The sequence below is a fragment of the Helicobacter sp. 10-6591 genome (assembly GCF_003288805.1).
Classification (GTDB): domain Bacteria; phylum Campylobacterota; class Campylobacteria; order Campylobacterales; family Helicobacteraceae; genus Helicobacter_F.
The window spans coordinates 56,876-98,821 of the sequence record NZ_NHYK01000005.1; the positions used below are offsets into that span (position 1 = coordinate 56,876).

General features: G+C 38.9%; 41 protein-coding genes. 18 read left to right on the plus strand and 23 right to left on the minus strand.

The genetic code is table 11. The features are described 5' to 3' along the window. The first annotated feature begins 236 nt into the window (after positions 1–236). From flgE to CCY97_RS02710, 6 genes are all read left to right on the plus strand, one after another. Positions 237–2,390, plus strand: a complete 2,154-nt coding sequence (flgE, locus tag CCY97_RS02685; RefSeq protein WP_112063955.1) for a flagellar hook protein FlgE — start codon at positions 237–239, stop codon at positions 2,388–2,390. Positions 2,391–2,444: 54 nt separating this feature from the next. Further along, a complete protein-coding gene (flgB, locus tag CCY97_RS02690) occupies positions 2,445–2,882 on the plus strand; it encodes a flagellar basal body rod protein FlgB (protein WP_112063956.1) in 438 nt (145 codons plus the stop codon). Positions 2,883–2,893: 11 nt separating this feature from the next. After that, positions 2,894–3,388 carry a flagellar basal body rod protein FlgC gene (gene flgC / locus CCY97_RS02695; protein WP_112063957.1) on the plus strand — a complete coding sequence of 165 codons (495 nt, stop codon included), beginning with the start codon at positions 2,894–2,896 and terminating at the stop codon, positions 3,386–3,388. A 22-nt stretch (positions 3,389–3,410) separates the two neighbouring features. Then, the gene (gene fliE / locus CCY97_RS02700; RefSeq protein WP_112063958.1) at positions 3,411–3,728 is read left to right on the plus strand and encodes a flagellar hook-basal body complex protein FliE; all 318 of its coding nucleotides are present in this window, start codon (positions 3,411–3,413) and stop codon (positions 3,726–3,728) included. Between the two features lie 61 nt (positions 3,729–3,789). Continuing rightward, positions 3,790–5,580, plus strand: a complete 1,791-nt coding sequence (locus tag CCY97_RS02705) for a penicillin-binding protein 2 (protein ID WP_112063959.1) — start codon at positions 3,790–3,792, stop codon at positions 5,578–5,580. A 48-nt stretch (positions 5,581–5,628) separates the two neighbouring features. Further along, positions 5,629–6,831, plus strand: coding sequence for an argininosuccinate synthase (locus tag CCY97_RS02710; protein WP_112063960.1), 1,203 nt, complete (start codon positions 5,629–5,631; stop codon positions 6,829–6,831). Positions 6,832–6,901: 70 nt separating this feature from the next. Here CCY97_RS02710 and CCY97_RS02715 read toward each other — a convergent pair whose 3' ends face one another. The 5 genes from CCY97_RS02715 to recA form a co-directional block, all read right to left on the minus strand. After that, positions 6,902–7,399, minus strand: coding sequence for a shikimate kinase (locus CCY97_RS02715; RefSeq protein WP_112063961.1), 498 nt, complete (start codon positions 7,397–7,399; stop codon positions 6,902–6,904). Continuing rightward, complete coding sequence (locus tag CCY97_RS02720) at positions 7,399–8,004, minus strand: AMIN domain-containing protein (RefSeq protein ID WP_112063962.1); 606 nt, start codon at positions 8,002–8,004, stop codon at positions 7,399–7,401. Before CCY97_RS02720 ends, CCY97_RS02715 begins: the two co-directional genes overlap by 1 nt. Then, on the minus strand, positions 8,001–8,282 hold the full coding sequence (locus CCY97_RS02725) for a septum formation initiator (protein ID WP_112063963.1): 282 nt from the start codon (positions 8,280–8,282) through the stop codon (positions 8,001–8,003). The genes CCY97_RS02720 and CCY97_RS02725 overlap by 4 nt, the downstream gene beginning before the upstream one ends. A 32-nt stretch (positions 8,283–8,314) precedes the next feature. After that, positions 8,315–9,592: a phosphopyruvate hydratase gene (gene eno, locus CCY97_RS02730; protein ID WP_112063964.1), complete on the minus strand. Its 1,278-nt coding sequence runs from the start codon at positions 9,590–9,592 to the stop codon at positions 8,315–8,317. Between the two features lie 86 nt (positions 9,593–9,678). Further along, positions 9,679–10,719 (minus strand): recombinase RecA, encoded by a 1,041-nt coding sequence (recA, locus tag CCY97_RS02735; protein ID WP_112063965.1) that lies wholly within the window; start codon positions 10,717–10,719, stop codon positions 9,679–9,681. A gap of 146 nt (positions 10,720–10,865) precedes the next feature. Between recA and CCY97_RS02740 the strand changes: the two genes are divergently transcribed. Genes CCY97_RS02740 through CCY97_RS02750 form a run of 3 tightly spaced genes read left to right on the plus strand, consistent with a single transcriptional unit; the run spans position 10,866 to position 13,267 of the window. After that, positions 10,866–11,876, plus strand: coding sequence for a hypothetical protein (locus CCY97_RS02740; RefSeq protein WP_146744492.1), 1,011 nt, complete (start codon positions 10,866–10,868; stop codon positions 11,874–11,876). A 5-nt stretch (positions 11,877–11,881) separates the two neighbouring features. Next, positions 11,882–12,820, plus strand: coding sequence for a tRNA 5-methoxyuridine(34)/uridine 5-oxyacetic acid(34) synthase CmoB (cmoB, locus tag CCY97_RS02745; protein ID WP_112063967.1), 939 nt, complete (start codon positions 11,882–11,884; stop codon positions 12,818–12,820). A gap of 9 nt (positions 12,821–12,829) precedes the next feature. After that, positions 12,830–13,267 carry a PaaI family thioesterase gene (locus tag CCY97_RS02750; protein WP_112063968.1) on the plus strand — a complete coding sequence of 146 codons (438 nt, stop codon included), beginning with the start codon at positions 12,830–12,832 and terminating at the stop codon, positions 13,265–13,267. A gap of 5 nt (positions 13,268–13,272) precedes the next feature. Here CCY97_RS02750 and CCY97_RS02755 read toward each other — a convergent pair whose 3' ends face one another. The 3 genes from CCY97_RS02755 to CCY97_RS02765 are packed head-to-tail and all read right to left on the minus strand — an operon-like array spanning position 13,273 to position 15,266. Further along, complete coding sequence (locus CCY97_RS02755; RefSeq protein WP_112063969.1) at positions 13,273–14,115, minus strand: prephenate dehydrogenase; 843 nt, start codon at positions 14,113–14,115, stop codon at positions 13,273–13,275. A 9-nt stretch (positions 14,116–14,124) separates the two neighbouring features. Then, positions 14,125–14,853 (minus strand): 16S rRNA (uracil(1498)-N(3))-methyltransferase, encoded by a 729-nt coding sequence (locus CCY97_RS02760; protein WP_112063970.1) that lies wholly within the window; start codon positions 14,851–14,853, stop codon positions 14,125–14,127. Beyond that, positions 14,853–15,266, minus strand: a complete 414-nt coding sequence (locus CCY97_RS02765; protein WP_112063971.1) for a hypothetical protein — start codon at positions 15,264–15,266, stop codon at positions 14,853–14,855. The genes CCY97_RS02760 and CCY97_RS02765 overlap by 1 nt, the downstream gene beginning before the upstream one ends. A gap of 71 nt (positions 15,267–15,337) precedes the next feature. Between CCY97_RS02765 and hemH the strand changes: the two genes are divergently transcribed. Genes hemH through ccsA form a run of 3 tightly spaced genes read left to right on the plus strand, consistent with a single transcriptional unit; the run spans position 15,338 to position 19,792 of the window. Further along, positions 15,338–16,300: a ferrochelatase gene (gene hemH, locus CCY97_RS02770; protein WP_112063972.1), complete on the plus strand. Its 963-nt coding sequence runs from the start codon at positions 15,338–15,340 to the stop codon at positions 16,298–16,300. Beyond that, complete coding sequence (locus CCY97_RS02775; RefSeq protein ID WP_181562791.1) at positions 16,300–16,911, plus strand: thioredoxin fold domain-containing protein; 612 nt, start codon at positions 16,300–16,302, stop codon at positions 16,909–16,911. Before hemH ends, CCY97_RS02775 begins: the two co-directional genes overlap by 1 nt. Before the next feature lie 13 nt (positions 16,912–16,924). Continuing rightward, entirely contained in the window at positions 16,925–19,792 is a 2,868-nt protein-coding gene (gene ccsA / locus CCY97_RS02780; protein WP_112063974.1) for a cytochrome c biogenesis protein CcsA, read from the plus strand. Positions 19,793–19,800: 8 nt separating this feature from the next. Here ccsA and hemB read toward each other — a convergent pair whose 3' ends face one another. Together hemB and CCY97_RS02790 are read right to left on the minus strand one after the other, a co-directional pair. Beyond that, on the minus strand, positions 19,801–20,778 hold the full coding sequence (gene hemB / locus CCY97_RS02785; RefSeq protein ID WP_112063995.1) for a porphobilinogen synthase: 978 nt from the start codon (positions 20,776–20,778) through the stop codon (positions 19,801–19,803). Between the two features lie 37 nt (positions 20,779–20,815). Further along, on the minus strand, positions 20,816–22,099 hold the full coding sequence (locus CCY97_RS02790; protein ID WP_112063975.1) for an ArsS family sensor histidine kinase: 1,284 nt from the start codon (positions 22,097–22,099) through the stop codon (positions 20,816–20,818). Between the two features lie 299 nt (positions 22,100–22,398). Between CCY97_RS02790 and CCY97_RS02795 the strand changes: the two genes are divergently transcribed. Beyond that, positions 22,399–23,301, plus strand: a complete 903-nt coding sequence (locus CCY97_RS02795) for an NAD(P)H-dependent glycerol-3-phosphate dehydrogenase (RefSeq protein WP_112063976.1) — start codon at positions 22,399–22,401, stop codon at positions 23,299–23,301. 59 nt (positions 23,302–23,360) lie between these two features. On the opposite strand, the gene CCY97_RS02800 is transcribed toward CCY97_RS02795, so the two are convergent. From CCY97_RS02800 to flgH, 5 genes are all read right to left on the minus strand, one after another. Beyond that, positions 23,361–23,642, minus strand: coding sequence for an HU family DNA-binding protein (locus CCY97_RS02800; protein WP_112063977.1), 282 nt, complete (start codon positions 23,640–23,642; stop codon positions 23,361–23,363). 104 nt (positions 23,643–23,746) lie between these two features. Further along, the gene (gene pseI, locus CCY97_RS02805; RefSeq protein ID WP_112063978.1) at positions 23,747–25,384 is read right to left on the minus strand and encodes a pseudaminic acid synthase; all 1,638 of its coding nucleotides are present in this window, start codon (positions 25,382–25,384) and stop codon (positions 23,747–23,749) included. Positions 25,385–25,400: 16 nt separating this feature from the next. Then, entirely contained in the window at positions 25,401–26,288 is an 888-nt protein-coding gene (locus tag CCY97_RS02810; RefSeq protein WP_112063979.1) for a hypothetical protein, read from the minus strand. Continuing rightward, the gene (gene pseF / locus CCY97_RS02815; RefSeq protein WP_112063980.1) at positions 26,285–26,986 is read right to left on the minus strand and encodes a pseudaminic acid cytidylyltransferase; all 702 of its coding nucleotides are present in this window, start codon (positions 26,984–26,986) and stop codon (positions 26,285–26,287) included. Before pseF ends, CCY97_RS02810 begins: the two co-directional genes overlap by 4 nt. A gap of 8 nt (positions 26,987–26,994) precedes the next feature. Then, positions 26,995–27,699 (minus strand): flagellar basal body L-ring protein FlgH, encoded by a 705-nt coding sequence (gene flgH, locus CCY97_RS02820; RefSeq protein WP_112063981.1) that lies wholly within the window; start codon positions 27,697–27,699, stop codon positions 26,995–26,997. A 268-nt stretch (positions 27,700–27,967) separates the two neighbouring features. Between flgH and CCY97_RS02825 the strand changes: the two genes are divergently transcribed. Beyond that, positions 27,968–29,314 (plus strand): SLC13 family permease, encoded by a 1,347-nt coding sequence (locus CCY97_RS02825; RefSeq protein WP_112063982.1) that lies wholly within the window; start codon positions 27,968–27,970, stop codon positions 29,312–29,314. Positions 29,315–29,320: 6 nt separating this feature from the next. On the opposite strand, the gene CCY97_RS02830 is transcribed toward CCY97_RS02825, so the two are convergent. The 8 genes from CCY97_RS02830 to accB are packed head-to-tail and all read right to left on the minus strand — an operon-like array spanning position 29,321 to position 36,857. Beyond that, positions 29,321–30,160, minus strand: a complete 840-nt coding sequence (locus tag CCY97_RS02830; RefSeq protein ID WP_112063983.1) for a hypothetical protein — start codon at positions 30,158–30,160, stop codon at positions 29,321–29,323. Next, complete coding sequence (locus CCY97_RS02835; protein ID WP_112063984.1) at positions 30,153–30,935, minus strand: undecaprenyl-diphosphate phosphatase; 783 nt, start codon at positions 30,933–30,935, stop codon at positions 30,153–30,155. The genes CCY97_RS02830 and CCY97_RS02835 overlap by 8 nt, the downstream gene beginning before the upstream one ends. Further along, on the minus strand, positions 30,935–31,960 hold the full coding sequence (locus CCY97_RS02840) for a L,D-transpeptidase family protein (RefSeq protein ID WP_258456899.1): 1,026 nt from the start codon (positions 31,958–31,960) through the stop codon (positions 30,935–30,937). Before CCY97_RS02840 ends, CCY97_RS02835 begins: the two co-directional genes overlap by 1 nt. A 13-nt stretch (positions 31,961–31,973) precedes the next feature. Next, positions 31,974–32,951: a GTPase Era gene (era, locus tag CCY97_RS02845; RefSeq protein WP_258456904.1), complete on the minus strand. Its 978-nt coding sequence runs from the start codon at positions 32,949–32,951 to the stop codon at positions 31,974–31,976. Further along, a complete protein-coding gene (locus CCY97_RS02850; protein ID WP_112063985.1) occupies positions 32,923–33,801 on the minus strand; it encodes a hypothetical protein in 879 nt (292 codons plus the stop codon). The genes era and CCY97_RS02850 overlap by 29 nt, the downstream gene beginning before the upstream one ends. A 2-nt stretch (positions 33,802–33,803) precedes the next feature. Next, complete coding sequence (locus tag CCY97_RS02855; protein WP_112063986.1) at positions 33,804–34,979, minus strand: DegT/DnrJ/EryC1/StrS family aminotransferase; 1,176 nt, start codon at positions 34,977–34,979, stop codon at positions 33,804–33,806. A gap of 30 nt (positions 34,980–35,009) precedes the next feature. Further along, positions 35,010–36,365: an acetyl-CoA carboxylase biotin carboxylase subunit gene (locus CCY97_RS02860; protein WP_112063987.1), complete on the minus strand. Its 1,356-nt coding sequence runs from the start codon at positions 36,363–36,365 to the stop codon at positions 35,010–35,012. A gap of 18 nt (positions 36,366–36,383) precedes the next feature. Beyond that, the gene (accB, locus tag CCY97_RS02865; RefSeq protein ID WP_112063988.1) at positions 36,384–36,857 is read right to left on the minus strand and encodes an acetyl-CoA carboxylase biotin carboxyl carrier protein; all 474 of its coding nucleotides are present in this window, start codon (positions 36,855–36,857) and stop codon (positions 36,384–36,386) included. Between the two features lie 136 nt (positions 36,858–36,993). On the opposite strand from accB, the gene dcd reads away from it, so the two are divergent. From dcd to CCY97_RS02885, 4 genes are all read left to right on the plus strand, one after another. Then, the gene (gene dcd / locus CCY97_RS02870) at positions 36,994–37,563 is read left to right on the plus strand and encodes a dCTP deaminase (RefSeq protein ID WP_112063989.1); all 570 of its coding nucleotides are present in this window, start codon (positions 36,994–36,996) and stop codon (positions 37,561–37,563) included. A 173-nt stretch (positions 37,564–37,736) separates the two neighbouring features. Further along, positions 37,737–38,273, plus strand: a complete 537-nt coding sequence (locus CCY97_RS02875; RefSeq protein WP_112063990.1) for a flagellar FLiS export co-chaperone — start codon at positions 37,737–37,739, stop codon at positions 38,271–38,273. 2 nt (positions 38,274–38,275) lie between these two features. Then, the gene (gltX, locus tag CCY97_RS02880; RefSeq protein ID WP_112063991.1) at positions 38,276–39,598 is read left to right on the plus strand and encodes a glutamate--tRNA ligase; all 1,323 of its coding nucleotides are present in this window, start codon (positions 38,276–38,278) and stop codon (positions 39,596–39,598) included. A 140-nt stretch (positions 39,599–39,738) separates the two neighbouring features. Next, positions 39,739–41,946, plus strand: a 2,208-nt coding sequence (locus tag CCY97_RS02885) for a hypothetical protein (protein ID WP_146744493.1), incomplete at its 3' end; no start/stop codon positions are given.

Genomic DNA, 41,946 nt, shown 5'->3' on the forward strand with positions numbered 1-41,946 from the left:
AGCTGCCTATTGTAGAGCCACCACGAAAGAGTTTCTTGATTGTTTCAAAGTCTTTCTTCCTTTCACTACATTTAGACTGTTTTCATTTTCTCTCTCTTCATAGCATTCTCTCTTTAAAAAAAAAAAAAAAGCAGTTATTCTCAAAAAAATAAATGAAAATCGGATTTATAAGATTACTTGGGAATATAACTTGCTTATTTATGCAATACAAATTTACTTATGAAAAAGGATGGACTATGCTTAAGTCTCTGTGGTCTGGCGTTAGTGGCATGCAAGCTCACCAAATTGCTTTGGATGTAGAAAGCAATAATATTGCTAATGTCAATACTGTAGGCTTTAAATATTCGCGTGCTTCTTTTGTAGATATGCTTTCTCAAGTGAAACTTATAGCCACTTCTCCTTACAAAAATGGTCTAGGAGGGCAGAATGACTTTTCCGTAGGCTTAGGGGTTGGCGTAGATGCTACGACTAAGGTTTTTTCTCAAGGCAATATCCAAAATACTGATGTGAAAACTGATGTGGCTATTGAAGGTGATGGATTTTTTATCATAAGCCCTGATAGAGGAACTACGCATAATTACACAAGAAATGGTGAATTTTTGTTTGATGCAAATGGGAATCTTGTAACCTCAGGTGGCTATGTAGTGCAAGGTTGGGTACGCAATACACTTGATCAAGATAGTATGAGGCAGATGAGTGATTTTGACTTTTTTAGAGTGGATAATACAGGACCGGTGCGTAATATACATATCGATCCGGGTATGGTGATGCCTGCACGTCCTACTACAAATGTAACTCTGCGTGCAAATCTTAATGCTGGACGCCATACAGAGAGTGTGGCTGATATTGCTGCGCTGGATTCTACTTCTCTGACACCCTCTGATGGTGTGGCACCAACTTATGATTCTAAAGGGCGTTTGGAACAAGTAGGAGAGGACTTTGGCGTGCTTTTTAATGCTGATGGAGATGCTTTCAACCTCAATGAAAATCAAGGTATTTGGATAAGCTATAAAACTGCAGTACTTAGAAATGAAATAGAGCCTAGTGCAGAGGTGAGCACGATAGGGCTTAATGGTGAGAATATAAGTTTTAGCAATAATTCTGCACTCACTGGGATAAGCTCGCTTGTAGCTGCACAAAATGCTATCAACTCTTATCGCGATAAGACAGGTGTGGAAGCCTATGTGGATACTGGAGTCTTGAGATTGGAAAATAAAAATCAACTTGATGGTGGTGAAAAACTTAAAAATATAAAGATTACGGCTGCAGGCACTGGCGTATTTGTGAATTTTGTAGAAGGCGAAGAGGATATAACAGCTTTCCGATACCGCTATACAAAAGCAAATGATGCGGATTCTACAACGGGGCAATTTAGGACAACTGAGGACTTACGCGCACTTATACAATATGATGCAAACATGATAAAGAATCCAGAAAACCAATACCAAGAAAGCACAGCGAGTATATCTGTAGTCGTCAATAAATACGGAATGTTTGAGATGCAAAACAAGGACGATGAGGACGATGAAACACGTAATCTTAATATTTTTGTCAGTGCGCATACTTCAGGAAATATCACAAGCAATGTACTTTTTAAAGATACGATGAAAGGACTTAATACCGCTTCTTTGGTTGAAGGGGGGTATTCGGTTTCTTCAGGCAAGATCAATAAAGCAACACATACCACGAGTGTAGATGTCGTAGATAGCCTAGGAAGTAAGCATAACTTGCGATTTGAGTTTTGGAAAACAGGTGATGCGGAATGGAGCTTTAGAGCAATCATGCCAGAACCTGCGCAGTTTGTCGGTGGGTCTGCTACCCGTCCGAACGTATTTGAAGGTGGTAGAGCTACCTTTAATAGCGATGGGTCTTTGGCAGGTATGAATCCACCTCTTATCCAAATTGATCCAAAAAATGGAAGTGATCCACAGAGAATTGAGCTGAAGTTTGGAGGGAATCAGACATTTGGCGGTCTTACGAGTGTGGATAAAGTCTCAGAGACTTATGCGATTACACAAAATGGGTATCAGGCTGGTGATTTAATGGATATACGATTTGATTCTAATGGCGCTCTTTTGGGTGCTTTTAGCAACGGAAAATCAATAGCTCTCGCACAAATAGCTCTTGCAAACTTTTCTAACAATGCTGGATTGCAGGCTGAAGGTGGGAATGTGTTTTCTCGGAGTGGCAACTCTGGAGAACCAATGATTGGTGCGGCAAATACCGGCAGAAGAGGAAGCGTGAGTGGCTCAAAGCTTGAGATGAGTAATGTTGATCTCAGTCGCAGCTTGACACAACTTATCGTGGTGCAGAGAGGTTTCCAAGCTAATTCAAAGGCGGTTACCACATCAGATCAGATTCTCAATACTTTGCTGAATATCAAACAATAAGAGAACATTTTTTGCTTTTTTGTTTTAGAACTTTTTAATTTGAAGGAGTATGCAATGAATCATCTCCAAGATGTTTCAAAAGTCTATCCACTTGTATATCAAGCGCTTTCTTTTCGGTCATTAAGACAGGATTTGATTGCGTCAAATATCGCCAATGTTGATACGCCCTTTTATCGTCCCAAAGATATTGATTTTGAACAATATCTTGCAAAGAGTGCAAACAAGATTTTTAAGAAAGATAAAAACAGAGAATTGCCTTTGTTGCAGGATGAGAGCTGGCATCTTGATGCGAAAAGAAGCTTGCTTGATAAGGCTACGGTGTTTATTCGAGATGGGCATTTGGCGCGCAATGATGGTAATAGTGTGGATTTGGATATAGAGAGCAGTGAGATGGGTAAAAATAGCGTGATGTATCAGGCACTTACAGCTGCGCTGAAGCGACATAAAGGAATCTTTAGCTATGCAATAGATTCTGGCAGAAACCTCAACTAAAGGAGGCGAGAATGGCATTTCTTTCGAGTTTTGACATTAGTGGGTATGGATTATCAGCCCAACGCGTGCGCACGAATATTATCTCATCTAATATTGCTAATGCTAATACTACGCGCACTGATGAAGGAGGTCCTTATAGACGCAGGGAAGTGGTATTTCGTGCATTTGACTTTAATAAAATGCTTAATGAACGTTTGGCAGCGCAAAATAACCAGTTGCCTTATGAGGATCCATTGGATGAAGGAGAGTTTGGCATAGAGCCAAAACCTGCTATAATGGGCGTGTATATCCACAAAATCGTACGCGATGATAGAGAACCGTTAATGAAATATGACCCTAGCCATCCGGATGCGAACTCTCAAGGTTATGTAGCCTATCCGAATGTTAACGCGGTAGTAGAGATGGCCGATCTTATCGAAGCTACGAGGGCATACCAAGCTAATGTAAGCGCATTCCAGAGTGCAAAGAACATGGCAGCAAATGCGATTAGTATGTTTCAAGCGTAAGATTAAAAATTAGGAGAATAAGATGGCAAACCAATTTGGCGTGATAAAAAGTGATATCGTTCATGCTGATACAAATAGTATCAAGACTAACCACAACCCAGCAAAACTCAAACAAAATGGATTTGACTTTACTCAAACATTAAAACAGAATATTGATAGTGTTAATGCTCTGCAGCAAACTTCAGAGAAGGCACTTGCAGATATGGCGACGGGACAAATCAAAGATTTACATGAAGCAGCTATCGCTATCAATAAAGCAGAAAATAGTATGAAAGTAATGCTAGAGGTAAGAAACAAAGCAATCAATGCATACAAAGAAATTATGAGAACACAAATATAGTGTTCCTTAGCCAAGACAGATTCTGTATTCCATCCCCGATATTTTTCTGAAGTAGGCTGAATTGCAAGAGAGAAAAGTAGCTCTTATTCTAAGCGTTTTTTTCTTTCTTGCACTGTGTTTTACTGTGTTTTTGGGGATTATTTATATAAAGATCATTACCCCGCGCAAACTCCCTACACTTGAAATTACAAAGACAGATAATGCTATAAGGGGCTCTATTTTTAGTCTTGATAATTTTGAGCTTGCTACAAGCTTTAAGCTGTATAAAGCAAGTGTGAATACCAGAAGTATCAATCCTGAAAAAAAAGAGCTTTTTATCAATCTTTTTTCCATATATAGTGGGATTCCTGTAAGTGAAATTGCCAAGAAGTTCCAAGCACAAGGGAATGTCGTGCTTTCATATAATCTCAATTCGAGTGTAGCCACGAATTTACGCAAGCTTAATCTTGTGCTTCTACGTTATGATGTTTTCCAAGAATATGAAAATACTAAGGGTGTGGTAATTCCCAAGCAAGGTCTTAATATACAAATAAGCGGCAATAACAGAAACTATCCGTATGCCAATGTTTTAGAACCGCTTTTAGGCTATGTCAAAAAAAATGAAATTGATGGAATCACCCGTGTGCATGGTCTTAAGGGTGTCGAGAAATACTATAACGATATGCTTGTCTCCAAACAAGATGGGATCTTGAGTGGATGGCGTGATGTGGGCTTTAATGTGATTATGAACAAGAGTGCCATGAAACAACCTCGCCAAGATGGCTTTGATGTGGTATTGAGTATTCCATTACGCGTGCAGCACAAGCTAGAGGAAATTCTTGATAAAGCAAAGGCGCGCTATAGCACGCAAGAAATCATTGCTGGCATTATGGATTCAAACAATGGACGCTTTTTGGCGCTTGGAAGTTCTAATCGATTTAATCCCAATGTATTAAGGAATCTAGAGGATTACTCAGTGCTAAATCTTAGTGCAGTTGAGCGGGTCTATGAACCTGGAAGCACCATAAAACCCATTATTTATTCGATTTTGCTTGAAAAAAATATGATAAATCCTCGCGAAAACATTGACCTACAAAATGGTGTACTAAGAATGAAAAACTTTACTATTCGCGATAGTATGCCTGCTAAAAGCGCTACACCAGAGGAGATATTGATAAATTCTAGCAATATTGGTATGGTCAAGCTCACTACAACCCTAAGTTCTCAGGGTTTACATACAGCATTGAGGGCTTTTGGGTTTTCAGATACTACGGGAATCGATCTTTCTTACGAAAGAAAGAGTTCCATCCCTAGCGTACAAAAACTCAATATTGAGGAGAGTACCAAAGCAGCACTAAGCTATGGGTATGGTTTGCAAACGACCTTTGTGCAGCTTATGCGCTCTTATGCAAGTTTCAGTAATGGTGGATTCTTGCTAACACCTCGTATAACCCAATATATTAGTGCTCCAGGCGGTGAACGCTATGCATTACCAACGCCAGAGCCACTACAGATTCTCTCACCGCAGAATGCAGAGAAAATGCAAGATCTTCTTATACAAGTGGTACAACATGGTACAGGAAGGCCAGCTAATGTAGAAGGTCTAGTGATAGGTGGGAAAACAGGGACTGCTAAGATCGCAAAGGGCGGTTCTTATATTGACAAATACAACGGTTCATTTTTTGGCTTTGCTAAAGATTCCCAAAAAACTTATACGATAGGCGTTGTCGTCTTTGAATCTCATATCCAAAATGATTATTATGGATCGCGGACAGCCGCACCTATTTTTAAAGAAATAGTAGAAATGCTAGTTAATGAAGGATATCTGCAAAAGAAGCAAGATCCCTCTGCCCTGCAAGAGATTCCCTCATAAACTTTAGCTTATAATTCCACCCGATACTTTCATTCTGAGGAGAGGATAATGGCATTCAAAAAGGTCGTACTTGCTTACTCTGGAGGGCTTGATACAAGCGTGATTTTAAAATGGTTGCAAGATACATATAACTGCGAGGTTGTTACATTTACAGCTGATATTGGACAGGGTGAGGAAGTACAGCCCGCAAGAATCAAAGCGCAAAAACTTGGCATAAAAAACGAGAATATCTTTGTCGAGGACTTACGCGAGGAATTTATTAGAGATTTCGTTTTTCCAATGTTTCGCGCAAATACAATTTATGAGGGAGAATATTTGCTTGGCACAAGCATTGCGCGTCCATTGATTGCAAAAAGGCTTGTAGAGATTGCACAAAAGGTCAATGCCGATGCCATCGCACACGGGGCTACAGGCAAAGGAAATGATCAAGTGCGCTTTGAAATCGGTGCATACGCGCTCAATCCAAATATTAAAGTCATCGCTCCTTGGCGAGAATGGAATCTCAATAGTCGAGAAAAATTGCTTTCTTACGCACAATCTGCAGGTATAGAAATAGACAAAAAACCCAATAAATCGCCTTATTCTATGGATGCAAACCTCTTGCATATCAGCTATGAAGGGCAGATACTCGAAGATCCAAATGTCGCACCAGAAGAGGATATGTGGCGTTGGAGTGTGAGCCCAAAGGCCGCACCTGACCAAAGTGAGATTATCACCATAAGATTTGAAAAAGGTGATGGTATAGCTATAAATGGGGAGAATCTCAGTCCCGCAGATTTCTGGAGCAAACTCAATGAGCTAGGTGGGCGCAATGGAATAGGAAGGCTTGACTTGGTAGAAAATCGTTATGTAGGTATGAAGTCGCGAGGCTGTTATGAAACTCCAGGTGGTAGCATCTATATTAAAGCACATCGTGCTATAGAATCTCTATGCCTTGACAGAGAGGCTGCCCATCTCAAAGACGAGATTATGCCAAGATATGCGAGTCTTATCTATAATGGATATTGGTTTAGCCCCGAGAGAGAGGCATTACAGGCACTTATTGACAAAACACAAGAAAGAGTTGAAGGTGAAGTAAGACTTGAGCTTTACAAGGGGAATGTTAGCGTGCTAGGCAGAAGCTCGAGGTACTCTCTCTTTAATGCTGCTTATAGCACATTTGAGGAAGATGATGTGTACAACCAAAAAGATGCACAAGGCTTTATTAAACTCAATGCATTGCGCTTCATCATCGCTGGCAAGTCAAGATAATCAGAGCCTACTGGTCTCTATCACTTCTAGATTTTGCATAAGAGAATCAAAACAAAGTATAAAGGCTTATCTACTGGCTTGTTTTACTTAAAATCTCTTTTGTTATCTGTTCTGCATTTTTTGTATCGCACTCTATGACATGATTTGCGGCATTTTCATAATGCTTTAGTCTCAAGTCATACAACTCTTTTACCTTATCAGGATTCCCAAAAAGTGGTCGGGTATTTTGGTGGGGATCCAAACTTATGCGCTTAGAAATCTCGCCAAAATCTATTTTGAGATAAAACACCTTCCCTAGTCTGCTGACATCATTATGGATTGGCATTCCCCCACCAGTAGCAATCACGGCATTTTTCACATTTTCTGCAAGCCAAGAGATGAGCTCTTTTTCTTGGCTACGAAATCTTGCTTCACCAAATGCAGTAAAAATTTCTCTTATGCTTTTTCCATAAGCACTCTCTATCAAAGAATCTGTATCCAGAAAGTATCTTTGGCTTTCTTTGGCTATTAAACGTGCAATTGTGCTTTTGCCACTACCCATAAAGCCTATAAGAACGATATTTGGCATTATTTGAGTTTTATCAAATACCCATCATTTTGGGATTGCAAGAGATAGTCATATTTTCCATCAAGCTCTATGCTTACTCTATAAAAATTTTCATGCACACTTAAGGTGATATTTTTGAAATACTTTTTGTTTATCTTAAGACTTTCATTCAAAGCCTTACTAATACCTTCGAAATCAAGCACTATACGATAAGGTGAAGGCAAAATAAAATGTCTTATATTGCTGAGTTTGGTTGCTACAAAAACCATATTATCTTTGAAGTTAAACTCAAATCCACCCATGCTAAAACGGTTTTCTTGTGTATATTGCTTTTGTATAGCATCCTGTGCTAGCACAAGAGGGTAATGCCAATCGATACTTTGATCTAATTCTATTTCTTTGGTATTGAGACTACCATCTATATTTTGGTAAGTGATTCTAATTTTTTTAAGCACACGAGCAGTGCTTGGCAATTCAATATTGATATTTTGCAATATCGTGCTCGTGAGCTCTTGGTGTTGGTGTATGTTTTCTTTTGGGAACAAAATAGGCTCAAAAGGATTGCTTCTTGCAAGGAGTGTATTCACCACTAGAAGAAGCATACACCATTTTTTGAGAGCTTTCAATCTGTGTCCTTTGTGATTTGCTGAGGTTCTAAACCCTTGAGCTCAAAAATATCTTTCTGAATCTTGGCATTTTGCTTCTGTGTTAAATCCACCTCTTTGATAAGTCTCTCTTGTTGTTTTTTAAGATCCAAAAGGCTTTGTAAAGAGATTTCTCCAAAACATAGCGAGATGCCATATACAAAAAGCACTATAACTATCACAAAGCTAATCAAAAAACGACGATTGACTTCAAAAAAACGTCTAAACCTCGAAGGCGTGTCAAAAAGTCTCTTATCCATTGGTGAGACTCCTTACATAGGAACTTAAGAATCTATTTTTTGAAAAGCTGTGTACCAAGATACTCACTATTTGAGATTTCAGTCTCAATCTCAAGGAGACGGTTGTATTTGGCTATGCGCTCGCTTCTTGCGGTTGATCCTGTTTTTATCTCGCCAGTATTAAGTGCTAGAGCAAAATCTGCAATAAAGCTATCCTCGCTCTCGCCACTTCGATGACTCATGATACATTTATAAGCATTGCGCTGTGCTAAGCGCACTGTTTGCATAGTCTGTGTAACTGTGCCAATCTGATTGGGTTTTATAAGCACAGCATTTGCTGCATTTTGCTCAATACCTTGACAGAGAAACTTCTTGTTTGTTGCAAATAAATCATCGCCTACAAGCTGAATCTGAGCGCCTAATTTCTGTGTGAGATACTTCCAGCCTTCCCAGTCATCCTCGCTTAAACCATCCTCAATAGAAACAATAGGATATTTCTCAAGCATTTGAACATAATAATCCACAAGCTCGGTAGATGAGAGTTTGCGCCCTTCACCTGCAAGGTTATACATTCCTTTTTCATCCACCAGCTCGCTACTTGCCACATCAAGTGCAAGTGCTATATCACTACCTGGCTTATAACCTGCCTTCTCAATAGCTTGCAAAATCACTTCTATAGGCTCGGTATTGTTTTTGAGATTTGGCGCAAACCCTCCCTCATCACCAATACTAGTAATATGGCCTTGTTCGCTTAGAATCTTTTTTAGATGATGATATACCTCCGTACTAGCGCGTAATGCAGCAGCAAAGCTATCAAACCCAAGTGGCATAATCATATATTCTTGAAAATCTACAGTGTTATCCGCATGGCTTCCACCATTAATGATATTAAGCATAGGCACAGGAAGCACAACAGCATTCGCTCCACCCAAATACCGATAAAGCGGGATATTCTGACTAAGTGCAGCAGCCCTAGCAATCGCCATGGACACGGCTAAAGTTGCATTTGCGCCAAGCTTTGAGTAATTCTCTGTACCATCTAAATCTCTGAGTGTTAGATCAATCAATCCTTGATCAAAAGGACTAGCGCCAACTAATGCTTCGCTAATATGCAAATCAATATTTTCACATGCCTTCAGCACGCCCTTACCTAAAAAGCGATTTTTATCATTGTCACGCAATTCTAAGGCTTCCTTCTTGCCTGTGCTAGCACCACTTGGGACTATAGCACTTGCCCTCGTGCCATCGCTTAAAATAACATTTGCCTTGGTGGTTGGGTTTCCCCGTGAATCTAGAACTTCTTGCGCGAAAATCTTTGAAATATGTAGCATAATCTTGCTCCTTTGGAATCAAATTCTAAAACTACAGAATCTAGATTCTTGTATAAAAATCCAGATTCTGTAGTTGGGCGATAGAATCAATCTAACGCATCAGGCTCATCGGGTAATGGCAAGATCTCATCTTTGATTCCAATTTGTTCTTTGATTTTATCAGTAATCTCTTGAGCAATCTTTTCGTTTTCGCGCAGGAATAGCTTTGCGTTTTCTCGACCCTGCCCTAGTTTCATATCCCCATAACTAAGCCATGCACCACTTTTATCGATAATATCCAGCTTGATTCCATAATCAATAACCTCACCTTCTTTGCTTATGCCTTCTCCAAACATGATATCAAATTCTGCTTCTCTAAAAGGCGGAGCGACTTTGTTTTTTACAACTTTCGCTTTAGCGCGATTGCCAATGTTTTGGTCATTTTGCTTCAATGTAGCGATACGACGAATGTCAATACGCACACTTGCATAGAATTTTAAGGCATTTCCACCTGTGGTAGTCTCTGGACTTCCATAACCCATAGTGCCTATTTTCATACGAATCTGGTTGATAAAAATCAAAGTTGTATTCATTCTATGCAAAACCCCTGTAATCTTACGCAATGCATGACTCATAAGTCGTGCTTGTAAGCCTACATGCTGATCACCCATATCACCTTCAATCTCGGCCTTTGGCGTAAGAGCTGCCACAGAATCTATCACCACCAAATCCACAGCTCCACTTCTTGTAAGCGTTTCTAGAATCTCAAGTGCTTGCTCACCATTATCTGGTTGGGACACAAGCAGATTCTCAGTATCCACACCCAATCTTTTTGCATAATATACATCAAGCGCATGCTCAGCATCAATAAACGCGGCAATACCGCCGTTTCTCTGGCATTCAGCCACAATCTGCAAAGAAAGTGTGGTCTTACCGCTAGATTCTGGTCCATAGATCTCAATAATTCTGCCCTTAGGTACGCCGCCAATACCTAACGCCATATCAAGTCCAAGAGAACCTGTAGAGATTGCATCGATTTTTTCTACCTGCTTATCACCAAGTCGCACCAAAGCACCCTTCCCGAAACTCTTATCAATTTGCTTTAATGCTAATTCAATGGCCTTTTGCCGTTTCTCATCTATTGGCATTACATTCCTTTGCTTCCGTAGTTTTCCTAACTCACTAGTGGGTAGATTTTATCTATAAGTTTTTAAAATTAACATAAAAACTTTTTGATTGATTTTGGATTCTAAAATCGCTAAGATTCTAGGACTTTGTGATGATAGGAGGGGTTTTGAGGGTCGCAGAGGTTGTAAGCATTACTAATGGCACTCTTTTAAATACCCCAAGCATTACTGCATTCGCTGGAATAACACTTGAGCTAGACTCGCTAAAACATGGCTGGCTTTTTATCGCAAGAAATCACGCAGACATAGAATCTGCCTTGGCAAAAGGTGCTTATGGCGTGATCTCTAAATCTCCTGTAGAGATAAAAGAATCAGAAATTGCTTACATAGAAGTCAGAGATATTGAAGATGCTATAGCAAGACTTATCCGCTATAAGATTCTCTTTTTTAGCACCAGTGTGATTGCATTAAATCTTGCCCAATTGCTTATCGCCAAAGAAATTATCACTGATGCAAGTATTTTTGTTGGGGATTGCAAAAACACTCTTTTGGAATCTTTTAACCAAGAAATCCGCGTGATTTTTACAAACTCAGATGAGATTTTAACCCTCAGCTTCCACTCACTTCAAGCACTCAAACCTTTAGATATGCCCTTTAGCCTGATTACCTATACGCTTTTTGATATGAGACTTTCTTACAATAGCAGAGCATACTTCTTGCATTTGCCTTATTTTTTTATCAATGATTTGAGCTCGCTAGTATGTATATGTGAGCAAGAACATGTCTTGTTTGATTTTACGCGATTTCACAGAATCCAGCTGCTCAGACCCATATTTATCGATGAATTTTCGCATATTTGTGAATATGGCCAAAGTCAGCAAGTGCTTATTACACAACAAGATTGTGTATTGTTTGCAAGTTTTGTACGCTATTTTTTGGAATACGCTAAGTGGGGCAAGCTTGTTTGTATGCTGCCAAAATCCCATAAGCTTGAGACATTAGATAGCATCAAAGATTTAGAAATACTTTTCTATGAGCAAACAAATGATATTTTGGACTGTGTCATGGAGACAAACTTCAATTTCATGCTTATCTTTGGTATCGATGATTCTAGGCTGTATACGCTTTTGCAAAATCATGGGGCAAAAAATCAGCCAAGTTTGTTTGATAATTTGTAAAAATCATGAATAGAACCCAAGCAAGAGAATATATCCACAAGCTTTGTTTAGAGTTTGAAAGGAAAAATACAAAACTCAACGCAAAGTTCCTCCAAGCACTTAACCTACTAGATTCTCTCAAAACCCATTTTGTTTTAGAATCTTCTCATCAAGGCATTAACTTGCAGCCACAAAAAAGCCTAAGTACTTATGAACAGGATGCAATTTTCCAGGCTGCAAGCGCACTCAAACCTTGGCGTAAAGGCCCTTTTACAATCGCGGATTTAAAGATAGATTCCGAATGGCAGAGCTTTATAAAGTTCCATCTCATTGCGCCATATCTAAATCTACAAGACAAAGAAGTGTTAGATGTAGGCTGCAACAATGGTTATTATCTTTTTGAGATGTTACAATTTGCGCCAAAAAGCCTGTATGGATTTGATCCTAGCGCTCTCTATAGGGCGCAGTTCCGCTTTATTGATTTTTTTGCACGCTCAAATATCAATTTTTATCCGCTAGGAATCGAGCATTTGAAGGAATTTTGTTTGGGTTTTGGAAAATATTTTGATTGCGTGTTTTTGCTGGGTGTACTCTATCACAGAAGCGATCCAATAGTAAGTCTTAAAAATCTCAATTTTGCATTAAAATCCGGTGGTGAAGCATTTATAGACAGTCTTGTGATCGAATCTGATGAGGATATTTGTCTTTGTCCGAAAAAATCCTATGCCAAAATGTCAAATGTCTATTTTATCCCAAGCATAAGCACTTTGCAGGGATGGTGTGATCGGGCAGGATTCAAAGAATTTGAGCTTTTAGCACTCAAAAAGACAGATACCAATGAGCAGCGTAAAAGCAAATGGATTGATACTTTGAGTTTAGAAGACTTCTTGCATGCTAATACAGATACAACAATTGAGGGTTATCCTCCACCATTACGGGGGTATTTTAGGATAAAAAAAATATAAGGAGGATTTATGGATTCCCAACAAGAACAGATACAAAATGATGGGCTCAATATCTGCACGAGTTTGGATTCTTGTGGTAGTGTGCTAGAAAACTCTAAGAACAAGGCAAGTGTATCTTTCGTGCCTAATGAGAGCATGGTATCGGATATTGATGAGCACAGTAAGCTTATCCACGCAGGCTATATCTTTAATGCCGCAAGCTTTGCTGCGATGGTAGCAGTCAATAAAAAACATAGCATAATGATCGCTGCTGATGTGAAATTTCTCTCCCCCATACAACTTGGACATGAAATATTCTTCAAAGCACATGCATTGCAGCAGAACACAAAAAAATGTGAAGTAAAAGTCGAGGGGTTTTTGCTTGATATCAAGATTTTTGATTCCATCTTTCATATAGCGGTGTTTGATAAAGCACCTTTCAGCATAGCACTTGAAAAGGTCAAATAAAAAGCCTATAAAAAATCTTGCAATTTATTTGCATGCGCCATAAATGATTCTAATCCATCCCAATCCTCCTGCTCTATAAGCTTACGAGCTAGGGTTAGCTCATTTTCAAAAGACGCAAGAGAATCTAAGACATTGTCTTTGTTTTGCTTAAAAATATCACGCCACATCTTTGGAGAGCTTTTTGAAAGTCTGCTCATAGACAAGAAACCTCCACCCACGAGGGCTAAAATCATCTGTGGATCTTCCTGCTTTAAGACTGCATTTGCTAGGGCATAGCTGATAACATGGGGCATATGACTTATAAGCGCGATATGCTTGTCGTGCTCTTGTGCACTCATTTTTATAATTTTCATACCGATACCAAGAAAAATGTCGCGTGCGACTTGCACTTGGTATGCTCCACTATCTTGCAGGTCTGAAAGAATGACAATTTTGTCTTTAAATAAATCTCTTAGTGCGGCTTTTGGACCATAAAATTCGGTGCCACTCATCGGATGGGCAGCAATGAAATTCTTGCGCAGATGCAAAGGTACGGAATCTAGAATTTTTTGCTTCGTACCACCCAGGTCAATAATCGTGGTTTCTGGCTTTAAGCATTTGATTTGTTGCAAAACTTCAATGATTCCTTCGACTGGAACTGCCAAGAAAATCACATCGGTCCGATTAAAAATATCCTCCAGCTCCACACATTCATCAACCAATCCAAGAGAAACAGCTAAGCTTGAATGCAAAGGGCTAATATCATATCCTACGATAGACTTAAAGCATTTAAGCTCTTTTAGTGCCAGTCCTATAGATCCACCAATAAGTCCAAGTCCAACGATTCCTATATGTTTGGGTTGTTGCATTTTTGTCCTTCAAAAATGGGATTTGAGAGATTGGGAATAGATTTGCAGAGCACTAGCAGCAAAAATACAAGCACTTGAGCTTTGTAAAATGAAGCTATTTGGAATCCGTATATCTGGGATTTTATATTTTTCTAAGGTTTTTCGCTCATTTGTGCTAAATCCACCTTCTGGCCCTACGACAATCACAGGCAATATCCCATTGTTTGTGTATTTTTCAAAACCCTGCGAAATTGGCAAAGATTCTTTACGTAAATCAAATGCGCAGAGATTGCGGTATTTCTCACACACAGATTCTAAATCCACTGCAATCTCAAATTCTAATAATGTACTCCTTCCACATTGTTCACAAGAATGAATCAGAATATTTTTTAGACGTTCAAGATTGAGTGTGGTATTTCTCTGTGAAAAATCCGCATAAAAAAAGCTGAGCTTACTTACATTGAGTTCATTAAGTGTAGGCAAAGCCTTGCTGATTGCATTTGAATCTACAATAGCCCAGATGATATGGATATAAGGTTGTGTGTGGCATTGGGAAGTAATGGTGTTTATTAGAGTAAGAGATGCGCTGTTGCGCGAGATTTCTGAAACACTATATTCATAAAGCTTAGTATCTTTAAGGTTTGAGAGCAAAAGACTTTGCTCTTTTTTATGACGGCGAGATTTGAAGATATGCCTGTAAGAATCTCCGCTAAGTTCTAGGTAAGGATTCCCAGAATCTTTGTGGTACAAAAAGCGCATTAGCGCATACTCACAACGAGACAAAAAAGAATTGCTTGGGTGAAATACACAATTTTGCAAAAATTGACATAGCTTTTCATGGCTTCTAAATCTGTGCGTTTGGCAACCTTGAGTTTTCTTATACGCAAAATCTCTGTAATGAGTATATAGACACAAAGTCCTATCATTGATACAACAGAAAAGCTAAAACTCTCAAAATTAAAAAAAAGAATATTCAATCCGCTAAGGATTGCCACAGCTACGAGAAAGAAAACTAATGGCATACAAAACCAAATTTTTTTGTTGAGGCTTACAAGGTTTTTATGAAAGTAAAGATTCCAAAGATTACACACAATGGGCACAATGAAAAGAAATGCAAAAAATTTATGATAGAACACAAGATCATTCAAAGATTGCGATACTGCCTCACTCATAGTATCCCTTAGGATTAACTTTAGGCAAATATTATTGCAGATCTTTTTTAACAACTCTAAAGGCAGGATAGATGTCAAAACAAGCCGTAGTGCTTTTTAATATGGGTGCTCCAAATAGTCTGTATGAAGTGAAAAGTTTTTTAAAGCAGCTTTTCAACGATCCACATATTTTAAATATCCGCAACAATTTTTTACGCAAGATACTCGCAAATTTCATAGCCAATAAACGTCTAGAAGACGCAAAAAAAAACTACCAAGCTATCGGAGGAGGCTCCCCACTCATAAAACACACGCTCGATCTTATTAATACCCTGAATGCCTTAGATTCTACGCGTTTTTATACTTACTGCATGCGTTATACTCCGCCATTTGCCAAAGATGTGCTTGCGGATTTACAAAATCAAAACATTGACTCTCTTGTATTCTTTAGTATGTATCCACAATACTCCACCACCACGACAAAATCTTCTCTTGTATCAATCCAACAAGCTTTATTGGAGCTAAACTTCACACCAAAGATTCGAGTGATTGAGCGGTATTTCTCACACTATGGCTACAATAAACTCATTGTCTTATGCATTAAAGAAGCACTCCAAAATAACAATACACAAGATTACACTTTAGTATTTTCCTCCCATGCCCTACCACAAAGCTATATCCAAAGGGGTGATACCTACCAACAAGAATGTGAGCAGAATATTTCTTTGCTCAAAGAGATTTTGCAAACAGAGCAGCTGGATTTCAAGCAGATTTTGTATTCTTACCAATCAAAGATTGGTCCAATAAAATGGATTGGACCATCGACACAAGAAGTGATTGCATCTTTAAAGAATCAAAAAGTACTTGTGTTTCCACTTTCATTTACGATTGATAATTCTGAGACAGACTATGAACTAGCAATTGAATGCAAGAAAATTGCACAAGAAGCCAATTTGCAAGATTACCGTGTGATCAAATGCTTTAATAGCAGAAAGGAATTTGCAAATCTCATTATTAGTATGGTGAAAGAACTAAATGTTTGTAAGGAGCAATGATGGATAGATTCTCTAAGAGAATAACAACAATCATATTTTTTGTATTTTATTTTTTAGCATTCTATGGCTGCGAAGATTCTCATAAAGTCGAGCTATCTAGCGGTAAAGAGATTGGTTTAGAGCAAATCAAAGAAATGGAATCTCTGGACAAAATAAGCTATGTAGGATTAGAAAATGTATTTTCAGACACAAAGATCATCTCACCAAATGGCAAGCCCTTACTCTTAATTTTTGCCAAAAACAACTGCATCTATTGTGACAAATTCAAAGACAATCTCAAAGCGGATCCCACAACCCAAGCATTCCTTGCTGAGAATTTCTCAAGCTATTACATAAATACTGATTACAAAAAAACTCATGAAATCAGATTTGGCGAGAAAAGCTTCTTTTTACAAACTCTTCAGCTTGCAAAGCATTACTCCATCAATCCAACACCAACATTTGTTTTTTCAGATTCGCTGGGCAATGCCTTTTTCTCTTATCCTGGCTATCTGAAACCAAAACAATTCTACGCTGTACTAGAACGTCTCAAAGATGTAAAAGTCATTACACAAGATGGAATAAAAGCTCTCTCAAGCGAACTCCTTGCTCTTATAGAAGCGACACGATAGCTAGGAGAGAGATATGGCAAACTTTATAAAATCATTGCGCTTGCTTTTTGCAAATATGCCTTTAGTGCTTTTGTTGATGGGTTTGTATGCTTTATCTTGTGGTGTCGCCACATTTATAGAATCTGCACAAGGAAGTCTTGTAGCTAGAGCAAGTGTGTATGGGACTTGGTGGTTTGAATTATTACACTTTTGGCTGTTATGTTCACTTATTAGTTGCTTTATTACCTCCAAAGCATTGCAACGCAAAAAATATGCATTTTTTCTACTGCACTTTTCTTTTATCGTCATTATTCTTGGTGCTGGGATTACGCGTCATTTTGGATTTGAAGGGACTATGCCTATCAAAAATGGACAAACCCAAAACAGAATCTATTCAAGTGAGCCGTATTTGATTATCCAAGCATTCAACAAAACAACCAAAGAATTTCAAGGTATAGAACTTGAGATGATTTCTCCTGCCCGCAAATTTTATAAGATTGCATTTTTTGGCAAAGATTTTTTACTCCATTTAAGTGATCTACAGCAAAGAGAAGATGAATTTGGCATGCCTTATTCTGCGCTAGATATTGAGATCACAGAATCAAAGCAAGAGTTAAACATAATAGATTCGTTTTTTGGAAGAGGGGTAGACTGGAGCGAAGCGAAGAAAACTGAAATCAAACAATCACCTCTAGGCGATGTGCCTGAGCAGATTCATACAGAAATCGGAGAGAGTGTTTTTATTATTGGTTGGGGAAGCAAGATTATTGCACTGCCATTTAAAATAAAACTTGATGAATTCGTTTTAGATAGGTATCCCGGCTCACAAATGCCCTCTTCTTATGCTTCGTTTGTGGAGGTGCAAGATAGCGCAAATAATTACAATAAAGAAGCAAAAATCTTTATGAATAATGTGCTTGATTATGGTGGGTATCGTTTTTTTCAGAGTTCTTATTTTCCTGATGAAAGCGGTACTATCCTTTCAGTCAATAACGACCCGGGTAAGATTATTACCTACACAGGTTACACACTTTTGATGCTAGGATGTCTCTGGCTGCTCTTTGCTAGAAACTCTCGATTCCAATCTTTAGCCAGATTTATCAAGTCCCAATCTGCACAGGGCATAGCCTGCAGCCTTATTGCTGTGAGCTTGCTTGCTTTGCCATACGATTCTTTTGGTGCAGATTCCACTACTTCTACCACACAAACCCAACAACTGCAAGAAGAAAACTCTCTCTCCAGTCCCACACAAGAAGAAATCACAAAATTCATTGCATTGCTAAAACAAAATTCCAAAGAATTTAGCGCTGCTTTTGGTCGCATTCTTATGCAAGATTTTGGAGGACGTATTAAACCTGTGGATACGATAGCAAGCGAATATATCCACAAAATGACAGGGAGTAATAATTTCTTGGGATTAACTAATACACAGCTACTTTTGGCAATTGCCGTATATCCAGAATATTTCAGAGAGATAAAACTCATACGCACAAAAAGCCCAGAGCTAAGAGTTCTTTTGGGGAACGATCCTAAAAAACGCTATGTTGCGCCAATTGATGCCTATCTTAAAGATGGCACTTATATGCTTACAAACTATGTAGAGCAGGCAAACATGAAGTCATTAAAAGACCAGAGTGTGTTTGATAAAGATGTCATAGCTTTCAATGAAAAGCTTTATGTATTTGGGCTTATATATTCAGGTAAAGCCCTTCGAGTACTGCCCAGTAAAAACACACAAGATTGGCAAGACTTTGAAGATTCTATGAATGCAGCAATAATGCAAAAAGATGAGTTAGCTTACAATGAGTTTTACCATATCATCGCATCTATTTCTAAGGGCTTTGCGCTTGGCGTGGAAAACAATGACTGGGGGCTTGGATTTAAAGGCTTAGAACGTCTTCGCGCATACCAAGAAAAATATGGAAGCAAACTTTCCCAATCAAAGATTGATGCAGAAATTTGGCTCAATAATACGAGACTTTTTGAACGTCTTACTTATCCTTATTTGGTGCTTGGATTTGGATTTTTCCTTGTGATACTTGTGAGCATTTTCCGCAATCATGCTGTAAGAAAGCCTTTCTGTCTTATAGCTTTGGGGTTGATTGCGCTTTGCTTTGTGTTGCACACTTTGGGGCTTATTTTGCGATGGTATGTTAGCGGACATGCACCTTGGAGCAATGCCTATGAATCCATGCTCTATATTGCTTGGGCTAGTGCACTCTCTGGCGTAGTGTTTTTTAGAAAATCTCCTCTTGCACTCTGTTCAGCGAGTTTCTTAGCCGGAATTACGCTTTTTGTCGCGAATTTAGGTGATATGGATCCCCAAATTGGTAATCTTGTGCCAGTACTCAAATCCTATTGGCTTAATATACATGTATCAGTAATCACAGCAAGTTATGGATTTTTAGGATTATGCTTTGTGCTTGGGATTATTACTCTTTTACTTTTTGTTCTGCGCTCTGATTATCGAAAAAATATTGATAATGTGATTCTCTCTTTAAGCGCTATCAATGAGATGAGTATGATTCTTGGACTTTTTTTGCTTACAGCTGGGAATTTCTTGGGTGCGATTTGGGCTAATGAATCTTGGGGTAGATATTGGGGTTGGGATCCTAAGGAAACTTGGGCACTTATTAGCATAGGAGTGTATGCAATAATTTTGCATTTGCGCTTCTGTGGATTTAGGGTCCTTGCATTTAGTATAGCTAGTGTACTTGGATTTTTTAGTATATTGATGACCTATTTTGGTGTCAATTATTTTCTCACAGGCATGCATTCTTATGCACAAGGTGATGCAGCAGGAATGCCTTCTTATATTTACATTATGGTTGCTTGTGTGCTAGGACTTAGCATGGCGGCATTTTTGAATAACAAAAATAAAGAGACACTACAGATTTGCTAAAACTGAGATTAAAACCTATTAGCTCGTAAAAGTTCTGCGACTTCCTTGGTGTGATATGATATGATGATGTCCGCACCAGCACGCTTCATGCTTATGAGATTTTCTAACATAACATTTTCATAATCAATAATCCCTGCTTTTTGGGCGCATTTTAGCATTGCATATTCCCCACTCACATTATAAACAGCTAAAGGCAAGAGTGTGCGCTCTCGAATATCACGCACAATATCTAAAAAACTCAGTGCAGGCTTTACCATAAGAATATCCGCACCTTCGCTTTCATCATAAAGGCTCTCCATGATGGCTTCTCTACGATTTGCTGGATCTTGCTGGTAGGTTTTTCTATCGCCAAAACTCGGAGCAGATTGGGCTACATCACGAAATGGTCCATAATAAGCGCTTGCAAACTTTGTAGAATAAGACATTATAGGCAGATTCACAAACCCCGCCTTATCCAGACCATAGCGCAATGCCCTGACAACCCCATCCATCATACCGCTTGGCGCTATCATATCTGCTCCACAACTAGCGAGCATGCTAGCTTGCTCTACAGAAATCTCTAAAGTCGCATCATTATCTACACTGCCACTTTTATCCACAATACCACAATGCCCATGGCTTGTATATTCACAAAAACACAAATCAACACTCACAAATATATCTGGAATATCTCTTTTGATAGCTTTGAGCGCGCGTGCTACAATTCCCTTGTCGCTTAGTGCTTCGCTTCCAGAAGAATCTTTATGCTTTGGGATTCCAAAAAGCAAAATGTGATAGATTCCTAAACTCTGCAAATCTCTAACTTCTTTCAAAAGCTCATCTATGCTTAGCCAAAAAACACCAGGCATAGAATCTATTTCTTTTCTGATACGCTCACCTTCGACTACAAAAAGCGGGTAGATAAAATCTGTAATGTCTAGTCTGTTTTCACGCACTAAGCCCCTGCTATGCTCATTTAATCTCAGTCGTCTCAATCGTCTCATCATACCTACCTCCATGAATTACCTCCTAAAATCTCGTGGGTTAGAGTTTGACCTCATCATTATTGGGTTTTGCAGGTCGATTCTCAAGCGCACAGAAATTATCCACCACACACCCTTTGATAATAAAGATATTACTCCCATCCTCATGGATATAGCGGAGTTTGAAATTTTGGCTATCAAGAGTGTTTTTGATGATATACATTCCTAGTCCAAAGCCCTGTATATGTTTCTTAGAATCCCGAAAATATGGCTTAAAGTATTCATCGAGTTTGAATTTTAATGCCGCACCTAGATTGCGCACATACAATGAATCATTCTTGGTATAAACATACACCTTCCCATCCTCGCCGTACTTGATAGCATTATCAAGCATATTTTTAATCGTAATAGTGAAAATCTCAAAATCCGCCTTAATAAGTGCATATGGAGATTCCAAAACGATTGAATTTGGTGCATTTTTATCAATCAAGAGAATCTGCTTGGTAGCCTCTATCAAATCTTCTAGCAAAAACTCACTTTTTTGCACTTCATACATTTGTGAGCTTAATTGCTCAAGTTTTGCAAACTCACCTATAAGCTCATTAAGTCTGCCAAACACCGAACATAGACGTTCTTTTTGGAGTGGATTTTCAACCATCTCCGCGACAATTCTTCCTTTTGTGATTGGAGTTTTTAACTCATGCATAATCGATCGCAAAAATAGCAGACGCGATTGGTTGAGCGCTTTGAGTTTATTTGAGAATTTATAGAATTCATTGGCTAAAAGCTCGATTTCATCTTTTGGATTTTTTTTCAAGCGCAAAATCACATCTTGTTTAGAGTTTGAAATTTGGGCTCTTAAGGTATTGAGAGGAATGAGTGCTTTTAGTAACAAGATGTAAATAAAGGTGAGAATCACAATTCCGCTCAGAGTAATAAAATAAAAGCTTTCATAAGAATGTGAAACCTTATCTTTATACAGGACTGACTCTTTGTGGGATTCCAATAGTATATAGATTCCATTTTGCGTATTGCGGATTTTGGCAATTGTGCCAAAAAAACGCTCTGGCAATCTGTCTTCTCCTTGCAGAAGTTCTTTAAGCTCATCCTCCACTTCAATAAACCCAAGCTCATTCAAATATCTCTTGACTATATCTACGCCTCCGCCATAGCGACCTATCTCATTTATTGTAGTAACGATCTGATTGTATTTGATTTGGTTGGCATTACTATCCTCTTCGATTTTGTCTTTGATAAAAAAATACGAAAATGCAAAAAATCCAAGCAATGCACATAGAAACAAGAAAGTAATTTTAAAAAATATAGAATCCCAAAAATGCTTCATCACACCACCTTGAAATGCTAAATTTTAACAAATCTCTTAGTATTAGCGATGATGATTGCTCATGAAATATAAGATTGTATGGGGCTAAAACCTACAAACATACAAGAGTAAAAGGACACTAATTGTCAATAGCATAAGAGACATTCCACTCCTATGTTTTTTTTAATGTTATATAGCATTTTACGAGGAATACCAAAACATCTTTGAAGTACGATTTCTAGAGGCTTAATTGGTGAAGTTTTGCCCTTGGAATGTAATAAAATCCAATTAGCATATTTCTTTTTTTGTAAGGAGTTTATATGGCAACAATCAGCATTTTTGGTGGTGGTGCTTGGGGGAGGGCACTTGCTTTTGCTTTCTCACAAAAAAACGAAGTCAAAATAATCTCACGAAAGAATCTGTGTAATCTTGCTCCAAATATCATCCAAGTGGATACTAAAGAAGGCTTAAAAAGTGAGTTTTTTATAATAGCAATTGCTACAAATGCCCTAAGAGATTGGTTAGAGAACATATCCTTACCTAAAGAAAGCAAGATTCTCTCTGCTTCAAAAGGTATAGAGACAAAAAACAGCGCATTTGTGAGCGATATTTATGAAAATTTCACTTCCCAAAAAAATATTGTATATCTGTGTGGTCCAAGCTTTGCTTCTGAAGTCATACAGTCCTTGCCTTGCGCACTTGTACTGCATTCTAGAAATCTTTTGCTGGCGCGAGAGTTTGGCAGATTTTTTCCAAACTTTATTAAGACCTACATAAGTCCAGATGTAATAGGTGGAGAAATTGCTGGAGCATACAAAAATGTGATAGCCATTGCAGGTGGTATTTGCGATGGATTAAACTTAGGGGCTAATGCAAAGGCTTCTCTGTTAGCACGAGGATTAGTTGAGATGAGTCGCTTTGGGGAAACATTTGGTGGAAAAATGGAGACCTTCTTAGGGCTCTCTGGTGCAGGAGATTTATTTCTTACTTCAAATTCTAAGATGTCTAGGAACTATCGTGTTGGACTTGGGTTAGCTCAAGGATTAAAGATAGATGAGATTCTCAACTCACTTGGGGAAGTTGCAGAAGGTGTAGTCACCGCACAAGCAATCAAACAAATCAGTTTAAAAGAGAAAATCCACACGCCCATAGCACGAGAAGTCTGCGCTATCATTGAAGGTAAAGATGTGAAAGAAAGCCTTAACACTCTTATGGACAAATAGGTGCTTTAGTAAAGAGAGGGGGAGAAAAAAACTAGAGTAAGTCTCTAGTTTATGAAGCCTTACTTTTTGCTTACTAGATCTTTTAAACCTTTGCCTGGTCTAAATTTAGGAACGCGCTTCTCTTTTGTAGTGTAAGTTTTGTTCGTGCCTGGAACTTTGCCAGTTTTTGCTTTTTGGATAGCAGTTTCAAACTTTCCAAAACCTACAAGCTCAACACTTTGTTTTTTAGAGAGCGCTTTAGTAATAGCTTCTGTGAAAACATTTACAGCTCTTTCAGCATCTTTTTTTGTTTCGAATCCACCAGTAGTCTTTACTAGATCTACGAATTCAGCCTTGTTCATGAGAAACTCCTCTATTAAAAATTTTGAAAACCCCCGTATTCTAGTGATTTCTATAATCAAAGTCAAGAATTTACCCATTTTTAGGGCGAATCGCTTGCGAAAATTCACATCAAAGCAATATCTTTGCTTCTTAGAGGTGTGCCAAACAACAGAGAATGTGCAGCTTTTTTACCAAGTATGCTTTTATACAATCTTGGATTGAGTGAATCTGGCGCATGAGGCCGCAAAACCCTAATGTTTTCTCTCGTAAAAATCTCGCCCTTCTTTATATCTCTACAGACCCATACCCCACGTCCAAATTCCCTGCCAGACTTTATATTCTGTGCTGCAGCATCTCCTAGTGCGGTTTTTGTGTCTAAAATCGTTTTACAAAATTCTTGAAACTCCTTTGAATCAAGACTAAAATCAGCATCTAAACTCTTCAAAGATTTGTCCAAAACAAAATGTTTCTCTATCATGCTTGCACCCAAGCTTGTAGCAATACTCCCACACAAACACCCCCTCGTATGATCAGATAACCCAAACTTCACGCCAAACTTCTCTCGTAAACGAGGCATATAAGCGAGATTCATAGAATCTAGCGCTGCTGGATACGCACTCACACAGTGTAAAACCGTAATATCATCCACTCCATTTGCCTTGCATATACTGATAGCTTCTGCTAGTTCATCATCATTTGCAATACCACTTGAGAGAATCATAGGCTTTCGCGATCTGGCTACATATTCTATAAGCTCCAAATCCAAAACTTCAAAGCTCGCAATCTTATACATTGGGCATCCCAAAGATTCTAAAAAATCCACTCCTTTGATAGAAAATGGTGAACTAAAAACTATAAGTCCTAGTTCACTGCCTAATTGGAATAGTTCCTTATGCCACTCCCAAGGCATCTGTGCTTGCTTATACAAATCATACAAATAGTAGTTATCCCACAAGCCCCCACGGATTCTAAAATATCCATTTCTTGCATCAAGTGTGAGGCACTCTGGTGTATAGGTCTGCAGCTTTACAGCATGCGCGCCAGATTTTGCAATGGCTTTAAGAGAATCTCTTGCTATCTCCAAGCTCCCATTGTGGTTAGCACTCAGCTCAGCGACAATGAATGGAGTGGTCTTTTTAATACTTATACTTCTGGGAAAATCTTGCATGGATTCTTGTGTAATTTTAGACATTATTACCACATCGCTAAATGCTTTCTCTTTACATACAAATTCTCTTAAAACTCCTCTATTTTCATATCCATTGCGCTTATAAAACTCATATGCTTGGATATTTTCTTGCATAACCTCTAAAAAAAGTGCATGCAACCCAAGCACCTCAAAAGCAATATGTTCTAAAAATCTCAGAATCTTTGTGCCTTTATGGGCTAGCTCATTGTCAAAAATATTTTTGTAGATTCCTATATAGCTGTGTTTGTGTGTGAAGTTTATACGACTAAGGCTACCTACGCCCAAGAATTTTGGTTTGTTGTAGCCTACCAAAACTTCTTCTTGTAGAGAGTTGTCACTACCGATATAGATATCTTCTTTTGCTTGAGTATCCTCAAATACAGCCCAATACTTCTCTGTAAGACTTTCTTGCAATCTATTGACAAACTCAAAATGTCGTCTTTGCGAGATTGCACTGCTATACATAAATTTTGCTATTTCCGGGTGATTGCGTAAGGCAAATATCTCTAAAAGCATTTCCTCTGTGAGATTACAAAAATCAATCGCAAGAAACTTACTTGATAAATAATTCATCCCAAATCCTTTAGAGTTATAAAAAAATTTCTTTTAGCGCACCCTCAAGTCTATCGCCAATTTTTAGGCAGGAGAGTATCTGCTTTGATTCTTTTCTTTTTACAAAGTCAAATGACTCTATAAGCGGCACAATCTCTGTTATATCCTGCGCATGCATAAATGCCCCGAGTTTTTTAAATTGTGCAATCTGAAAGTTTTGGTTGGAAGCACAAGAGAGTACAATAGTAGGCAGACAGCTACTTGCAAGCTCTAAGAGCGTGCCACCACCACAACTTAGTGCTATATCACATTGTCTCATCAATTTTCCGAAGTCCCTAGAATCCAAATTCCTATAAATCTTCAAATTCTGTGATTTGAAAACCTCACCTTGAAAATACTTACCAAGCACCAGGTGCAATCTGACTTTTGGAAAATGTGCAGCCAAAATCTGTGAGAGCAAATGACTAAAATTAAGCATATCCGCTCCACCAAAGCTCAATAGAACATCTTGTATATCTTGCCTGCACTCAAGATTTGGCAGAAAATCCTTGCTTGTTACAGCATAGCTAAGTCCTAGTAAAAGCGTGGCACTTTGCTTGTTATCTACATAAAGCTCTTGTGCGCCAAGCGCTGGATTTAGCACAAAGCTTTGGAATGGATAAGCAATCCTATTGGTATCATCAAAGCACAACATATAAGGGCACAACGTCAGCAAGGCTTCATAATGCCCGGATTGCAACACATAGCTATCCACAATGATTCCATCTATCTGAGAATCTTTTTTAGGTAGAGATTGCAAATTTGGGACAAAGAACATTTGTGCTTGTGTGAGTTCTCCTAAAATATAAGCAAGCTTTTTACAGCGCATCGTATGCCCAAGCCCTGCACTTCTACCACTATCATAGAAAAAATAAAATCTTTTCATGATCTTGTCAGATTGTGTTTGTAGCAGTATTTAAACTCTGCCAATTCCCAGTCGCTCAATGTATCAATATCCTGCGCATCCAAAAAACCAAGTTCTAGGATGAAAGAATGTGGAGCGAAAATAGGAAGTTGGGCTAAAAAAGCACTAGCACGTCCGAAGTAGAATTGCCCAGCATCGTGGTAGATTGTCTCTATATCTTGCGAGCAAAGATTGGTATATTGGCAATCCAATGGCTTCACGCGAGAATGCTCCAATTTAAAAGCGCGCAAAGGATTATGCGCATAGCTCTGTGCGCCAAAGACATAGGATATATCCTTATGACGCACAAGCAAGTTGTAAGCATTTTGTAAATGCTGGGATTCCAAAAGAGGCGTAGCAGGATAAATACAGCAAGCCAAATCTTGCTCTTTTGCGTCCAATTCTTTGAGTGCATGGGATATGACAGGCAAGGTGGCTACCTTATCGCCACTCAGAGATTGCGGGCGCATAAATGGCGTAAGTGCGCCAAATTCTTGTGCTATAGCAGCGATATGAGCAGAATCTGTACTTACGACAATCTCATCAAAAAGCTTCGTTGCCTTTGCGCACTCAATAGCATATGCCAAAATAGGTTTGCCAAAAAATGGCTTGATATTCTTATTTTTGATGCGTTTAGATCCAGCACGTGCAGGGATTATAGCGATGCGTCTTGTCGCCATAACATTCTCTAAAAAGGCCACAGACTTTCAATCGCATCGCTTACAGGTTTCTTACTTCGTGTCTGACTGATAGGACCAACAGACCTATAGGCGATTTTTGCATCAGCAAGGTAGCGGCTTTGCACGGAATTGTTTTTCTCCACATCATAAGGACGTACAACACCGCTGATTTGTAAAACTTGCTTTTCGCCATCTACAAGAATCTCCTTTTGTCCAGCAATAAAGTAATTACCATTTTCTAGCACTTTGATTATGCGCGCAGTGATTGTCGCTCTTAGGGTATCTGTATGGTTTTGATTGCCTCCACCTACAAAGTTTGTGGTATTACTTGCTTTTGTGAGCGTATAAGCAGTTTGGTTATTGAGCTCATCTGTAGCCTTTTTCTGCTCATCATCTGTTCCGCCATATTGTAGACTAGGAGGCGTTACAGAACCATTACTTGTGCCGTTGTAAGCCTTGATGGTCGCAAGAGACGCATTCACACTTTCATCTATGATGATAGTAATCAGATCATCAGGCTTCATAGCCCTTCTATCTGCAAATAATGGTCTATCACCTGTACCAAACAAACTACCTGCACGTGGAATATCAGGGATAAATTCTTGGGGTGGTGATTCTTCAACATAATTTGGAATATGATTAAAATTGATATAGCCCTCAAAGCCAAAAGCAAACACTTGCAACAAATACACTGCGATACCAAGTTTTTTCACCAAACACTTCCTTATCAAAGAGAATCGCTTCTATAAAATTTGATTCTCGCGATTTTGAAAAAAATTTCAAAGCAAAGTGTATTCCTTGATTACAAGCACCCAAAATCAAATGTTTGAGAGATTTTCACAACTAAATAAAGAACTCTTTAATCCAAAATGTCCAAAAAAGTTACATTAACAGACTTATATAGAGCAATGATATTCCCAAAATATTCAAAAATAAGCTAAAAGTTATGCTTTGTAATAAAAATATTTTGGAGTGTGAGTCATGGAAATTTTCTTAGCATTGTTAGGTTTTTTATCACTCGGATTGATTGTTTGGCTTTTGCTCAAAGACTATACTACGCCTGCGATTGCTTTTATTGGGGTGAGTATGATTGTAGCAGGACTTCTGCTTTTGCTCGAAAAGCTGGGGTTTGGTATTGGGGTGGCCTTAGGGGTAAAAGGTGGTGTTTTTGACATTGCAACACTTGTTGTTTTTATCAAAGATGGTGTCAAAAGCGTAACAAATACCGCTGCTTTATTTGTATTCTCCATACTTTTTTTTAGCGTGCTTAATGCAAGTGGATTTTTTACAAAAATAATCAATGCTTGCTTGAATAAAATGAGTGCCAATGTCTATAAAGTGGTTATTTTGAATGTATTTATTGTGGTATTAGCCCACTTGGATGGCTCAGGAGCTTCGACTTTTCTTATTGTCATACCCGCATTGCTTCCTATCTATGAATACTTGGGCATGAGAAAAACCTCTATGCTTTTAGTCACTGCAGCTGCAATGGGTGTTATGAATGTTATCCCTTGGGGTGGTCCGACTTTAAGAGCAGCAAGCATCATAGGAATAGATCCAAATTTACTCTGGCAGCAGATTATCCCTATACAAATAGTGGGTTTATTCTTGGCATTAGCCCTTGCTCTCTGGGTTGCAAAATGTGAAGTCAAAAGAGGCGCAGGAGCTAATAATTTATCAGGTGTCAATTTTAGTATCCAAAAGAGTGAGTTTAATAATGAACGTTGGTTTTGGATCAATCTTGTTGTGCTTATTGGCGTCATTACACTTTTAGTTATGCGTGTATTTCCTAGCTATGTTTGCTTTATGATAGGACTTTGCATTGTTTTGCCCTTGAATTATCCCAACCTAAAAATTGCCAAAAAAGTCCTAGACCAATCAAGTGCAGGTGCTATGCTTATGTATATTACTCTTATGGGAGCTGGAATCTTGATAGGGGTATTTGACAAAAGCGGTATTATGAAGCAAATGGGTGCTTTCATCTTGGATTTTGTGCCAAACGGTTTGGGCGTGTATATTCCTTGGATAGTTGGTTTCTTAGCTGTCCCTATGGCGATAATTTTCTGTACAGATTCTTATTTCTATGGAATCATGCCTATAGTCTTAAGCATCACACAAGCATTTGGCGTCGACCCTATGACTATTGCTATCATTATGGTTGTTGCGAGGAATTGTGCCACATTTATTTCGCCCGTGGTGCCTGCTACCTTGCTTGGCTGTGGCTTAGCACAGGTAAATATCAAAGATCATATTAAAAGAAGTTTCTTTTATATTTGGGGGATAAGTATTATCTGCTTAGTCTTTGCTGGGATTATGGGAATCATATAGCTGGTTTCAAAACCAGTTGTATTCAAGCCTGCATCTTAGACCAAAGACTTTTGTCGTATTATAAGGCTCTACATATACAGATCCTGTTGTCGCTCCTCCCTTACGAAGAGTAGCTTTTGTAGAATCTGGTATCTCCCAATAATCTATAAAAAAGCTCAAAAGAAGGATATAGCTATAAAACTCTCTTTTTATTCCAGCATCAAGCATAACTCCAATGCCATCATATTGTGTAAATTCCAGATTGTTGTCATAGCCTAGGTCGGTCATGTGGCTTATATTCCAGCCTCTTAAAAGCCTTCTGTAGATGACATTGGCATACAGGGAAAACTTAGAGCTAAAGAAGTATTGTGCATCAACACCAAAGAAAAAGTATGAGTAGTTTTGCTCTCTTTCGTATGCTGACTTCCAATTGACTTGATTATCAAGATAGCGGAAGCCAGTTCCGATATCAGCATTTAAGACGAAACCATTTTCATTCAAGACAAAAGGTTTATAGTGGTATTCAAAAAACCAATAAAAGTCTTTAGAGCTTGCATTCACTGGGCTACAATCAAGTGGATTAACAGCGCTACATTCTGATCCAGTATAGTTGAGATTCCCACTGAAATACGCAAAATTTATCTTATGATAGACATCCCATAGACCCGTGTTAAAATGACTGTAGTATGCATCGATTCCATAGACCTTACCACTTATTTTCATCACTCCTGGTTCTGAATATGTATAAGCTCCTCCGCCAAATCCAACTCCCAATAATCTCTTTGGGACATCCACAGAATCTACTCCATATGCAAAAGTGGCAAGCAGGATACAAACGATTTTGATTGATAAAATTCGACTACACATCCAAAACTCCTAATCCAAAAAGTATTAAAAACAAGATACCGATACAGATTCTATAAATCCCAAAAGGCACATAACTAAATCGGACTATAAAGAATAAAAAAAACTTTACCGCACACAATGCTGATATAAACGCTACAACACCTCCAGTAAGCAAGATTCCCAAGTTCGTAGAATCCAACATATGTAGATTTTTATACACATCATAGCCCGTGGCTGCAAACATCGTAGGCAAAGCCAAAAGGAAAGAAAACTCTGCAGCAACCCTGCGATTAAACCCTAGCAAAAGCGCTCCAACTATAGTCGCTCCACTCCTTGAGGTTCCAGGTATCATCGCTAGACACTGCATAAGTCCGACCAAAAACGCCTGTTTGTAGGTTACAGAATCCAGTGTATTGATTTTGTAGCTTTTGCCCTTATGTTTGTGCTCTATAAGCAGAAAAACGATTCCACCAAGGATAAGCATTATTGCTACCACATAGCCATCAAAAAGCTGCTTGATGTATTTATACAAAAACAGCCCACAAATCCCAGTAGGGATAAAGCCAAGCGCAAGCTTTATCCAGATGCCAAACCCACATACCAAACGATTGTAAAGCAAAAATACCACCGCAAGAATGGAACCTAGCTGGATAGCAATCTCAAATGTTTTCAGAAAATCATCTTGTTCTAGCCCAAGAACACTAGCAGTGAGAATCATATGTCCAGTAGAAGAAACAGGAAAGAATTCGCTCAAACCCTCGACAATACCCAAAACAACAGCATCAAAATAATTCATTACTTTTCGCTTAGAATTTTCATCTTGCCACCATCAAGCCATACATACAAATCTTTTCTGTGGCTTGATGCAAAGCTTTGTACTCCATCCAAAGAAGCCTTATACTCTTGGTGGAAGCTTAGGCGAAACATTGTTTTATTCTGCTCGTTTGGAAACGGGAAAACATCAATAGCACTTAGCTTTATTTGTTTGCTTTCATTTTTTGCGAATATGCGTTTTTTGTATTCTGCAAATGCCTTGTAGCGCATGCCATTTTCGCGGATGAAATCATTTTCGTCATAAAAGCTCAAATAAGTTTGCAAATCACCTTTTCTCCAAGCCTCTTTCCACGAAAAAAGCCCACTTAAAAGATCGGCTGCTTGTGTATGAGTCATCTCTTGAAATCCGCCTTCTGAGATGATTACCACTGTATCTTTGAAATGGATTATTTTGTCGTATTCATTTAAAATCGTATTATCAATAGCAATACAACCTCTCGTATTAATCTCCTCCCTATTCCCATCTAGTGGCAACCCATGAATCCAAATTCCACTTCCTGTCTTTTTGAGAGATCTATCATAAGTATTTGGATAATTTGTAGCAAAGGCCAGCGGTCCATAATAAGCAGGCAAGCGGGTTAGTCTTGCGTTCAAATCATACACGCCAATTGGTGTGGTCAAGTCCCCCTCAAGCTTCTTATGGCCTTTGCCCTTAGCTACAAGTGCGCTAGAAGATCCAAGCATTTCAAAACCCTCTTGTGTGATTTTTAATAATCGCAAATCTGGTAAAGCCTTATCAGAAACAAAAAGATACTTTGTGTGCTGATAATACCCATACCTTATATCTTTTTTGCTCACCACACGTAGCCAATATGCTGGCGTAAGCAAATAATCTTGCAATCTTTCCTCAAGGCGCAAGACACCTTCATTTTGGTAAAGATTAATAAGCTCAAACATCTCCTCGCTCAAATATTCTTGTTGTGATTCCAAGTTTTCTGCTCTCAAGAGACACCCAAAAAACACCAACGCACATATAAAAAATCTCAATTCTTAATCCTCCTTATAGAGTAGAACGAAAATCATAACCCATTTTCTTGAGTTTAGAAATTTCTTTATTCCAAGCTTTTTCTACGACAACTTCAAGCTTCAAAAATACCTTTTTACCCAACAAATTCTCTATTTTCTGACGCGCACAAATTCCGATACGCTTGATTGTTCGACCATTGGATCCGATGATTAGAGGTTTCTGGCTGTTTTTAAGAGTGAGGATTCTAGCACATATTCTCTCAACGCTCCCTTCTGTATAGCTGTCTATGATCACATCACTTTCATAAGGCACTTCATCGCTGAGATTTTCAAACAAGCTCTCTCTTATCAACTCTTTTACAATCTCTCTTGTCTGCGCATTTGTAGCCATCTGCTCATCATACAAAAAGACACCATTTGGCAAAAAACGCGCGATACAATCAAGCAGTATTTTTGGCTTGAAATTTTTCTTCACGCTTAAGGGAATAAGCGCTAAAAAATGCGAAACAAATTTTTTGTAAAGGCCAATTTGTTCGAGTAATTGTGCTCTATCCAATATATCGCATTTGCTGAGTACTAAAATATGCTCTATTTTCTTTTTCCTCTCCTCTTGCTTTTCTTGCAAGAGCCTAAGGAACTTTTCATAATGGCTTATGTCATCATTTGCCGCTGCCAGATACAAGTGCAAGTCACAATCATTTAGCGCCCTTAATGCTTCATTGAGCATAAATTTATTCAAAAGCTTTTCTTGGTAGTGCAAACCCGGCGTATCTACAAAAACAATTTGCACATCATATGCCCTAGACCCCTCTACGATAGAATGCCCGATAATGACTTGCAGCTGTTTTCGTGTAGCATTTGCTTTATTTGACACAAGACTTAAATTCTGTCCTGCTAGAGCATTAAGAAGTGTGGATTTTCCGGCATTTGGTCTGCCAATCACACTTACAAATCCACAACGAGTAACTCTCTCTAGCAAATTCTTAGAATCCTCTTTTGTACTGCATCTCAAACAGTTCTCTCAAGCACGCTTCATCTTGGCAGCTTTTACGCTTTTGGACAAATTCCTGATTCTGACTTTTCAGCAGAAGCATAATCTGGCGCTCTTTTGTACTAAGCTCTTTTGAAGCACACAGAATCTGTGCATCTCTTTGCTCTTGTTCCAAATTCTTGGGACATTGAAAGCTGGGCTGGAATCGCAAATAAACATCATAGACAAGATACCCACCATCTGCTCTTTTTAAGAAATCGCAGGTTTTTTTGTTCGCAAACGAACCGACTTTGAGAGTAAAGTCATCTTTTTTCTCTACGAGTACCCCGCAAGATTTTTGTGTCATCGCAACGACATAGGCTTGCGTTTTGCTCAATGGCTTAAGCAAGAAGTGTTGGGATGTTTTGATTTGCGCGTTATTAGCCAAGCGTACTTCACTAAGCTCAAAGCTTAATTTTTCATTTTCTTGTGAGATTGTGAAATAATCTCCATCTATTGTATCTGCCGCATTCACCCATTCCTTAGCAAAACTGTATGCACTCAAATCCTGCCAAGAATCTGTATGTATATGCCCATCGATATAAAAGCAAGGCACAGATTCTATCTCTCTAGGATTTTGCTCCTTGGTACTGAGAAATTTTTGGTTATAGGTATAAGTCACGCCATTATGCATAAAGCTAATATCTTGTATATCAGATGTAGAATCTAAGACTACAAACCTATCTGGCTTTGTCTTATCAAGTAGTATAAGCTGGAAATCACAAGCCAAATCTGTGCAGTGAGATTCCACTTTAAAATACAAATCTTTGTCCTCAAAGCACTCCACTCCTAAGCAAACACCCACGCATAAAACAAAGGACAAAAAGCGCATACCTATCCCCTGCATTTATAGTCTGTAAAAGGCTTTGAGGCAAAAGATTCCAAAACCTCTAGCACAATAGAGGCCACGATTTTTGCATCTTTTAGCTCCATAGTCTGTGTGCAGGGAATCGAAAGCTCGCTCAGATAGAACTCATCGGCATTTTTCAATCCCATCTCACCAAAATGTTTTTTATAAAGGCTGAATTGGTAGATTGGCTTATAATGCACCTGTACTCCAACCCCACGACTATGAAGTTGGTTGAAAATATCTTCTTTAGCACACCACAAGTAAGGATAGAGCAAAATCGGATAGAGATGGCGCGTACTTGTCATATCTTGAGGACAAGAGAGTGTGCTAAAAAAATCATTTTTTGCAAAATATGTGTCATAAAAACTAGCAATCTCATTGCGTCTTGTGATAAAAGTCTCAAGCTTACGCAATTGGGAAAGTCCAAGAGCAGCGCTTAGTTCATTCATACGGAAGTTAAAGCCAACTTCTGTACATTCACAATTCCATGCTTTTGTCTTTGTGATTCCATGGTTTGAAACTCTACACGCACTCTCATAGAGCTCCTTGTCATTGGTGAGCAATGCACCACCCTCAGCAGTTGTGATAGGCTTAATAGCATGGAAGCTAAAAACACTTGCTAAAGCCAATGCACCAACTCTTTTTCCTTTATATCTAGCTCCAAAAGCATGCGAGCTATCAGAAATCCACAAGAGATTATATTCCTCCGCGATTGCTTGTAGTTCCTCACATTCCACACTCAAGCCGGCATAATCCACACTCACAAGCAAGCTCACAGATTCCCTAAATTTATGTGTTTGCAGAATATTGCGCACGTCCTTTGGGTTGATACTGCCATTTGGCAAGACATCAGCAAAGATTGGAAAAATATTGTTTGCCAAAAGCATATTAGACGTAGCCACAAAGCTTATTGGAGTGGTAATTGCGTAGTTTTGGGTATCTGTCTTAAGTCTATTTTTTATCGCGTGGTATGTGGCAAAAAGCGCCGAAGTAGCGGAATTGAAACAAAGAGCATATTTGCTCCCACAAAATGCTGCGATTTGCTTTTCAAGCTCTTTTACTCTTGGGCCTTGTGTAAGGTGAGAATCTCTTAGTGCAAGCAGAAGCTCTCTTTCATCACTTTCATCAACAGATTGTGTGCTATAGGGATAGAGTGTCATAGGGGCTTAGAGGGAGAGAATCTGCTCGCATTATGTAAGAAAAGTCTGTTCTAAATATTTTGTATGAATCCTACTCTCGTGAAAATCTTTGTTTTCCATCATTTTGATATGAAAAGGAATGGTTGTCTTAATCCCTTCGATACAAAATTCTTTCAACGCGCGATACATGCGATTGATAGCTTCATTCCTATCTTTGCCCCACACAATAAGCTTCCCTATCATCGAATCATAATGCATAGGTACGCTATATCCTGCATACGCATGTGTGTCAAGCCTTACATTCGCTCCACCCGGGCTTACCCATTTTGTGATTTTTCCCGGACACGGATAGAATTTTTGCGGGTCTTCGGCTGTGATTCTGCATTCAATGCTGTGTCCGCTGAACTTTATACTATCTTGCGGTGGCAATTTCTCACCTTCAGCTATGCGTATCATAAACTCGACCAAATCAAGTCCGCTCACCATCTCACTCACGCAGTGCTCAACTTGTAAGCGCGTGTTCATCTCCATGAAGTAAAAATCCTCATAGTTACTATCTAGCAAAAACTCAAATGTCCCCGCACCGACATACCCAATATGCTTTGCAGCCTTAATCGCTGTGTCCAAAAGCTTTTTTCGCACAGAATCTTTGAGTACGACAGCCGGAGATTCCTCGATAAGCTTCTGCTGTCGTCTTTGCGCCGAGCAGTCACGCTCCCCTATATGCAACACATTCCCATGCTTATCAGCAAGAATCTGCACCTCGATATGCTTGGGATTGCGGATAAATTTTTCCATATAAATTGTTCCATCGCCAAACGCACTCAATGCCTCAGATTCTGCAGCAAGATAGAGGTTTTTTAGCAATTCAGGTTTCTCAACCACGCGCATTCCTCGCCCTCCACCTCCTGCAGCGGCTTTTAAGATCACAGGATAGCCGATTTCCTGCGCTACTTCTTGGGCGTGTTTTGCATCCTTAAGCGCACCATCACTTCCCGTTATCACCGGCACGCCAGCTTCTTTCATCACATCTTTTGCTTTGGATTTATCACTCATGAGCATCATCACTTCACTGCTAGGCCCTATAAACTCAATATTATGATGAGCGCAAATCTCAACAAAATTCTGATTCTCTGACAAAAATCCATATCCGGGGAAAATCGCATCTGCATTAAAAAGCTCTGCGGCACTAATGATTGCTGGAATATTCAGATAGCTTTGGCTTGATTTTTCCGCACCTACACAGACTTTGGCATCAGCTACATCAAGATAATAAGCATTTTTATCCGCAGTAGAATAGATCGCAATAGCCTGTTTTCCCATTTCTTGAATCGTTCTTATCGCGCGTAGGGCAATCTCCCCACGATTTGCGATAAGAATCCTCTCTATTTTTTTTATACCACCCATCGCCCAAACCTTAAAATCTTAGAGCTTTTGGATTCGCACAAGATTTGTGCCAAACTCCACTGGAGTCGCATCATCAACTTCTATGGAGAGAATCTTGCAATCACATTCTGATTCGATCTCGTTCATTATCTTCATCGCTTCGATAATGCCAATGGTCTGTCCCTTTTTTATCGTATCGCCGACATTGATATAAGGCGCTGCACCAGGGCTTGGGCAACGATAAAATGTCCCAACCATAGGAGAGGTGATAAAATCCCCACTTTGTGTATGAGTGCCAGAATCTGGAATTTGCTGTGGTGTTGGAGTAGGACTTGGTGTGGCACTTGGAGAAGTGTTACTAGGAGTTGGAAGCGGTGTGACTGGCTGGAGGGATTGCGTATTCATGCTCTGCTTTTCAAGCTTAAGTTCGATATCACTATTTTTCAAACTCAGCTTAGCAATCTCACTGCCACTAAAAATTTCCATAAGCTTTTTTATTTCCTGTAGATTCATTGACAACCTGCCTTTTTTGGTGAAGTTTATTGATCAATCCAAGTGTATGAGGCGCGCTCACGATTCCGCTATAATACCACATTTTTATGAGGGCGATTTTCTCCTTGCTTACAAAACTTGATCAAAAGGGTAGATAATGGGACTAAAAGCTGACAAATGGATCAAAGAAATGAGTCTAAAGCACAATATGATAGAGCCATTTTGCGAGAAGCAAGTAGGGAAAAACACCATAAGTTACGGACTTTCAAGCTACGGGTATGACATTAGGGTTGGCGAGGAGTTTATGATTTTTAGCAATATCGGTGCTACTCTTGTCGATCCCAAGAACTTTAAAGAAGAAAATGTCGTAATAAAAAACGTCGCCAAAGAGCAATTCTGCATCATTCCACCCAATTCTTTCGCACTCGCCCATAGCATCGAATACTTCAGAATGCCACGCGATACGCTTGCAGTATGCTTAGGCAAAAGCACATATGCACGCTGTGGGATAATCGTCAATGTCACGCCCTTTGAGCCTGAGTTCCAAGGACATATCACTATTGAGATCTCAAACACAACCCCACTTCCTGCAAAGATCTACGCCAACGAAGGCATAGCCCAAGTACTCTTTTTCCAAGGCGATGAGATGTGTGCTGTAAGCTACAAAGACAGAAGTGGCAAATACCAAGGGCAAAGCGGCATCACCCTTCCTAGAATCCTAGGATAGATTAGAGTTAAGACACCCATTCCAGAACCAATTCTTAAAAAATCCCCCCCCCTCCGCTTTTTTTTTTTTTTTTTTAAATCCATTACAACCAACCTCATACACTATTCCACAAAGACTTAAGGAATAGAATATGCTTTACTTTTAGCTCACAAAATTACCTCAAAGGAGTTGGCATGCAGGATTTTCCAACTTTTCTTTTCACACAAGACAAGCAAGCTTTCAAGAGCTCACCGCAACAAACGCTTAAAAGCGCAAACCAAAAGCTGGGCGCGACATACAAAGGCGTCAATGAATTCATCGGTATGCTACAAGTAGCCAGCTCCAAGCTCAACCAAATACTAAAAATACTCCTTGCCTGCTCATTCGATCAGACAGACATCACAAGCACACAAATCCCACTGAGTGAGCTTTCTATTAAAACTACTCAAGCTCTGAGTGAAGTAGAGGAAATACTCAAAGCACAGTTTTTAGGCACAGCCATCTTTGATGCACCCCTAAGTACTCATATACTAGATACGCACTTGAGTATCTGTATCCAGAGCCCTATGGCATTAGCCCCTGACATAAAAGCCATGGCTACTTACATAGAGGAAAAGCTACAAGAAGTACAAAGCCTCCTAGCTCTGCTCAGTGAAATGCTAACCCAACCCACGAATGCACAATTTGAAAATATAGATTCCCAAAATATCGCAAAAATATTCAAGGGATAATGATGCTACGATTTGCCCCATCGCCTACTGGCAGTTTGCATATAGGCAATCTGCGCGCAGCAATTTTTAACTACATCATTGCCAAGCAGACAAATCAGCCTTTTCTCATTCGCATAGAGGATACTGACACTGCTAGAAATATAGAGAGCAAAGACAAGGAAATCCTAAATATTCTCAATCTTTTTGGACTCCTATGGGATAAACTCGTGTATCAAAGTGATAATTTCAACCACCATAGAAGAATCGCAGACTATCTTATCGCCCAAGACAAAGCATTCTATTGCTATTGCACCAAAGAGTTTTTGGAGCAGAAGCGCCAAGAAGCCAAAGCCCAAAAGAAGCCATTCCGCTATGATCCTGCTTGGGCGCAGATACAAAAAGACACAAACCCAAATCCCACTATACGTATTAAAGGATCGCGATCCCAGATCAGATTCTACGATGTCATAAAAGGCGAGCTTTGCTTTGATCCTCATGAGGTCGAAAGCTTTGTGATTCTCAAAGAAGATGGTATCCCTACCTACAACTTTGCCTGTGCGCTCGATGACATGCTCTATGACATAAGTTTCATCGTGCGTGGAGAAGACCATACAAGCAATACGCCAAAGCAGATTCTTATCCACAAGCACCTAGATTATGACAAGCATATAGACTACGCGCATTTGCCTATTATCTTAGGTGAAAGTGGCTCTAAGATGAGTAAGCGCGATAGTGCATCAAGTGTAGCTTGGCTTTTGGAGCAAGGATTCTTACCCCAAGCGATTGTAAATTATCTCATCAGTATGGGAAACAACACTCCACAAGAAATTTTTAGGCTAGAGGACGCACTCAAATGGTTTGATATCAAAAACATCGCAAAAGCACCGGTGAAATTCGATATCAAAAGACTACGTTTTATCAACAGAGAACATCTTAAGCGATTAAGCCAAGAAGATCTCGCTCTTTTGCTCCATTCCACAGACCCCACCATTGGTACTATCGCAAAGCTTTATTTACAAGAAGCCAGCACACTCAACGAGATAAGAGAGAAACTGGATTTAATCTTTGCACCAAAAGACATTCACAGACTTTATGAAGGGCAGGATTTTAGCGCCCAGGCACAGATTCTTTACAACGAATTCCACACTCTTTTGCAATCACAATCCAAAGCATTAGAAAGCTACCATTCTCTCAAATCCGAGCTGACTGAGCGCACACAGCTTAAAGGCAAGGATTTTTTCAAACCTTTGAGGATCTTACTCACAGGCAGTTCTCACGGCTTGGAGTTGGATGTACTTTATGGGTATCTGAGATTCTATCTCAAAGATATTGTAAGGATAAGCTAGATGTATCATTTCTACACACTCCTACTATTTTTATCCTGAGATTTTCATAAAGTACCTGTTTTTTTTTTTTTTTTACTTCACTACAATCACATCCGCTCTATTATAGAGCTTAAGATATACCAAACAAAATGGAGGAAATAATGAAACCAACATATTCACCTAAGTTTATCTCAACCATAGCAGCTTTGTCTCTTTGTGTCTCAAGTGCAGTAGCTGATCATTCAGATAAAAAGTGGGAGATTAAAGGAAGTAATGGCGGAAGCAGTCAAAGCAATCACACTGGAAGTGATAGTAGCAGTAGCGGTACTACGACAATTAGCAATCTTGAATCTGGCCAGAAAATCACTACTCAAAGTAATGCTAAGGGCCATATAAGCTCACTTCTTATAGAACAAGAAACAAACAACGATAAGAATCCAACCCTAGAAGTGGGTAATGCTGATAATAATCATAAAATTCATGTTCCTAAGATAACAATAAAAGAAGGAGCTAGTCTTAATAGAACGATTGAAAATGGAGATCAAGGATGGAACATAATCTTTCGTGGTGGCTCTACAATAGACAGCTTTGAAAATAAAGGAACAATAAGCTCAAGCAATAAGGTAGATACAATCTATCTCTTTACAGATGAACAAACAAAAAATGGCCAAACTAAAGGTGGCCAAACTGTTGTGAAAAACTTCACTAATAATGGCACTATAGAATCTAAAGATGAGCATGCTGCTTTAAGACTCCAAGGTGCTAAGATTGAGACATTTAAAAATGAAAAGCTTATTTCAGCAACTGAAAAGGCGGTTGCAATAAAGATTGAGAGAAAGGGACCGAATGGCTATGATGGGATTATTGAAACTTTTATCAATAGTGGAACGATAAAGGGCGCGGTGTTTTTACAGCAGAGTACTATTGAAACTTTTATCAATGAAAACAATGGAATTATAGAGGGTGGGAGTGATAACGGAGACTTGAATCGTGGAGGTGTACATGCAGCAATCTATCTTGAAGCTGGACAGAATACACTCAAAAGCTTTGAGAATAAAGGAACTATCAAAGCTAAGAAAGCTGGAATTTTTATATTTGGCAGCAAAGATACCACTATCACCAATCTCAAGAATTCTGGAGTCATAGAAATAACCAATGGTAGTAATGGTAACGACTCTGCAGGTATTCTGATTGGACAGCTCAATACTAATCAGGAAAGTCAAAATCAACCTAAACCAATGTACGAGACTATAGAAAACACAGGCACTATCAAAGGTGGAGACTATGGAATCTTCATAGAAGGTGGGACTATAAAGAATCTCAAAAATTCTGAAACCGGAACCATAGAAGGCAAGAAAGATGGCATAGCATTCTTTAATGGTGGAGGTCATTTACACACAACTATAACCAATCTAGAAATACAAGGAATAGTAAAAGGTGGAGAAAATGGAATAAACCTAAGCGGAATAGAGCTTAACAGAAGAAATGGTACGAACAAAAACGACAGAATAGTCCAAAATCTTACTATCGGAAAAGATGCTACAGTAGAAGGAGAAAAAGGCAGTGGTTTGGTACTAGGTAAAGTGGATAACAACGGACAAAACGACACTTACCAACTCACAGGTAAGATTGAAGTAAATGGCACTTTGAAAGGCACGAGCGCTGCGATTACAAACTACAGAGATATGGGAACAGAAGGTCAAGATGTAATTGTAATAGGTGAACATGGCAAAATAGAAGGAGTAGTGAGAAATGAAAGTGGAGGAAAACTCAAAGGCAATATCACAAATAATGGCACTGGAACTTTAGCAATTGATAATCAAGGAACAGTGGGCGATAACACTGTGATCAAAAACAAGGGGAATGGCGGCAGTATAAAAATCCTAGATTGGAAATTAGAGAATCAAAGCAATGGTAATGGCAATCCGAAAACAGTCAAATTTGAAGGAAACAATATAACTTTAGAGAAACTCACAATCAGTGAAACTGATACAGATGTCACCAAAGTAGCAAATGCATTTAGCACAGATAATAATGCAAGCAAAGCCAGTATATTTGCTAATACGCAAGTAAAGGTATCTGATGGCAATGGTGCAGTAACTATAACAGGTGATCTTTTAAGAGGTCTTGTTGCTAATATAGATGGTTCTAAGACAGCAGCAGCTGCATTGAACAGAACACTTATAGCTACAGCTACTGCAAGAGCTACATTATTAGATAGTGTTATGGGGAATGCATTGAATACTCTTTCTTTTTTGCATCATAAAGACAGAGCAAGTTCTTCTTTGGGAAGTTATAAGAATGCAAACTTGTATGCAAATGCTACTACTATAAGAAATGATCTGTTGTCTCAGAGTTCTAGTTATGCA

Bases quoted from the DNA above. Each gene is read 5' to 3' on its own strand.
- flgE (WP_112063955.1), top strand. From the start codon at position 237: ATGCTTAAGTCTCTGTGGTCTGGCGTTAGTGGCATGCAAGCTCACCAA.
- flgB (WP_112063956.1), top strand. From the start codon at position 2,445: ATGAATCATCTCCAAGATGTTTCAAAAGTCTATCCACTTGTATATCAA.
- flgC (WP_112063957.1), top strand. From the start codon at position 2,894: ATGGCATTTCTTTCGAGTTTTGACATTAGTGGGTATGGATTATCAGCC.
- fliE (WP_112063958.1), top strand. From the start codon at position 3,411: ATGGCAAACCAATTTGGCGTGATAAAAAGTGATATCGTTCATGCTGAT.
- CCY97_RS02710 (WP_112063960.1), top strand. From the start codon at position 5,629: ATGGCATTCAAAAAGGTCGTACTTGCTTACTCTGGAGGGCTTGATACA.
- CCY97_RS02715 (WP_112063961.1), bottom strand. From the start codon at position 7,399: ATGCCAAATATCGTTCTTATAGGCTTTATGGGTAGTGGCAAAAGCACA.
- CCY97_RS02725 (WP_112063963.1), bottom strand. From the start codon at position 8,282: ATGGATAAGAGACTTTTTGACACGCCTTCGAGGTTTAGACGTTTTTTT.
- eno (WP_112063964.1), bottom strand. From the start codon at position 9,592: ATGCTACATATTTCAAAGATTTTCGCGCAAGAAGTTCTAGATTCACGG.
- recA (WP_112063965.1), bottom strand. From the start codon at position 10,719: ATGCCAATAGATGAGAAACGGCAAAAGGCCATTGAATTAGCATTAAAG.
- cmoB (WP_112063967.1), top strand. From the start codon at position 11,882: ATGAATAGAACCCAAGCAAGAGAATATATCCACAAGCTTTGTTTAGAG.
- CCY97_RS02750 (WP_112063968.1), top strand. From the start codon at position 12,830: ATGGATTCCCAACAAGAACAGATACAAAATGATGGGCTCAATATCTGC.
- CCY97_RS02755 (WP_112063969.1), bottom strand. From the start codon at position 14,115: ATGCAACAACCCAAACATATAGGAATCGTTGGACTTGGACTTATTGGT.
- CCY97_RS02760 (WP_112063970.1), bottom strand. From the start codon at position 14,853: ATGCGCTTTTTGTACCACAAAGATTCTGGGAATCCTTACCTAGAACTT.
- CCY97_RS02765 (WP_112063971.1), bottom strand. From the start codon at position 15,266: ATGAGTGAGGCAGTATCGCAATCTTTGAATGATCTTGTGTTCTATCAT.
- hemH (WP_112063972.1), top strand. From the start codon at position 15,338: ATGTCAAAACAAGCCGTAGTGCTTTTTAATATGGGTGCTCCAAATAGT.
- CCY97_RS02775 (WP_181562791.1), top strand. From the start codon at position 16,300: ATGGATAGATTCTCTAAGAGAATAACAACAATCATATTTTTTGTATTT.
- ccsA (WP_112063974.1), top strand. From the start codon at position 16,925: ATGGCAAACTTTATAAAATCATTGCGCTTGCTTTTTGCAAATATGCCT.
- hemB (WP_112063995.1), bottom strand. From the start codon at position 20,778: ATGATGAGACGATTGAGACGACTGAGATTAAATGAGCATAGCAGGGGC.
- CCY97_RS02790 (WP_112063975.1), bottom strand. From the start codon at position 22,099: ATGAAGCATTTTTGGGATTCTATATTTTTTAAAATTACTTTCTTGTTT.
- CCY97_RS02795 (WP_112063976.1), top strand. From the start codon at position 22,399: ATGGCAACAATCAGCATTTTTGGTGGTGGTGCTTGGGGGAGGGCACTT.
- CCY97_RS02800 (WP_112063977.1), bottom strand. From the start codon at position 23,642: ATGAACAAGGCTGAATTCGTAGATCTAGTAAAGACTACTGGTGGATTC.
- pseI (WP_112063978.1), bottom strand. From the start codon at position 25,384: ATGAATTATTTATCAAGTAAGTTTCTTGCGATTGATTTTTGTAATCTC.
- CCY97_RS02810 (WP_112063979.1), bottom strand. From the start codon at position 26,288: ATGAAAAGATTTTATTTTTTCTATGATAGTGGTAGAAGTGCAGGGCTT.
- pseF (WP_112063980.1), bottom strand. From the start codon at position 26,986: ATGGCGACAAGACGCATCGCTATAATCCCTGCACGTGCTGGATCTAAA.
- CCY97_RS02825 (WP_112063982.1), top strand. From the start codon at position 27,968: ATGGAAATTTTCTTAGCATTGTTAGGTTTTTTATCACTCGGATTGATT.
- CCY97_RS02830 (WP_112063983.1), bottom strand. From the start codon at position 30,160: ATGTGTAGTCGAATTTTATCAATCAAAATCGTTTGTATCCTGCTTGCC.
- CCY97_RS02835 (WP_112063984.1), bottom strand. From the start codon at position 30,935: ATGAATTATTTTGATGCTGTTGTTTTGGGTATTGTCGAGGGTTTGAGC.
- CCY97_RS02850 (WP_112063985.1), bottom strand. From the start codon at position 33,801: ATGCGCTTTTTGTCCTTTGTTTTATGCGTGGGTGTTTGCTTAGGAGTG.
- CCY97_RS02855 (WP_112063986.1), bottom strand. From the start codon at position 34,979: ATGACACTCTATCCCTATAGCACACAATCTGTTGATGAAAGTGATGAA.
- CCY97_RS02860 (WP_112063987.1), bottom strand. From the start codon at position 36,365: ATGGGTGGTATAAAAAAAATAGAGAGGATTCTTATCGCAAATCGTGGG.
- accB (WP_112063988.1), bottom strand. From the start codon at position 36,857: ATGAATCTACAGGAAATAAAAAAGCTTATGGAAATTTTTAGTGGCAGT.
- dcd (WP_112063989.1), top strand. From the start codon at position 36,994: ATGGGACTAAAAGCTGACAAATGGATCAAAGAAATGAGTCTAAAGCAC.
- CCY97_RS02875 (WP_112063990.1), top strand. From the start codon at position 37,737: ATGCAGGATTTTCCAACTTTTCTTTTCACACAAGACAAGCAAGCTTTC.
- gltX (WP_112063991.1), top strand. From the start codon at position 38,276: ATGCTACGATTTGCCCCATCGCCTACTGGCAGTTTGCATATAGGCAAT.